Annotated in this window: 43 protein-coding genes and 2 pseudogenes; 10 read left to right on the forward strand and 35 right to left on the reverse strand. The window is 46.1% G+C overall.

Annotated elements, in window-relative coordinates; all coding sequences use genetic code 11:
• Positions 1–753 precede the first annotated feature (753 nt).
• The 11 genes from GC102_RS25785 to desA all read right to left on the reverse strand — a co-directional run bounded on the left by GC102_RS25785 (position 754) and on the right by desA (position 18,897).
• Positions 754–3,057 carry a DUF4962 domain-containing protein gene (locus tag GC102_RS25785; protein WP_171692061.1) on the reverse strand — a complete coding sequence of 768 codons (2,304 nt, stop codon included), beginning with the start codon at positions 3,055–3,057 and terminating at the stop codon, positions 754–756.
• Between the two features lie 38 nt (positions 3,058–3,095).
• Entirely contained in the window at positions 3,096–5,189 is a 2,094-nt protein-coding gene (locus tag GC102_RS25790) for a heparinase II/III domain-containing protein (RefSeq protein ID WP_171692062.1), read from the reverse strand.
• Positions 5,186–5,953 carry an SDR family NAD(P)-dependent oxidoreductase gene (locus tag GC102_RS25795; RefSeq protein ID WP_171692063.1) on the reverse strand — a complete coding sequence of 256 codons (768 nt, stop codon included), beginning with the start codon at positions 5,951–5,953 and terminating at the stop codon, positions 5,186–5,188. Before GC102_RS25795 ends, GC102_RS25790 begins: the two co-directional genes overlap by 4 nt.
• A 477-nt stretch (positions 5,954–6,430) precedes the next feature.
• The gene (locus tag GC102_RS25800; RefSeq protein WP_171692064.1) at positions 6,431–8,275 is read right to left on the reverse strand and encodes a cache domain-containing sensor histidine kinase; all 1,845 of its coding nucleotides are present in this window, start codon (positions 8,273–8,275) and stop codon (positions 6,431–6,433) included.
• On the reverse strand, positions 8,272–9,312 hold the full coding sequence (locus tag GC102_RS25805) for a response regulator transcription factor (RefSeq protein WP_171692065.1): 1,041 nt from the start codon (positions 9,310–9,312) through the stop codon (positions 8,272–8,274). Before GC102_RS25805 ends, GC102_RS25800 begins: the two co-directional genes overlap by 4 nt.
• Positions 9,313–9,401: 89 nt before the next feature.
• Positions 9,402–10,985: an extracellular solute-binding protein gene (locus GC102_RS25810; protein ID WP_171692066.1), complete on the reverse strand. Its 1,584-nt coding sequence runs from the start codon at positions 10,983–10,985 to the stop codon at positions 9,402–9,404.
• 153 nt (positions 10,986–11,138) lie between these two features.
• Positions 11,139–12,020: a carbohydrate ABC transporter permease gene (locus tag GC102_RS25815; RefSeq protein WP_171692067.1), complete on the reverse strand. Its 882-nt coding sequence runs from the start codon at positions 12,018–12,020 to the stop codon at positions 11,139–11,141.
• Between the two features lie 18 nt (positions 12,021–12,038).
• The gene (locus GC102_RS25820; RefSeq protein ID WP_171692068.1) at positions 12,039–13,001 is read right to left on the reverse strand and encodes an ABC transporter permease; all 963 of its coding nucleotides are present in this window, start codon (positions 12,999–13,001) and stop codon (positions 12,039–12,041) included.
• Between the two features lie 914 nt (positions 13,002–13,915).
• Positions 13,916–17,026 (reverse strand): MMPL family transporter, encoded by a 3,111-nt coding sequence (locus tag GC102_RS25825; protein WP_171692069.1) that lies wholly within the window; start codon positions 17,024–17,026, stop codon positions 13,916–13,918.
• 68 nt (positions 17,027–17,094) lie between these two features.
• Positions 17,095–17,721: a TetR/AcrR family transcriptional regulator gene (locus GC102_RS25830; RefSeq protein WP_171692070.1), complete on the reverse strand. Its 627-nt coding sequence runs from the start codon at positions 17,719–17,721 to the stop codon at positions 17,095–17,097.
• A 141-nt stretch (positions 17,722–17,862) separates the two neighbouring features.
• Positions 17,863–18,897 (reverse strand): Delta(5) desaturase DesA, encoded by a 1,035-nt coding sequence (desA, locus tag GC102_RS25835; RefSeq protein WP_171692071.1) that lies wholly within the window; start codon positions 18,895–18,897, stop codon positions 17,863–17,865.
• A gap of 589 nt (positions 18,898–19,486) precedes the next feature.
• Here desA and GC102_RS25840 point away from each other — a divergent pair.
• Positions 19,487–20,482, forward strand: coding sequence for an LLM class flavin-dependent oxidoreductase (locus GC102_RS25840; RefSeq protein ID WP_246321126.1), 996 nt, complete (start codon positions 19,487–19,489; stop codon positions 20,480–20,482).
• A gap of 177 nt (positions 20,483–20,659) precedes the next feature.
• Here GC102_RS25840 and GC102_RS25845 read toward each other — a convergent pair whose 3' ends face one another.
• From GC102_RS25845 to GC102_RS25880, 8 genes are all read right to left on the reverse strand, one after another.
• Positions 20,660–21,820, reverse strand: coding sequence for an FtsW/RodA/SpoVE family cell cycle protein (locus tag GC102_RS25845; protein WP_171692073.1), 1,161 nt, complete (start codon positions 21,818–21,820; stop codon positions 20,660–20,662).
• A 182-nt stretch (positions 21,821–22,002) separates the two neighbouring features.
• The gene (locus tag GC102_RS25850) at positions 22,003–22,614 is read right to left on the reverse strand and encodes a flavin reductase family protein (RefSeq protein ID WP_171692074.1); all 612 of its coding nucleotides are present in this window, start codon (positions 22,612–22,614) and stop codon (positions 22,003–22,005) included.
• 31 nt (positions 22,615–22,645) lie between these two features.
• Positions 22,646–23,254, reverse strand: a complete 609-nt coding sequence (locus GC102_RS25855) for an alpha/beta hydrolase (RefSeq protein ID WP_171692075.1) — start codon at positions 23,252–23,254, stop codon at positions 22,646–22,648.
• Positions 23,251–24,207, reverse strand: a complete 957-nt coding sequence (locus GC102_RS25860) for a ring-cleaving dioxygenase (RefSeq protein ID WP_171692076.1) — start codon at positions 24,205–24,207, stop codon at positions 23,251–23,253. Before GC102_RS25860 ends, GC102_RS25855 begins: the two co-directional genes overlap by 4 nt.
• A 56-nt stretch (positions 24,208–24,263) precedes the next feature.
• Positions 24,264–24,665 carry a DoxX family protein gene (locus GC102_RS25865; protein WP_171692077.1) on the reverse strand — a complete coding sequence of 134 codons (402 nt, stop codon included), beginning with the start codon at positions 24,663–24,665 and terminating at the stop codon, positions 24,264–24,266.
• 84 nt (positions 24,666–24,749) lie between these two features.
• Positions 24,750–25,193 carry a MarR family winged helix-turn-helix transcriptional regulator gene (locus GC102_RS25870; protein ID WP_171692078.1) on the reverse strand — a complete coding sequence of 148 codons (444 nt, stop codon included), beginning with the start codon at positions 25,191–25,193 and terminating at the stop codon, positions 24,750–24,752.
• Between the two features lie 744 nt (positions 25,194–25,937).
• Entirely contained in the window at positions 25,938–27,686 is a 1,749-nt protein-coding gene (locus GC102_RS25875) for an ABC transporter ATP-binding protein (RefSeq protein WP_171692079.1), read from the reverse strand.
• Between the two features lie 26 nt (positions 27,687–27,712).
• On the reverse strand, positions 27,713–29,458 hold the full coding sequence (locus GC102_RS25880) for an ABC transporter ATP-binding protein (RefSeq protein WP_171692100.1): 1,746 nt from the start codon (positions 29,456–29,458) through the stop codon (positions 27,713–27,715).
• Between the two features lie 175 nt (positions 29,459–29,633).
• Here GC102_RS25880 and GC102_RS25885 point away from each other — a divergent pair, with 175 nt between their 5' ends.
• Positions 29,634–30,674 (forward strand): copper amine oxidase N-terminal domain-containing protein, encoded by a 1,041-nt coding sequence (locus tag GC102_RS25885; RefSeq protein WP_171692080.1) that lies wholly within the window; start codon positions 29,634–29,636, stop codon positions 30,672–30,674.
• Positions 30,675–30,787: 113 nt separating this feature from the next.
• Here the strand turns inward: GC102_RS25885 and GC102_RS25890 are convergent, their stop codons facing one another.
• Together GC102_RS25890 and GC102_RS25895 are read right to left on the reverse strand one after the other, a co-directional pair.
• Complete coding sequence (locus tag GC102_RS25890; RefSeq protein ID WP_171692081.1) at positions 30,788–31,513, reverse strand: RNA-guided endonuclease InsQ/TnpB family protein; 726 nt, start codon at positions 31,511–31,513, stop codon at positions 30,788–30,790.
• A gap of 12 nt (positions 31,514–31,525) precedes the next feature.
• Positions 31,526–31,876, reverse strand: a complete 351-nt coding sequence (locus GC102_RS25895) for an RNA-guided endonuclease InsQ/TnpB family protein (RefSeq protein WP_171692082.1) — start codon at positions 31,874–31,876, stop codon at positions 31,526–31,528.
• Between the two features lie 281 nt (positions 31,877–32,157).
• Between GC102_RS25895 and thrC the strand changes: the two genes are divergently transcribed.
• Positions 32,158–33,546 (forward strand): threonine synthase, encoded by a 1,389-nt coding sequence (gene thrC / locus GC102_RS25900; protein WP_171692083.1) that lies wholly within the window; start codon positions 32,158–32,160, stop codon positions 33,544–33,546.
• 77 nt (positions 33,547–33,623) lie between these two features.
• Here thrC and GC102_RS25905 read toward each other — a convergent pair whose 3' ends face one another.
• Positions 33,624–34,283, reverse strand: coding sequence for a glycosyltransferase (locus tag GC102_RS25905; RefSeq protein ID WP_171692084.1), 660 nt, complete (start codon positions 34,281–34,283; stop codon positions 33,624–33,626).
• A gap of 219 nt (positions 34,284–34,502) precedes the next feature.
• On the opposite strand from GC102_RS25905, the gene GC102_RS25910 reads away from it, so the two are divergent.
• On the forward strand, positions 34,503–35,009 hold the full coding sequence (locus tag GC102_RS25910; RefSeq protein WP_171643646.1) for a hypothetical protein: 507 nt from the start codon (positions 34,503–34,505) through the stop codon (positions 35,007–35,009).
• 372 nt (positions 35,010–35,381) lie between these two features.
• Here GC102_RS25910 and GC102_RS25915 read toward each other — a convergent pair whose 3' ends face one another.
• The 3 genes from GC102_RS25915 to rlmN all read right to left on the reverse strand — a co-directional run bounded on the left by GC102_RS25915 (position 35,382) and on the right by rlmN (position 37,987).
• Positions 35,382–36,077 carry a dioxygenase family protein gene (locus GC102_RS25915; RefSeq protein ID WP_216628165.1) on the reverse strand — a complete coding sequence of 232 codons (696 nt, stop codon included), beginning with the start codon at positions 36,075–36,077 and terminating at the stop codon, positions 35,382–35,384.
• 137 nt (positions 36,078–36,214) lie between these two features.
• Complete coding sequence (locus tag GC102_RS25920; protein WP_216628166.1) at positions 36,215–36,811, reverse strand: DNA-3-methyladenine glycosylase; 597 nt, start codon at positions 36,809–36,811, stop codon at positions 36,215–36,217.
• 78 nt (positions 36,812–36,889) lie between these two features.
• Positions 36,890–37,987, reverse strand: a complete 1,098-nt coding sequence (gene rlmN / locus GC102_RS25925) for a dual-specificity RNA methyltransferase RlmN (protein WP_171692086.1) — start codon at positions 37,985–37,987, stop codon at positions 36,890–36,892.
• A gap of 245 nt (positions 37,988–38,232) precedes the next feature.
• Here rlmN and GC102_RS25930 point away from each other — a divergent pair, with 245 nt between their 5' ends.
• Entirely contained in the window at positions 38,233–38,655 is a 423-nt protein-coding gene (locus GC102_RS25930) for a hypothetical protein (RefSeq protein ID WP_171692087.1), read from the forward strand.
• Between the two features lie 102 nt (positions 38,656–38,757).
• Positions 38,758–38,931 (forward strand): annotated as a pseudogene (locus GC102_RS25935) (small acid-soluble spore protein H); the annotation flags it as partial.
• Positions 38,932–39,060: 129 nt separating this feature from the next.
• Here the strand turns inward: GC102_RS25935 and GC102_RS25940 are convergent.
• From GC102_RS25940 to GC102_RS25960, 5 genes are all read right to left on the reverse strand, one after another.
• Positions 39,061–40,431, reverse strand: a complete 1,371-nt coding sequence (locus GC102_RS25940; protein ID WP_171692089.1) for a sodium-dependent transporter — start codon at positions 40,429–40,431, stop codon at positions 39,061–39,063.
• A 91-nt stretch (positions 40,432–40,522) separates the two neighbouring features.
• Complete coding sequence (locus tag GC102_RS25945) at positions 40,523–41,230, reverse strand: DUF421 domain-containing protein (RefSeq protein WP_171692090.1); 708 nt, start codon at positions 41,228–41,230, stop codon at positions 40,523–40,525.
• A 179-nt stretch (positions 41,231–41,409) separates the two neighbouring features.
• Positions 41,410–41,967: a 6-phospho-3-hexuloisomerase gene (gene hxlB / locus GC102_RS25950; protein WP_171692091.1), complete on the reverse strand. Its 558-nt coding sequence runs from the start codon at positions 41,965–41,967 to the stop codon at positions 41,410–41,412.
• Between the two features lie 5 nt (positions 41,968–41,972).
• A complete protein-coding gene (gene hxlA, locus GC102_RS25955) occupies positions 41,973–42,608 on the reverse strand; it encodes a 3-hexulose-6-phosphate synthase (protein WP_171692092.1) in 636 nt (211 codons plus the stop codon).
• Positions 42,609–42,891: 283 nt separating this feature from the next.
• Positions 42,892–43,212: a winged helix-turn-helix transcriptional regulator gene (locus GC102_RS25960; protein WP_171643633.1), complete on the reverse strand. Its 321-nt coding sequence runs from the start codon at positions 43,210–43,212 to the stop codon at positions 42,892–42,894.
• A 157-nt stretch (positions 43,213–43,369) separates the two neighbouring features.
• Here GC102_RS25960 and GC102_RS25965 point away from each other — a divergent pair, with 157 nt between their 5' ends.
• Complete coding sequence (locus GC102_RS25965) at positions 43,370–44,398, forward strand: NADH:flavin oxidoreductase/NADH oxidase (RefSeq protein WP_171692093.1); 1,029 nt, start codon at positions 43,370–43,372, stop codon at positions 44,396–44,398.
• A 182-nt stretch (positions 44,399–44,580) separates the two neighbouring features.
• Here the strand turns inward: GC102_RS25965 and GC102_RS25970 are convergent, their stop codons facing one another.
• Positions 44,581–45,015, reverse strand: coding sequence for an Lrp/AsnC family transcriptional regulator (locus GC102_RS25970; protein WP_171643636.1), 435 nt, complete (start codon positions 45,013–45,015; stop codon positions 44,581–44,583).
• 159 nt (positions 45,016–45,174) lie between these two features.
• Between GC102_RS25970 and GC102_RS25975 the strand changes: the two genes are divergently transcribed.
• The gene (locus tag GC102_RS25975) at positions 45,175–45,624 is read left to right on the forward strand and encodes a VOC family protein (protein WP_171692094.1); all 450 of its coding nucleotides are present in this window, start codon (positions 45,175–45,177) and stop codon (positions 45,622–45,624) included.
• Between the two features lie 228 nt (positions 45,625–45,852).
• Complete coding sequence (locus GC102_RS25980; RefSeq protein ID WP_171692095.1) at positions 45,853–47,052, forward strand: MFS transporter; 1,200 nt, start codon at positions 45,853–45,855, stop codon at positions 47,050–47,052.
• 130 nt (positions 47,053–47,182) lie between these two features.
• Here the strand turns inward: GC102_RS25980 and GC102_RS25985 are convergent, their stop codons facing one another.
• Entirely contained in the window at positions 47,183–47,878 is a 696-nt protein-coding gene (locus GC102_RS25985) for a metal-dependent hydrolase (RefSeq protein ID WP_171692096.1), read from the reverse strand.
• 127 nt (positions 47,879–48,005) lie between these two features.
• On the opposite strand from GC102_RS25985, the gene GC102_RS25990 reads away from it, so the two are divergent.
• A complete protein-coding gene (locus tag GC102_RS25990) occupies positions 48,006–48,797 on the forward strand; it encodes a PaaX family transcriptional regulator C-terminal domain-containing protein (RefSeq protein WP_171692097.1) in 792 nt (263 codons plus the stop codon).
• A 109-nt stretch (positions 48,798–48,906) separates the two neighbouring features.
• Here the strand turns inward: GC102_RS25990 and GC102_RS25995 are convergent.
• The 3 genes and pseudogenes from GC102_RS25995 to GC102_RS26005 all read right to left on the reverse strand — a co-directional run.
• Positions 48,907–48,990, reverse strand: a pseudogene (locus GC102_RS25995) (LytTR family transcriptional regulator); the annotation flags it as partial.
• 11 nt (positions 48,991–49,001) lie between these two features.
• A complete protein-coding gene (locus GC102_RS26000) occupies positions 49,002–49,820 on the reverse strand; it encodes an alpha/beta hydrolase (RefSeq protein WP_171692098.1) in 819 nt (272 codons plus the stop codon).
• Between the two features lie 168 nt (positions 49,821–49,988).
• Positions 49,989–50,642, reverse strand: coding sequence for a cupin domain-containing protein (locus tag GC102_RS26005; RefSeq protein WP_171692099.1), 654 nt, complete (start codon positions 50,640–50,642; stop codon positions 49,989–49,991).
• Between the last annotated feature and the right edge of the window lie 178 nt (positions 50,643–50,820).

Below are 50,820 nucleotides of genomic sequence, written 5' to 3' on the forward strand. Positions count from 1 at the left end.
TACAACAATAATGAGGATAATCGGCGTTTTTGAGGCGAATGTTGCAGAAAATACAACAGTTTCGCTTAAAAGAGTCCAATTTAGGGTGAAATGCGGCCAAGTTGTTGTATGAAGTACAACATTTCTAGTAAAAAGAGATAATATCCAGGAAAATGTTGTACGCTGTACAACTTGCAGACGTCAGCCTCTACTGTTAGCTCCTTTATTTCGATAAAATGATCTAATTCATCTAATACCAAAGCATTCAGTTGCTATTTCGAACCCTCAATTAATTCATTCGGCATCCAAAACCAGCATAATCTAGACGAAATTTCGAGCTCAGAACCACTCATCTATCATCCATCACCACTCACACTTCTCACTTCTCACTTCTTATCTCCTTTTACTTATTTCTTATTTCTTATGCCTTATCTCCTCCTATCTCCTATCCCCATCTCGATTACTTTCAGCTATCTCATCAATTTCAAATCCTCTAGTTACAACTCAAATCTTTCCCCTCTTTCGAATCCCTACCTAAATCCGACTAACCTCTCCCTTATCCGCTTACTCCGCAAAAAACAAAAGCATCCTCCCTTTCCAGCTGAATAGACACTTATTCACACTCCTAGAACCTATAGCTACCCATACAATAACAATCATTTTCTATATAAAACAAATAGCTTCCTATACGAAAAAAAGATCAACCCCTCTCGCTAGTTCAGCGAATAAGAGATCGATCTTTGTAGTTAAATTATGAGTGCCGCTTGTAAAAATCTAGTAAGCCTTCGGAACCTCGACTCTATGCGTTACACCGTCTTCGGTGAAATAAATATGCGTGTCGAAGCCCTGATCATCCATGAAATAGGACACGTATTTCGGCTCGCCATGCTTGATCGGCACTAGGAGGGTTGCCATGCGGTGGCTGCGCGCCGGCTTGGTTGTTGCTTTGAGATGCCAGTGCAGCGGCAGTCCCTCGATTTCGGCTGTATCCACATCCGTAAAGCCTTGATGCTGCGTCAGTTCCAGCTCACCGGATGAGCAATAGACGAAACGCCCGTCCATATCCGCCTTGCGGCCCTGGACTTTGAAAGTCTGTCCATTCAGCTTCATTTCATACAGCGTTTGGAATAGCCAGTCAACAGAGCCTGCCTGCGACAGGTCGATATGGTCGACGATAACAACATACGTTCCGAAGAAGTAAAGCTCGCGCACATAACGCTCCAAATATGGAACGTACTCTTTGTATGCTGCGGTTGCGTTACTACGGGAATAACCGTAGCCTTTGCGCTGCTCGGCAACTTCGACGAACCCATTAGCCGCCATGTTCAGCACTTTATTCTTCTCGGCGTATTGGCCCAAACCGTCAATCAAAATATTGTTCGTCGAGCGCGTCTGCCTGCGCCAGTTCATGTGCATCGTGCTGCTGAATGCTACGTAATAACCGCTTTCAATGGCAAGCGGTTCCCCGTAAGCATGCAGCAGGAAGCCGTTCTGGTCGCCATGACTGTGGCTGACGGAGCCGTATTTGCTGCTCTTCGTCAGCAGCATGATATGGCGCTCTGGATCGGCCATTTGCGAGTGGAATGCCACCCAGCCGATGTCGCGGAACCATTTGACCGGCTCGATATTCGCATCTGTTGGGGCGATAGCTTCCACTTGCGGATAATCATGACGGTAGACCATTTCGTCGAAACGGAAATCCCACCAACCATAATTGTAAAATTTCATTTCCGAATCGGTATCCGTTTCACGTACCCGTTCAAAATACCACTGGTACAGACCGTTACCAGTCACACCGGCGAACTGACGGATGTTAAAGCCAGTTTTCAAGCTAACCGGATCGCCAAGGGTCGATTGGTCACCAAAGCTTGCGCGAAGGGTATCCGGGCTGAATGCGTATAGCGGGAAATCGCCTGTTTTCGTGAAAAACGGTCTTTTATAGAAGTTAATACCGGTATATTTCTTCAGCAAATTCATCGCTTCCGTAACAAAAGCCATCCCGGTCGTCCAATACATCGGACCTTCCGCCCAGCCTCCGTCCGGTCCGCCCCAAGGAGAATATAAGCACGCATAGTACTCGAGTGTATAATCAAGCCATTCGCGCACTTCCGGCTCCTCATTCAAGAGAGCGATGCAGCAAGGAACCAATACACTGGATAGCGAACGCACCGCATGACTGTCGAACGGCACATGATGGATCTTGGAATGCTCAATAACATGCTGGGAGATTTGATGCGTACGGGCGAGCAGAACTTGCCGTACCCGCTTCCGCTCATCCTCTGTTAGCTGGGCATGAAGCCAGTCATAGCCCCATGCGATAGCTCCAGCCATTCGGAATGAAGCTTCGTCGTTGTAGTCACGGCTTGTTGTACCGTTCACGTCCCAGCTGCATAGATGGAGCAGCCACGTTTTTGCGCGATCTAGCAGCATTTCGTCATTCAAAATCGTACCGGCCACCACGAGATGGCGAACCGCATAGAGCGCTTCTTGGGTATCCATGTACATTTGGCGCCATAGCTTAGCTACCCGCTTATTGCCTGGGTACGGCAGCGGCTCTGCAATCAGCTCACGCTCGATCCAAGGTTTAACGGATTTCTCGTAAAAGATATCAAACCCGCAATAAGCCGGATCTGTTGCTAGCCTACTGCGGAAGTCATCAAGCTCAGAGGATTGCAGCCACAATCTAGGGTGCTGGGAAGATGCTTCCGCATATCTGCGTTCTCTGCTAGGCAGTGGCGTCTCCGGTAAATCGGCTGGCACCTCGAAGCGCCGAACGAGGCTCCAGACGGTTTGGGAACCATCTTCCTGGAGAAGGGCGTACCGCCAGAAATATGTACCTGGGGTTAGCGCATCATCCGGTGTATATAAGTTATATGGAATCGGCTTTATCGTTTGTGTGTCAGCCTGAGAGAAGGCCTCAGAATGCGAGATTTGCAGTACATAGCGATCATGCTCCAATTGTGCAGGAATCCAAGTGAAACGAGGTGGGTTTTCCAGCAGTGCGGTCAACTCATTCGGTTCGTATTGTACAGTTAAAACGCCGCTCTGCGGTTCGTATAATGGTGACAGTGAAGTCATATCCATTCTCCTCCCGGGTGGGTTCTCTATTTTGAAAATTATATAATAAGCAAGCCTCTATCAGCTGTTAATTGAATGTGTTTTGAGCTGTTCGTTTGTCCCAGGACTGAAATGGCAATTTCCTGTGCGGAAATGTGAGTGAGTTCAGCACAGCTGCCAGCACGATACACATGAATAAAGTCAGCCTTACGGTCATTGCGACGGTGAAGCATCGCTGTAAGCGACTGACTCGGATCAACGGAGTCGCCCGGTGTCTGTACAGCGAGAAGCTCATCGCCCGGCTGCACAAGCGCCGTATGGAACACGGTCGCAGCGGAGCCGTTAGGATCAGAGCAAAGGGCATAGGATACGTTCAATTGAGCTGAACCGCTTGCGTCGATTGAATCGCTAGGCACGAACTGGCCGATGATCGGTAGATCCTGCTCAGTGACAGTGATGGCATTGGAAGCAGCATCCTTCTGTTCAATGAGAAGTTTGTAAACTTCATCTCGGCTGAGCGACTGCTCCGAATGCGTTTGAACAGCCGGATGCATCCACCACTCGATGCTCTTCGGCTCTTCGCCTGCGAGCTCGACTTGGAACCAATCGAGCAACCACTCGCCGGTAAGCAGCAAATGACGATTCAAGGTGCACCCTTCGTAGGCTTCTATTGACTGAAGCCAAGCGTACACGGTCGAATCGTTGGCCTCATAGCGGAGGCAGCGCCCTTCATGCGGCGCTTGGGATCGGCCATCCAGCGACACGGTGTTGTGGCTGGCGGTTTCGGCAAACCACGATTTCCGCATGGGCGAGCCGTAAGGCACCATCCCGAAATCGGGCGTCAGGGTTTGGTCGGTGTGCATCAACGTCAGATGCAGCTTGTCGTAATGGCCGTGGGACCCGCCGTGCTCGCCGAAATCGGCGAGGAACGACAGCGGGTTCCCGGCTGCGCGGCCGATGACGAAGCCGGCGTCCGGCCAGAGCCGCGACCCACGCGGCTCTAGGGCAGGCGCGCGGTCAGCGGCCTCGCCAGCGCCGTAGAGCAGCGCCTCGAGCTGCTCGCCGCCGGCTGCGCCTAGCTGCCGGTACGCTTCGCGCAGGACCGGCGCAAGCCCGGCGATGCCGTAGATCGCGAGCCCCTGCTCAGCGATCTCGGCGATCTCGCGGGCGTAAGGGTCCCGCGCCAGCGGCCCGTCATGCAGGGCGGGCAGCGCGCCCTGGTCGTCGGCCAGATCGGTTAGCGCCTCGAGCATGCCGCGCATGGATTGACCATCTGCGCCGGTCGTGGCGTAGAGATCGATACCGAATCGCTGCGCCATCTCCGCAGAGATTAAGTACGCCCGAAGCACGAATACGTGGTAATACGTGCTTCCCTCGAACTCCAGCTGATCGGCTTTCACGCCGATCGATAAGTGATGCTTGAAGCCACCTTGGCCTTCAATGAGCGCTTCCAGCGCCGCTTGTTCTCCGCGAGCGGCATAAACACAAGATAATGACGCGTTCAGCCAAGCGGTGTAGTTGTTCTCCGCGTTGTTCCGCTCATGAATCAGGATGTGCCGGTATTCTTCCATACTACCCGCGAGCAAACCCAGGAAGGCGTCAATCGCCGCCTGCTCCTTCGCCTCGAAAACAACACCCTCATCGCGCAGTAATAAGTAAGCTCGAATCAAGGTCGTGGACCAGATCGCCTCGGTCAGCGCCTGGTGAAAAGCCCGCCCCTTCAGCATCCAGCTCTGAGCTTCCGGATGCACGGGGTAGAGCGGGAACTGCTCAGCGTACTCTACGAGCAGCCTTTTACTAATCTGCGCGTACGACTTTTCCCCCAGCGCTGCATAAACGGCCGCTGACTGCAAAGCCACCCGCGCAAGTGATTGGTGCTTGAACACGAGCCAAGCGCCTCGGTAAGCTTCTCCCTCGATTTTGCATCCGTGCGGACATAGAAATTCGGACGCATCCACTTGCATCGGATCGAACATCAGTTCGGTGTGATGGTGTGGACAGACATACTGGTGCCACCAACCCCCAGGTTCCTTAGGAATGGAAAGGCTGCCCGCTTGCTGCAGCCTATCAATTTCCTCTTTCAATATGTGTGCTGTACGGCCTGTCCAAGTCAGTTTTTCCAGCTTTTCGCCTAGCCTCAGCGCGGTACTCATCGCATCATCATCCCGCCGTTGATTTCGATCGTTTCACCTGTTACGTAGGCAGCTAGATCGGAAACAAGGTAAAGAACTGCGCCTGCTACATCATCCGGTGTTCCTTCACGCTGCAGCGGAATGCCATTTACAGTTGCTTGGCGTGCAGTGTCCGTTGTGAATGTCGCATGGAACATCGTATTGCCGATAAAGCCAGGGGATACGTTGTTGACGGTAATTCCACTTGCCGCTACTTCCTTTGCTAATCCCTTGGAGAATGTTTGTACAGCTGCTTTACTAGCTGCATATATGCTGGAACCAGGTCCGCCGCCGTTATGCGCAGCAACCGATGTCATATTCACGATACGGCCGTAGCCCTTCGCTTTCATGCCGGCAAGCACTCTTTTGGACATGAACACGGCACTCTTTAAATTTACATCCATAATTCGGTTGTACATCTCTTCGAACATTTCAGAATTCGCCACACGCTGAACGAGATGGCCTGCATTGTTCACGAGAATATCAATCGTCCCACCCAAAGCTTGCTCAACTTCACTCACGAGTCTGTCGATTTGCTCCAAATTCGTCACATCCGCCTGTACCAATACGGCCTCGCCGCCTGCCGCTTGAATGGCTGCTACAACTTCCTGCCCTTGTGCAACGTTATTCAAGCAGTTCACGCCAACCTTCGCCCCATTGCTAGCCAAAGCTAGTGCAATTGCGCGTCCAATTCCCGCATTAGATCCCGTCACCAGTGCAATTTTCCCCGTTAAATCGATTTTCATTTGAATTCCTCCCATGTATGTGTATAAAAAAAAATTAGATCACTCTTGTAGATACCGCCTGAGACGATGTTTTTCATCGCTAAATAATGACTCAAGCGGAAATCTACCCACTTAATGATATAAAACACGCTTAACGCGGTGGGAAACGACCATTCCCGTCCTTTTTACTCCTGAGACGATGTTTTTCATCGCTAAATAATGACTCAAGCGGAAATCTGCTCACTTAACGATATAAAACATCCTTAACGCGGAGGGAAATGACCATTCCCTTTCTTTCTACCACCTGAAACGATGTTTTTCATCGCTAAACGATGCCTCACGCAGAAACCTTCCCATTTAACGCTACAAAACATCCTTAACTCAAAGTAGAGGGAAGTAGAAGGCCAGTTAAAGGGTGTGGTTTAACTAGAGGATATTGTTTACTAGAGGAAGTGGTCTAACTAGCGAAAGTCCGTCTCCCAAGGACGAAACGCCACCTCACCCACGCAACCGAGGCCTCACCGTCTCCGGCATTGTCATCGTTAAACGGGTCCCTCGTCCCCACTCACTATCAATAGACAAGCCGTAGGCCTCGCCGAACACCATCTGAATCCGTCGGTGGACGTTCATTAGTCCAATGCCGCCCCCCTGTGATTCGCCTGTCTCTTCCGGTTCTGCCAAACGGTTTTCCTCCAGCTTCGTGCGCAGCTCGGCGAGCCTCTCCGGCTGGATGCCTGTGCCATTGTCCTCGATGAACACTTGGAATAATCCGCCTTCTTTGCGGGCATCGATTCGTATGAAATGATGTGGTTCCACACCATCCGGGAATGCGTGCTGAAAAATATTTTCGATGAGCGGCTGCAGAGTCAGCCGAACCATCTTCTCCAACAGCAATCCTGGCGGGATCGCGACATCAATTTCAAACTCTTTTCCCGTCCTGTGCTGCAAAACAATCATATAATTGCGCACATGATTAAGTTCATTCGCTACTGTAATTTCTTCTAAATTCGTCTGCACCGAGTAGCGGAGCATGAAAGCCATTGCTTCTACCATCTCTGTAATTTCACTGGAATCCTGAACTATTGCATAACAATTGATCGTTTCCAACGTGTTATATAAAAAATGTGGATTGATCTGCAGCTGCAAAGACTGAAATTCTGCCCGCTGCCGTTCAAGCTTCGTCTCACCTAGCTCAAGCTGGTTCTTTTGCTGCAGCAGCTCGGCTTCATACACCCGTTCGATCATATCGGAAAGACGCGTCACCATTAGATTGTAGCTGTGAATAAGTCCACCGATCTCATCCGTTCGACCAATCTCGTCGATGTACTGCCAGTTTCCTTTTTCTGTTTCCCGCATGCTGTCTTTCAGCCCTCGTATGGGGGCAATAATAGACCTGCCGAAACGGTATGCTAGCCATAATGCGATAGCCAATGTAACCAGACCAACGATGATGGTCGTCGTTCGAATCGTATCGGCTGGGCGGCGCAGCTCTTCAACTGGCATCGATGCGACAAGATTCCAATCGGAGTAACCGGATTTCCTCGATACAAACATACGTTCTTCCCCATTGTATTTATGGAGGAATGTCTGATTGCCGCTCGCCAAAACGAGCGATGCTAGTTCATCTTTTGGCTTACGCTGCCCCATGGAAGGCGGGTAAATATAGTTCCCGGTATCATCGACGATAAAGAAAAAGCCTTCTTTACCCAAGCTGACACGATCCCACGTTTTCGCCAATTCCGCTAATTTGATTTCAATGGCAACAACCCCGCGATTCTCATCGCCATAAGAAGGTCCTCTGACTTTACGAGCCATCGTCACGACAGTTCCTTGATCAATTGGACGTATGCTCATATTCAGCAGCGCAATTTTGCCGTCACCCGCAATTTTCATCAGGTTATCGAATTGTTCTTGTACGAGCACGGGATCGAAGTTCAGCAGATTTTGGTTTTCATAAATGAAAGAACGCCCATGCTGACCGACGACATAAATCATGTTCAACTGTTTGTACAAGGTGACAACGGACTGAACGGAAGATTCCGAAAATTTCTTGATTTTATCCGAATACACATAATACTCATACGCGTCATCTGGCTTAATTTCCATGAAAGCCCGCACATCGGAGTTGGACGAAAAGGCATTGCTAAGCAGCTCGTAAGCCTGCAAGTAACTATCCGTCTGATAGTTCGCACTATCGACCATTTGCTCCATATACTGCTTCACTTGGTCGTCTAACGCCCGTGATGATTGCCAATAGGATACAGCGCCTACGGACAAAAGAGACAGCACGATCACAATGAGAAAGTACGTATAAATTTGACCTGACAGCGTCTTTCTTTTCATGAACGGATACCCATTTGTTGTCGATATTCAGAAGGAAGGCAGCCTTCGTATTTCTTAAATGTTTTTGTAAAATGGGGATGATCGGCGTAACCGACCTCACCCGAGATATCGGTAATTCGCCACTGCGGCTGTTGGAGCAGCTTCTTCGCCTTCTCCATGCGTCTGCGCGTGCGGTACTGCACGAACGTTTCTGCCGTACTTTGCTTAAACAGTTGGCTGAAATAAGAAGGATTAAGCCCGATAAAGTCAGCCACCTCTTCCAAAGATACTTCCTCAGCGAGATGCGTCTCTATATAGTGCTTGGCTTCCTCAACAGGGTCCTTAAGCTTGCCTTTACGTTTGATTCGAAGCTCATCCAGATACCCACTGATTGCGGTCGTGAAACGAAGCCACGCTTCCTCTTCGCTCACAGCACCGGTTAAATCAAGCTCACCCTGCATAAAATATACATCCCTCACATTTAACCTTTGGTGCAGGAGGGTGTGGATCTCTTGCAAAATATCGCTAACCCGGTTGAGCTTGAGCTTATTGGCCTTCAGCTCCGCTTGAATTTCCTCAACGACACAGTCTAATTCCGCCTGCTGCAGCATCCACACGGCTTGCTCCATGCGGCCAGCCCACTGCTCCAACTTCGTCACAGCAACGAAGGATTCGGAGCTTACTTTACTTTGGTTACGTATTAGCTTCTCTAACACATGCTGAAATCCCTTAATATTAACGGGCTTCAGTAAATACTCTTTCACCCCGTAAGACAGGCATTTCTGTGCATATTCGAAATCACCATAGCCGGAAATGACCACGACTTGTATGTCCGCATCCATTTCTGCAACACGAGCACATAATTCCAGCCCGTCCATCTTAGGCATCCGAATATCGGTGAACAGGAAGTCAGGTCGTTCCTCTTGAATCCGCTGCAGCGCGACAACGCCATTCTCAGCCGTTCGCAGGCTTTCGATGGGGAGCTCCGATTGTTCAACGAGTTTCTGTAAGCCTTTGCGTATCATCGGTTCGTCATCGACAATGAGTATGCGGTACATGAGGAATGCTCCTTTCAAACCCTTATGAAATGCACGCTCCCCACGTGCTGGTGGGCACGTGAGGAGGCGGTCATGCTCAGCAGATGAGCTTATTTACGCGGCATCGACACGGTCGTACCGGAATCTTTACTATTGAATTTCTCTGTTGCTTCCTTGATTACTTCGTTACCGCCTTTGGATTTCCACTCTTCCAATACTTTCGGCCAATCGGAGATCGGCTCTTTGCCGTACACCATCTTCACCATGTGCTGGAGAATGACTGGAGGTGCTTGGTCGGAAAGCGGCGAAATGTCAGGATTTTTCATTAATGATTCAAGACGTGGCTCGAAACTGATACCGTCGCGCCCTTCATTTTTTAACGTTGTATCGTAGACATTCATTAATTTCTTACCTTCTTCTGTCAAGCTAAGTGTCCCTTTATTATAAGTCGTATCTTGGACAAGCCACAAGAAGGATTGACGGTAACGCTCTTCATCGACACCCGCTGTATCTGTTGGAGCTTTGTAGTCGATTTTGCCATCCACCGTTTTGTACGTGTCACCTTCAATACCGAAAGTGAAGTATTTCTCTGCTTCATCCGACATCATCCAATCGAAGAACTGGATAATTTGCGCAGCATTTTTAGCATTCTTATTGATGAAGTAAGCACGCGGCGCAGGTCCGTACAAGTAGTGGCCGCCTTTGCCATCTGGTCCTGTCGGAGATGCGATGATCTCGATATCGCCCGTTGGAACCGTTGTTTTCAGCTGTGTTTCCCATTGCAGCAATTCATTCGCGTTCATGGACCACATACCTGCTTTACCCGCAAGGATGGTGTTTTTAAACACTGTAGCGTTGATCGTTGCGAACTCTTTATTGATCAAGCCTTCATCAAACATCGTTTTGTACGTTTGCAGCGCTTTCGTCATATTCTCTGTGTCGAAGAACTTAGGCAGAACTTGATCGCCTGATTTCTCGAACATGGATAAGTAAGGAAATACGTCATAAGCACCGAAGAAGGAGTCTGCGTACTTGAAGTTTTCACGACCCATATACGGGTTCTCAACGCCCATTTCTTTGAACTTGCGAAGTACGGCCATGTACTCGTCAACCGTTTTAGGAACCCCTAGGCCTGCTTTATCAAGCAAATCTTTACGAACGAAGATAGAGCGACGGGACGGGTTGGACAAGTATTCCGGAATGGCGAAAATTTTACCTTGATAAGTTACGTTATCCCAAGCGTCTTTCGGCACTTTTTTAAGCAGATTCGGTCCATACTTCTTCAGCAATTCATCAAGAGGCGTGAACACACCCGCTTTCACGGAACCAGCCATTTCTTTACCGTTCACACCACCACTGCCCTGTACAACGTCAGGAATATCATTGGTTGCAAACATCTGAATCATTTTTTGATCATATTCTTTGTGAGGAACAAGTACGATATTCATATCGGAGTTCGTCATCTCTTCTAACTTTTTCACCCATTTGTCTTGATTAATATCAGGCGACTTCTCTACATGTCCGAATGCGAGTGTACGCAAGGAGATGGAGAATTTCGTTTTTTCAGCAGGCTTCGCGTTTGACGTGCCAGCCGCCGCGCTAGACGCCGGTTGTTCAGCGGTTTTAGAAGAGCAAGCAACCAGCAAACTGGCCATCATCACGGCTGCCATCGTGGTGGGAATCCATTTTTTCATTTCTACCCCTCTTTTCATTTCACTCAGATATGAACGGTTTCACACCTTCATTGTAAAAGCGTTTACAAATTGCCGATATGGAATGTCTTTAGTTCGATTTGTCTTTTTTTTAGAATGCTGCAGAAATTGTTGATTTCATGCAGTACGATTTCCTTAAGTTTTTACCGAACCAACCATCATTCCTTTGACAAAATGACGCTGCAAGAACGGATAGATAAGAATAATGGGGATCGTCGCAATAATAATGGTCGCCATCTTGATGCCTTCCGGATCCATATGAGCAAGTCCGCTGAATTGGGAAGCGTTCGGATCAATACTGATATCCTCAGACACGATTAATTGACGAAGCTTTACCTGAAGCGGCCATAAGGCAGGCTTGTTAATATAGTACAGTGCACTTTGGTACGTATTCCAGTGACCCACCGCATAGAAGATCCCCAGAGAGGCCATTACCGGTTTGGACAAAGGCAGAATGATATTCCAGATCATGCGAAGCTCGGAGCAGCCATCGATACGTCCGGAATCAATCAGCTCACTCGGAATTTGCAAGAAAAAGGACCGCATAATGAAAAAATTGAAGGCACTGATCGCACCTGGAAGCAATAAAGCCCAAAGCGAATTCGTCAGGTGTAAATTTTTCATCAAAATAAAGTTTGGAATCAGTGGAGCTGTAAAAACCATCGTAATGAGAACCATAATAACGACAACGTTACGGCCAGCATACTCTGGTCGAGACACCGGATACGCTAGTGACGCCGTGGCGATCAGATTGATCAAGGTACCCACTACTGTAATATACACGGTCACTCCGAAAGAACGCCAGATCGCCGCATCGCTAAACACATATTGATAGTTAATCGATGTAAATTGAACAGGCAGGAATAATACCTTCCCATTCACGATGGCTTCCGAAGAACTGAACGATTGGGCCAGCACGTTTAAGAACGGCAGGAGCATCGCTAGCGATAGAAGAGTCAGAAATAGCACATTAAAGATGTTAAAAACTTGCCAGCCGGCTGTCGGCTTGCGATTCATAAAGCGTTCACCTCCGTCTTAGTACAAGCTTTCACCCGTTGTTTTTTTGCTTAAAATATTGCCAGTAACAATAAAAATCACACCAACTAATGCTTTGAAAAGTCCGATTGCCGTTGTATAGCTAAACTGTTGACCTAACAACCCTGCAGTGTAAATATACGTATCTAAAATTTCACCATTTTCCTTATTCAGCGGGTTCAGGAACACGTAAACACGTTCGAAGCCAAAATCTAAGAATTTACCGATATGAAGGAGGAACAAAATCATAATGGTTGGTAGAAGCGACGGGAGCGTAATTGAAATCGTTTGTCTCCAACGGTTCGCGCCATCCACCTCAGAAGCTTCATATAAATCTGGATTAATCCCTGCCAGTGCAGCCAAATAAATGATCGTACCGTAGCCGGAATCACGCCAAATACCCGAAGAAATGAGCACTGTACGAATCCATGACTCTTCACCCATGAAATAAATCGGCTCGAAACCTAGCCAAGTGATGAGATGGTTCAAAGCCCCCGTTGAAGGAGAAAGAATACCGATCGCAATCCCGCTCACAATAACCCACGATAAGAAGTGAGGCATGTAAACAACGGTTTGAAGTAACCGCTTGTACACTACAACGCGCAGCTCATTAAGCAGCAAGGCGAGTATGATTGGCGCCGGAAAAGCCAGTACCAAATCGTAAATGCCGATCAGAATCGTATTCTTCAAAATCTTGAGGAAGTCGTAATGGGCAAACATCCGAGTGAAATGCTCGAACCCAACCCATTCACTCCCCGTGAAGCCTTCAAAAATGTTGTAATCTTGAAAAGCAATGACTGAACCTAACAAGGGTACATACTTGAAAACAATAAAATACAAAATCCCCGGCAGCGATATTAAATACAACGCCTTATACTTCCAGAACGTTCGCAGAAAGGATCTACCTTTACGTACCTGCGAGCGCTGATTCATCTTTTTAACCGCTTGTGCGTTGACCGCCATTCTTGGCCCCCCTCACTATTCTTCGCTGATGTTATACCTACATCGTACCTTGCTAAAGCGCTTGCAACAATGGATTGTCTTTTCACTCACTTGTGTTTTTTTTAGGTGGGGGAAGTGCCGTGGTGCGGGGGGTGCGCGAAGGTATTCGATGGAGCGCGACATAGCTATCGCACTCCTTTTGATGTAAAACATGCAGCTAATATTGCTTCAGCTATGCATTTCCTATGAATTAGCTGCGTTTCCTACATCAAATTCCCAAGAAATCATGAGTTAAAACACTTTTATGAGAAATTAGCTGCACATTTTGTATATAAAACCCTCCAACAAACATTCAACGCATAATTTTGAAGCACAAAATACATGTAATGTGGTTTTCAAGCTCTGCCAGGCCTGCATCAACCATCCTCAAACTCCCAAACACGTCAACACCCCCATTCATTCTATTGGTTCTTAAGTGAATTTTTCTGCTCGTAAGAATGTTTTCATCGCTACAGTCGGGCTACTGCTCAACACCATCACTTTAACGATGATTTTCATCGTTATACTTTCATCTACTTTGCCTTTATGTGAATTTTCCTGCTCGTAAGAATGTTTTTCATCGCTAAATTCCGGCTACTGCTCAACCACCATCACTTTAACGATGATTTTCATCGTTATACTCCCATCTACTCTGCCTTTATGTGAATTTTCCTGCTCGTAAGCGTGTTTTTCATCACTAAAGTCGGGCTACTCCTCAACACCATCACTTTAACGATGATTTTCATCGTTATACTTACATCTACTCGGCCTTTATGTGAATTCCCCCGCTCGTAAGACGGTTTTTCATCGCTACAGTCGGGCTGCTGCTCCATACAAAAAAAAAAAAAAAACGCCACCCACAAATGTGGGAGGCGCCTAATCAATGGACTTCATGCTCACGCGGTTCTACTCTCCGTGGACACTTGCCTAGCCGCTGACTTGCGCTTCATCCGCAGTGCCTCAGGCATAGCTAGCAAAGCCGGCAGCAGCATCGGCAGCAAAATAAAGCAAAGTACAACGAGCCCAACGATCACGGCAACGGCTAGCTCAATCAGCAGAACTAGACCTGATGGAACCAACGTCGCGAAGGTACCGCCGAGGATGACCATAGCCGAGATCACCACGCCGCCGATGTGCTTAGCGGCCTGAACAATCGCTTTTGACGGCGATAATTCGCCCAGCTCTTTATATCGCATCATCAGGAAGATGCTGTAGTCGACACCGACTGCGATGATGATGATGAAGGAGAAGAACGGTACGAAAGACGAAACACCGTCTGCACCAATGATTTTATCTGTAACGATATTGGTAGCGGTCATAGCCACATAGTAGGAAATAACTAGGGACACGATGATATAGACCGCTGGCCAGAAGGAGCGTATCACGAACAACAGGACAATAAATACGCCAATAATCACGATGATCGCCGTGCTGTTGAACGATTTTAGTTGTGCTTTGTTCGTGTCGTAGGTCGTGGAGCTTGGTCCCGCGGCACCAACTTTCGCTTTCTCCAGCACTGTACCTTTCAAACTAGACGCTAACTCGGCGTTAATCTCCTCAATGGTGTCCATAGCCGCTGAAGAGTACGGATCATCCTTCAGAATGACGATGAGTTTTGTACTCTTGCGATCCTTGGACATGAAGCTGTCCAACGATTTGCCGAAATCCGCGCTCGCAAGCGCTTCTTTCGGTATGAAGAACGTCTTCGAGCTGTTCAACTGCGTCAGGAATTGGCTCGTTTTGCCGAGCCCTTCGGACACATCGCCCAGTCCGTTGCCGCTTTGGCCGAGGCCGTCCTTCAGTTGGCCCATACCGCCAACCAAGCCCGACAAGCCCTCGTTCAGCTTCTGCTGCCCGTCCTTGACGCTTCCCAGCGCGTCATTCAGCTTCGCCATGTTCGCGGCGATCTCTTGGCTGCCCGCGCTGCCTTGCTTCAGCCCTTTCGCAAGCGCCTCTGAGCCGCTCTGCAATGAAGCCAATCCCGCAGCAAGCTGCGCCTGCGCACCGTTAATCTGCGTAAGTCCCGCAGCAGCCTCAGCGAAAGAGCCATTCAACTTGGCGGCATTCGCGCCAAGCTCCTTCAGCCCGCCGTTCAGCTGGGCAAGGCCGGACGCTAGACCCTCCCCCGTCTGCTTCAGCTTGATGTAGTCGCTATCTTTAGACAATTGGCTGTACTTTTCACCTAGCCCGCCGATAAGCCCATTCATCCCAGTCAGCCCCTGCTGAATGCCAGGAAGCTTCCCTTCAATCTGACTATAGCCGTCAGCTAAGGCACTGTAACCCTGCTGCAGCTGCGTAAGCCCGCTGCTAATCTTCGACGTATTAGCCTCGACTTGGGTCATGCCATCCTTTAAGCTCGCAATGCCCGCGCTTAGCTCCCCAGCTCCGTCGGCACCCTGTGCAATACCCTTCGATACTTGCCCCAGCGCAACTGTAATCTGGCTGTAGCCATCCTGAACTTTTCCCGTTCCGTCAACTAACTGGTCGGTGCCGGACAAATCTGGACTGACCAGTTTGCTCTGCATCAAATTCAAACCATCTTTTATTTGATTAACGCCTTTCTGCGAAGCCGTAATTCCTTCTGCGACGGTCGACGTTTGGGTCGAAATATAGAAGCTATCAATTGGCTTCGACTGCGGCTGTGTCACACTCGACACCTTATCCACGCCCGGAACACTCTTCAATTTGTCCGTTAGCTTATCAATTGCAGCTAATCCGTCATTATTATCAATGGCTTTATCATTCTCTATTACGACCATAGTCGGCAGCGCTTGACCTCGGCTAAAATGATCCGCTACAAGGCTGAATCCTTTGGTGGATTCATGGTCATTCCCTAACTCTTTCAACTGGTCAAAAGACAATTTCTGATGGTTGGAAAGGGCAATCGGAATCATCACAATCAGAATAAGCAGCGTTGTGATCACCGGTCTTTTCACCGCAATAGCCGTTAAGCTAGCCCAAAATTTACTTTCTTTATGCCCGGTTGCACCCTTGGAAGGCCAATACAGCTTACTGCCCAGTACTTTCATGAGGAAAGGAGTCACCGTCATAATTTCAAGCAAGAGCACCGCGGTACCAATAGCGACCACATTGCCTGATTTATAAATACCAAAGTCCGAGAAGGTCAAGCTCGCGAAAGCAATAAATACGGTCAAAATACTGTAAAAAATTGTTTTCCCAGCCGTTTTATATGTCACAATAATCGCTTCATCCACGGACAGACCGTGGGATAACTCTTCTTTAAACCGATTGAACAACAGGATGTTATAGTCAGTTCCAATGCCGAAAAGAATCAAAATTAACAGCATCTCCGTGACACTTGTCACTGGAAACTCAAACTTATCAATAAGCTGCGCGGCAATCCCCATGGAGCACAAGTAGGAAATACCCACAGCAAGCAGCGAGACAATCGGAATAACAACGGAACGGAACATAATGACCAGCACCGCTAGGATGAAAATCACCGTTAGAGCCGCACTTTTTGCCACTCCAGATTCGGATGCTTTGATGTAATCGTTCTGAATGAAATCCTCACCTGAGAGGTAGTAATCCACGTTCACATCTTTCAAAACAGCCTCAAACTCTTGTTGAATCTCATCGACATGACGTCCTCTTTTATCCAAACTAAAGCTCGCCATTAATGTCGTCTGATCCTCAGAAATAAGCGAGGACTTAGCGTCAGGCAGTGAGAAAGGATCAAGCAATTGATCGAACCCAAGCTCCGCTTGATGGCTCTTCATACTCGTAATACCTGACTCAATCTGCTTCATGTCGGCGTCTGACAGTTTATTCGGGTTGTGGAACACGATGATATCGCTAGTCCCCTCAACCCCATTCATTTTATTCAAAATTGATGTAGCCACCTTGGACGGACTGTCCTTTGGCAGCGGATCTTGGCCCCTGAGCCCTAAAATAGCATTCACATCGGGTTGAAAAACCGTGAGAACTACGGTGGCTACCAGCCACAAGGCGACAATCGTCCAACGCCATTTAATAATTTGTTTCATCTCTCTAATTCCTCCTCCGATTTACAAATCGTTAGTAAACAAGCGTTCATTTTTGACTCAAAAAAATTTTAGCACTGTCCTTGAAGCTTTATTTTTTCTGAAATACCCGCAGAATACAGGTACAACAGCTCATCAACCAGCACCTTAATCGTATCGCCATCCTCATAATCACGCAGAATAAGGCTCATCCCCTCAATAAGCGTAACAGCTAGCATCCGTGCAGATTGCTGCTCATTCACTTCGAGCGGGGTCGGAGTTTCCTTCGTGGTGACGAATACGTTTTCCAAAATTTGATACACCAGCGTAATGAGTTCCTGTTTCACCGATTCGTAGCGTGAGCCTTCACTCAGATTAAGAAGAATAGTCAGCTCAACACTCGATTGCTTGAAAAGCTGCAAAATCGTCGCATCAATTTTACGCAAAATAACGAGATGATCGGCAGTTTCCTTGCACAATTTGAAATCAACCTCATTCTTGATCTCTAGGGTGTAAGAAGCAAGCTGCTCATAGACGGGTTGAATCAGTTCATAGAATAGGTCTTCTTTGTTTTTAAAATACCGATAAATATTGCCTGGTGTAATACCCGCAGCGTCTGCAATATGCCGTATGGAGGCTTTCATATACCCATGTTTCTTGAACTCGGACAATGCCGCTTGGCGGATACTCTTTTTTACGTCATCTTTTAAAACCTGCATATAATAAACACCCGTTCACTTTTTGTCGTAATGGAATGATTATAACGTGTGTACTTCCTTTTTTGCAAGTATGGAATCAAAGAAAAAAAGCCGACAACCTAAGCAGCATGCTACTTGAGGCCGTCGACTCTTCTTAAAGCATTACTCCGCCTTAGTTTTGAGCGTCTCGATGATTCTTTTCGACTTGAAAGGCTTGAGATCTTTGAACTGTATGAACTTCTTCGTTTCCTCGTTCCAAATACGGAATTTAAGGGATTCCAAGCTTGTCTTCAATGTAATTGTCTGCACTTTGCGAAGCTCAGCGTTCTTGTTATGAACCTTTTCCAAATAGTAGTTAGGAACTCGCGGGCTCAGATGATGAATATGGTGAAAGCCGATATTACCTGTGATCCAGTGCAGAATTCTAGGCAATTTGTAGAAAGAACTTCCATGCATAGCCGCCTTCATATAATCCCATTCTGCGTCATTCTCATAGTACGAGTCTTCATAGTTGTGCTGAACGTAGAAAAGCCAAATCCCAGCCATACCTGAAATTAAAAACATCGGACCTTGGACTAGGAGGAATGATTGCCAACCCATACCCCAACAAAGCAGTGCAATGCTCCCGAAGATGCCCAGGTTCGTGATGTACGTATTCATACGTTCTTTCATTCCTGCGCGTTTGCGGTTAAAACGGTAATCAATCAAAAAGATGAAAATGGGTCCGACAATAAACATCACAATCGGATTTCTGTAAACCCGATAATATAGTCTTCTAGCCGGAGAAGATGCCATATATTCGTCAACCGTCAGTGTCCAGATATCGCCGACACCTCTACGATCCAAATTACCGCTGGATGCGTGATGGACGGAGTGGGTATGACGCCACTGATGATAAGGGACAAACGTCAAAATGCCTGTTAATGTACCAACAATTTCATTTGCGAATTTATTTTTGAAAAAAGATTTGTGGCAGCAATCGTGGAAAATAATAAAGATTCGAATCAAGAATCCTGCTGCAATAATGTCTAACACGAACGTAAGCCAGATAGAAACCGAAAGACTTAAGAAGGCGAAATACCAAAGCATAAAAAAGGGTCCTAATGTATTGATGATTTGCCACACACTGTGCTTCATATGTGGTCTTTCGTAAGGCGCGATGTCAGACCGCCACCCACCTTTGTCTTGTTGACTCATTCTAATTAAAGCTCCTTCTCTCCGTTTCGTACCGGACTGATTTATGCCACCTGATGTAGTACGTTGGGAATTCAATTAAGTTCCCGTTATAAGAGAAGAAATGTTACATTGCCCTCTCATCATAAGTTCCAGAACGCTTTTTGTAAAATGCAATATAAGTCATACGTGCTTTAGGCCATGTTTTTACTATTCTACACTGCCCAAAAATCATCCTTCGAATGGCAACCTAACCCTTATTTTCCCATAGGGTGGTTCTCAAACTGAATATACTCCTCTTGGTCCAAGTAAATAGGATTTTGTACGTAATACAACATTAGGCGAACAAAACGACGTTATACCCTTCAAATGTTGCAAAAAATACAATAATTTCTCCCTATCGCAAACATTACTTAAATAATTGTTTCCATATATGTAATAATTATGTTTACTTTATGAGGAAATTTCTGTGGATAAATAGGTAAGTCTAAGTGAACAAATGATGAACATTGCTTTCTCGTTACAGAAGGTATCTACTCCTAGCTTGGCCAATTTATACGGGCCTTACTTAATACTGGTATAGTAGTATATATAAAAAATGGAGGACTATTCAATGATACCTATATCCGTTTTAGACTTGGCTCCTGTTATTGTTGGCGGTACGCCAAGAGATTCATTTCACCGTTCCGTTGATCTAGCCAGACACGTTGAAAAGTGGGGCTACCATAGATATTGGCTCGCCGAACATCATAACATGCCGGGTATTGCCAGCTCCGCCACATCACTCGTCATCGGATATGTCGCTATGGCTACAGAAAAGATTCGCGTAGGCTCCGGCGGCATTATGCTACCTAACCACGCACCGCTCGTCATCGCCGAGCAGTTTGGAACACTGGAATCGATGTTCCCGGGACGCATCGATCTTGGTTTAGGACGTGCGCCTGGCTCCGATCAGGCTGCGGCAAGAGCGCTCCGCCGCGGCTTAGGCAGCGATGGCCAAGACTTCCCGGAGCAGCTGAGTGAGCTCCGCGGCTATCTCAACCCGGCGCTGAGTAAGGGTGTACCGGGCGTGCGCGCCGTGCCGGGCGAAGGGCTAGACATCCCGATCTGGCTGCTCGGATCGAGTGACTTCAGCGCCCAGTTGGCTGGTCAGCTGGGGCTTCCTTTCGCTTTCGCCAGCCACTTCGCTCCGGATTATTTGCTGGCGGCTCTTGATCTGTATCGCCGTCAGTTCCGCCCTTCGGGTGCGCTTGAGAAGCCGTACGCGATGGTTGGCGTTAACATTATTGCAGCCGCAACCGATGAGGAAGCCCAACATCTGGCGACGTCGCAGCACCAGCAATTTCTGAATATCGTGCGCGGCCGTCCTGGCATGCTAAGCCCACCTGTCGACAGCATGGAGTCCTTGTGGAGTCCTCAAGAGAAAGCTTACGTTCACAAGGCCTTAAGCTTCTCCATCGTAGGCAGTAAAGACACAGTCCGCGATAAGCTTGCTAAGCTTCAGGAGCAAACTGGAGCTGATGAGTGGATCATCGCAGGCCAGATTTATGATCACAAGGCTCGCTTGAGGTCTTATGAAATTGTAGCTGAGGTTGTCAAAGAGAGCTAGAGAGGTTGGAATTCATTATTTTGAGTCATCAAGCAACGATTGGGGGCCACGCCACCAAAGGGTGGTTCCCGATTTCCCTTTTTTCCTAAACCGCAGGTGCTTTTGCGATTGGAATGACTGAGTTTGTGATTATGGGCCTATGCTGAATTATCGTTATTTGAGATTTAGAATTGAATATCAATGAATGATTATATCTTCTACATCTATATCATCATAGATTTTTATACTTAAAACAAAACCGATAGATATCATGTTGATCAACAGCGAGGTGCCTCCATAGCTGATAAAGGGAAGGGTTATCCCCGTAATCGGCATGATACCGATAAGCATCCCAATGTTTTCGAAAACTTGAAACAGAAACATAGCCGTAATACCACCAATGATGTATATGCCTGTTTGGCTGCGGATGTTTAGTGCAATAGTGATCATTCGATAAATGAGAAGAAAGTAAAGTATTAGCAACGCAGATGCTCCTATAAAACCAAATTCTTCCCCCACTACAACGAATATGGAATCTGAATATGTATATGGGACTTGACCGCTTTGGACTGAGGTTCCATGTAGGTAGCCATCTCCTTCTAAGGATCCTGATCCGATTGCTTTGACCGATTGTTTCATGTGATAGGTTGCTTTCTCAGAAGCTTGGTCTGGCAAAAGGACGGCATCAACCCTATCCAACCAATACGCTTTATGTTTAGACGCCATGAATTGCTTTACTTCCTCATGGTATTTTATATAGCTGTAGAGGGAGCTTCCGCTTACGATTATGATAATGACTAGGCCTATCAAAGCATGCTTGTAGTTGATATGGCCGAACCAACAGACCACAATAAAAATGACAAGATAACCGATAGAGTTACCGAGATCCGGCTGCATTAAAACCAAGAGAAAAGGAACGAACGTAATAACGCCCATCGGCAGTATTTCCTTGAACAAACTAAGGGTCTCGACTTCTCTTTTGGACAGAAAATACGACAAAAACAGGATTAAAATGAGCTTACAGAGCTCTGCCGGCTGAAATTTGAGCCCACCAGGAAGAGTGAACCAACCCTGAGCATTGTTGAGAGTATCCCCTTTAAAAAACAGTAAGACCAGCAGTCCCAGCCCAATGAAATAGTACAGCGGCGAAAACCGCAATAAGAGTTTGTAGTTAACAAACAACATCGTAAATAGGACCACAAACCCCAAACCGTAAAAATACATCATTTTAATATACGATTGCGAAAAGTCTGGAACTGTTCGTGTCGCGCTATAGATGCAGAAAATACTGATGATCATAAAGATGAGCAGCAGCAACAAAATAATGGTATCCAGCCCTTTAATTATCCGCTTCAACATGAAGGCTATTTGCGTTCCTCTGAAAATACTTTCAATAATAATTCACCTATTTCTATATAAGGTAACGAAAGATACATAGAGTAGACGCAATAGTTTTACAGATAGTTCCATTTTTGTAGATAGAAAAATAGAAAAAGCCCTCGTCTTCCATTAATGGACACGAGGGCTTACCTATTATGGTTTCAAACGGGACGATCCATCGCAAATTGTTCGCCCAATTTCGCATACGAGTTGCCGGCCAGCCGACTGACTGGCTTAAGTCCATTCGGGTCAATATGACCGTTCTCATATAAGGACTCAGCAATATGAAACTGTACGACTCTTCCGATTATTAAATCGGCTGCAGGAGCATCATCTGTTCCGCCAAGCGTTATGACTTGCTCCAGGACACATTCCATTCGTATGCTCGCTTCGGCGATGCCCGGTACATCAATCTTGTCACTCGCGACGGGTGTAAGTCCGGCTAAAGCAACTTCGCTTTCATCCGGCGCTAAAGCAGCAGCGGTTTGATTAATCTGGTCGATGTACGATTCGTCAGAGATATGAACGACGAAAGCTCCAGTATCGATGGCGTTTCGCGAAGTGTCCTTACGAACACCCTGCTTCCTCTGCACCGAGATTGCGACCATTGGAGGGTTCGCCGTCACAATCGTAAAATAACTATACGGTGCTGCATTGAGCACACCCTCCGAGGATAGAGACGTAACAAATGCGATTGGCCTAGGAATTATGCTTCCTATCAATAGCTTATAGTTTTCCCGCTCGCTTTGACTCGAGGGATCAATGGATATCACAAAGCATCTCCCACCTTTACTAGACTCGGTCTCATACCAAATTCGTCTTGAACCAAGTCCCTGCCGCTTCTACCTCTGAACGAGTCAACTGATGCCCTGCCTGTTCCCAATGAACGGCAACCGTTGATCCCGCTTCACTTAACAGCTTCTGTAATTCCTCTGTCTCCTGCGGGGAGCAGATCGGATCGTTCTGACCCGCTCCGATAAAGATCGGAATACCTGAGAGATCCGGCAGTTGAATGCCTCGCCGCGGTACCATTGGATGATGGAGAATTGCTCCTCGCAGTGCATCTGGATAGTGAAATAAAAGACTTCCGGCAATATTTGCGCCGTTAGAATAGCCTATGGCTACGAGATTGTTACGATCAAAACCGTGTTCCACGGCAGCTTGATCGAGGAAATCATACAATTCCTTGGTACGGAAGATGAGATCCTCCTCATCAAAGATTCCCTCAGCCAGCCTGCGAAAAAACCGCGGCATCCCATTCTCAAGCACATTACCTTTAACGCTTAGCACCGACGATGTCGGTGAAATCGCCTGTGCTAGCGGCAGAAGATCACGTTCGGTGCCACCCGTGCCATGAAAGAGCACGAGTACCGGAGCCGTTATATCCGTTCCTTTTTGAAAGATATGCTTCATTGTTTTTTCGCCTCCAATACACGTACTTGAATCGGCGGAAGATTACGCTCGATTTGTTCACGGCTCTCCTCGAACCATTCCGGCAGCATCAGTTTCTCACCTAGCACCTCAGGCTGTTCATCACGTGCAAAGCCCGGAGGATCCGTTGCAATCTCAAAGAGTATGCCGCCTTCTTCGCGGAAGTAGATCGCGTTAAAATATTGACGATCCACAATCGGCGTAGGTTGGAACCCATTCGACTGTACATGGCTTCTCCATAGAGCATGCTCAGCATCATCTTTGGCGCGCCATGCAATATGATGGACGGTACCCGCGCCGCCAGCTCCATAGGCCATCGGAGTTACATTAATATCAACGATGTTCCCCAAATCTCCGAAGGATTTGAATCGAGCGTAAGCTCCCTCTTGCCCTACTTTCTGCAGCCCCATAACCTGCTCTAGCAGCTGAGAAGTTTTGTCTGGTGCAGTGCTGTAGAGAACAGCGCCGCCGAAGCCTTTGATCGCTTTATCCGTTGGAATGCCGCCGAAAGACCATTGGCTAAGCGCTCCTTGCTCACGCTCTACGATTTCAAGTTTCAGACCATCCCGATCTTCGAATTGAAGGTATGTCTCTGTGAATCTTTGTGTTTTTTCAAAAGGAATATCAAATTGCGCTAGACGCTCTTCCCAGAATGATAGGCTGCCTGTTGGTACAGCATACGTTGTGATGCCGACTTGGCCTCCGCCGATACGTCCTTTGCGAGAGTGCGCCCATGGGAAGAAGGTGATGATTGTCCCCGGACTTCCCATTTCATTACCAAAGTACAGATGGTACACTTCAGGTGCGTCGAAGTTAATCGTCTTTTTGATCATCCGAAGTCCTAGAACCCCTGCATAAAAATCAACCGTTTCCTGTGCATTTTGTACGAATGCTGTTATATGGTGAATACCTGCTGTTTGTTGTTGTTGTGTCATTATATCCATCTCCCTTAGTTTAGTTATGTCCAGACCTGATTCGAAAGAATCCATAATTAATTGAATAAAGCGTCTACGGAGTAAGTTCCAGCACCCATAAATGCCACTCCTACCGCAATAGCCATCAGCAGCAAGTTGTATTCATAGCCGCCCGCGGTAGCCCAATAACCGTTCTTGCCGTGTACTTTGATAATCGCAACGACCATGGTCATGACGATGAGCAATGAAGCAATGACTGTACCTAATCCAGCAGCAAATAACGCACCGCCTACAAACTCCATGAGTCCTGCCATAACTGCCATAGCAACACCGGGTTTAATGCCGATAGATTCCATCCAGCCGCCCGTTCCTTTCGGACCATAGCCTCCGAACCAACCAAACAACTTCTGTGCCCCATGCGCCATGAAGCTTAATCCAACAACCAAACGAATGATTAATAATCCTAATGCGATACTCATATTCATTCTCCTCCAATTTAAGAATCTCTAATTTAAGATATTTGTTAAAAGGTTAAGTAGTTAACACCTCTTAGGGGAGGCAAACTACTTGAAACCATCCTGAGCAAACTTACCGAGCTTCTTCAACAATTGACTAGCTATCTTCTTCTCTTCTGCTGTAAGTCCAGCCACCGCTTTCTCAATAACCTCGGTATGCTTAGGAAATATCTCTTCAATAAATTGCTTCCCTTTTTCCGTAATTTCTGCAAAAATGAGCCTGCGGTCTTCGGATGATGTTTTTCGCTTTACGAACTCTTTCTTCTCCAGCTTATCTACAACATAGGTGATGTTCCCACTGCTCATAAGCACCTTGCCGCCAATCTGTTGAATCGGCTGCGCGCCTTTATGATAAAGCAGCTCAAGAACACCGAATTCCGTTCGATTCAATCCATGATTACGAATATCTCGATCTCCATGGGCATTGACCCATTCACTTGCTCTAGAGAGTGCAATATAGAGATCTAATGAATCATTTCTCTGTTCACTCATTTGGTTCACCTCATTTCTTTATTTTTTTACTGCGCTGTGGTGTGCGTGCTATGCTGATTTGTGCTGCGAAATCTTAATTTGTGATATCTTGATTTAAAGATACATCAATTTGAGATAACTGTCAATGGGTATTTTTAAAATAATGTGCTCCCCGTTATCTTGCTGCTTATAATGCGCTAGTATCCGGTTAGCTAGTCCGAAATAAGAAGAAAAGTTGGTTTGTAAGCCTTATTTGGCTAAGCGTGTCGTATTAAGGTGGTATGATTTGTCGGATTACATTTCTTGTTGGATTCGATAAAGAGGACATCCGGCGACTTTGGTGATGTTTTGCATCGCTAAAGTGAGAGTTGAGTGGCTAGCTGGTGAGTTAGTTATGTTTTGTATCGTTAAAGTAGTTGAGGGGTGAGGGAAAAGGGAGAGGTATATGAACAAGTTGATGCATTTCGTACAGCAATTTTGGCTCAATTGGGCTTGCACAGCAGGTTTTGATGCAAAAATTACAGCTAATCTATCCAAAACAAGTCGAACTGGCTAAAAGAGTACTTTTTTGCTGCACTTTTTGCAGCTTCTCTTATTAAATATGGCCTAACCACGGAAATACATGCACTTTTTGCGTCTTCATAAAACGAAATGACCTGATCTCGGCAAATTAGCAAAAGGATAAGCCCTCCCCTTTCGGGAAAGGCTTATCCTTTTTGCAAGACGTCCTAAGCTTCACTTATCGGCAGGATTTATACGTCCAGGTTAGCCCACAACAGCCGACTCGCCCTTCTGCAGCTGATACATCTTCGCGTATCGTCCACCCAGCGCCATCAGCGTCTCATGATTGCCGCGCTCGGCAATCTCGCCGCGGTGCAGCACGAGAATCTGATCCGCATCGCGGATCGTCGACAGCCTGTGCGCGATGACCAAGGTCGTGCGCCCTTCGCTGACCACCTTGAGTGCTCGCTGGATCAGGCCTTCCGTCTCACTGTCGATGCTGGCTGTCGCTTCATCCAAGATGAGAATCGACGGGTCGAAGGCCAACGCCCGGGCGAACGAAATGAGCTGCCTCTGGCCGGAAGACAGCGTGCTTCCCCGCTCCACAACCTGCTCATCGTAGCCGTTAGGCAGCTGCTCGATGAATGAGGCCGCGCCTACATCGCTTAGCGCATTTTTCACACGATCCAGCGAAATCTCTTCATTATAGAGGCTAACATTGAATTTGATATCTCCCGCAAACAAGAACGGGTCCTGCAAAACAATCCCCATATGCTTACGCAGCGCTTGCTTCGACATCTTCCGGATGTCCCGTCCATCAATCGTGATGCTGCCCTCATCCGGTTCATAGAAACCGAGCAGCAGGTTCATGATGGAGCTTTTGCCTGAGCCTGTATGTCCGACCAAGGCCACGGTTTCCCCTTTGCGAGCTTCGAAGGAAATATGCTTCAGCACGTTTTCCCCGGCTTTATAAGCAAAGGTTACGTCCTCGAACTTCACAACGCCTTCGGGGCGGCTGACCTTATCTGTCTTCTCTACCTCTTGGCCTTCCATGTCTAGGATGGTGAACACCTTATCCGCGGATACAAAGGCTCTTTGCGCATTCGTCAACTGATCGAAGATCCCGATAATCGGCTGAAAGATCCGCCCCAGATAATCGATGAAAGCATAAAACACCCCGAAAGAAATCACGGCTGTCAGCGATTCCCGGCCAAAATACCAAATGACCATAGCCGTCACCAAGCTGCCAATGGTCCCCACAATATTACGAGAGGATAAAGAAAAAATGCGGAACTGCTTAAGCTGATTCACATAGCGGTCCTTGTTCAGTACTTCGAATTCCTCAAGCGTCACTTTCTCCCGGCGAAAAGCTTGAATAATCGGCATTACCACGATCGATTCATTAATCATCGCGTTCATATCACTTAGCCGAGCACGCATAATGGTGATGAAGATTTTCGAATATTTTAAGTGAACGACCATAATTAACGCAAAGATAGGCGGCAGCACCAAGCAAAAAAGAGCAAGATGCCAATCTAGGATGAATAACGCTACGAAAATTCCCGTTAGCTGCATCATGCTTACAACGAACGTAGCCATGAAGCTCATAAATAAGTCGCGGACCGCCTCGGTATCATTCGCAATTCGAGATACAACCTGCCCGATCGGCGTGTTATCGAAATAGCGCAGCGAAATGCGCTGAATGTGCTGCATTAAGTCCATGCGCATGTTTTTGATAATTTGCAAAGCCGTAGATTGGAGCAAATAGGCTTGCGAGAAATTACAGATGCTTGCTATGAGTAGCAAGCCCATGTATAGACCAAGCAGTTTAAGTACAGGCGCCATCGTGTGTGTACCTGTAGACAAATGCTGATCGATAATGGTTTTGGTTATATAAGGTCCGCCCAGCTCGGCGCCCACTGCGCAGCATAGAATGAGCAGCGCGCCGATAATCCTGAACTTGTAGACGAGCGCATACGAAATCAGCCTTCTCGCCGTGGACGGTTTCTGCATCTTGTCGTCCTCCCTTCTTCTGTTTGTCATTCTTCCAAACTCGCTTCCATTTGTTGACGCTCCCACTGCTCTCGGTACCAGCCGCCGAACAGCATCAGCTCTTCGTGGGTACCCTCTTCGACAATTCGCCCCTCATCTAGGACGAGGATCCAATTCGCATGGCTCACAGCCGAGAGCCGGTGCGTGCTGATCAATGTTGTTCTGCCCGCGCGTTCCTTACGGATATGCTGAAGAATGCGGCTTTCCGTCCGCGCATCAACAGCGGATAACGAGTCATCAAGCAGCAGAATTTCCGAATCGATCAGAAGGGCTCTAGCAATCGCCAAACGCTGCTTCTGTCCACCAGACAGCATGACGCCATTTTCGCCGACAATTGTCGCTAGGCCTTCCGGCATTTGCTCGATATCTTGGGTAAAGGAGGCCATCTCAATTGCCCTTGCAATTTCTTCCGGCGAAGCATCGTGTTTACCCAATGCGACATTGTCGCGAATGGATTTCGACAGCAGCAGATGCTCCTGCGGAACGTAGGCAACCCAACGTTTCACCTGATCCAAGCTGATTTTCTCAATCGGTACGCCTGCAATTAGCAGCTTACCTGGTTCGATCGGGAATTGCCGCAGCAGCTGCTTCAGCAGCGTGCTTTTGCCACTACCCGTACGGCCTACAATCCCTAGCGTCTGCCCTCTTTCTAATTGGAAAGAAACATTAACGAGACTTGGATGGTTTGCGGTCGGATACGTAAAAGTTAATTCCTTCATCTCGATACGTTCCGGCACACTCACCGAAATTGGTGCATCGACATCCACAATATCCGCTTTCTGCGTCAGCGCTGTATCCAGACGGTCAGCCGAGGCACTTCCACGCTGCAGGACATTAATAAACTCGCCGAAAGAAATCATCGGCCAGATCAGCATACCTAGGTAAATATTAAATGAAATCAGCTGACCCAGCGTGATCTCATTATGAAAGACCATATAAGAGCCATATCCAATACCTATCGAATAACTTAGACCGACAATCAACGATGTAAGCGGCTGAAAAAGTGCATTCAGCATGGACACGCGTCTATTCTTATTCATCACTTCTGACGTAACTTTATCGAAGGCGACTAGATCATGATCTTCCTGAACATAAGAACGAATCACACGAATACCAGAGATGGACTCGAGTGCGTGATCATTCATTTGGCCAAAAGAGGCCTGTGCAGCAAGGAAACGAACTCTCACTTTTTGACCTAGCTTACTAATCACTAAGGCTAGAAAAGGCAAAGGAATTAGCGCCGCAATCATTAATTTGAAGCTAATTAGGGAAATCATAGTAATAATGACGACAGATGCCCCAACCAATGTGTGAACGAGTGTCATAACGCCGTAACCAGCGGTTTGGCCAATAGCAAGCACGTCGTTGGTGGCTAATGCCATTAATTGACCCGTGCTGTTGCGTTGGAAGAAAGCCGGTGTCATTTTCGTCAGATGAGCGAGTAAACGCCCCCTGAGTACTTTCTCAACGAGTGCCGAATTACCGAATAAGGTCGTGATCCAAACATAAGTAATTACATATAATAGGAGAGACAAGCCTATAAGCAGAAGGACAGTCTGACTTAGACTAGATGCCGTTAAACTCCCTCTGCCAATCTGATCAATTGTATTCCCTATCATTTTAGGCGGAATCGTCGCCAATAAATTCACACAGATCATTAAGCTGATAGCAAGCACGTAGTATTTCCATCTTTCTTTGAAAAACCAGCGCAATTTGATTACAAAAGACAAGATTTCCACCCCTTTCCATTTCCCACTAAGATTGATTTTATAGTTTAAGCCAATTGAAGTCTACTTATTAAGTCGTTTTTAACGAAACTTTCCGTCCACCTGCAACATTCTGGAAACTAACTTCGTTTATGAGGACAGACTATCAAACATAACTTACATACAGGAAGGAATTACAACCATGAATCGTACGATGAAAAAGAGCCTAGCTATTCTATCCTTATCTGCCATGATGACGACGGGCGCAGCTTATGCTGCAACGAATGAAACTGCCCAAACGACTTCTATTATGCCTGTTACCACACAAGCTGCTCCACAGGCTATTTCAGTTCAAGTCAATGGAGGAGCCCTTTCCGAGAAAGGTTATTTGAAAGCTGCTGCGACTGAACCTATGCTGCCACTTCGAGCTGTAACGGAGAGCCTAGGCTTCAAACTCACTTGGAATCAAGAAACACTTTCGGTTGATTTGTTGAAAGGCAATGTATTTACAACTGTCAAGACTGGGGAAGATCGCTATGCCATTAATAAAATGTTCACAACGCTTGGTACAGCGCCTGAATTGGTCGATAACAAGCTTTACGTGCCTGCTTCCTTTGTCAGCAAAGTGCTGCACGGATCTGTTACAACGGAAGGAGCTTCGGTTTCCATCGCGGTGAAAGAGGACGTTAAGAAAGTTCAAACGACTGGCGTAATCACTTCGATTCGACCTATTGGTGATTATACAGCGATTCAGATTCAAGGAATTGGCACGGAGGGGATGGTCCTCAATGTGAATAAGGATACGGAATATCAAATGTTGGATGGTACGAAACTTAGCCTTTCCGATCTTCATGTTGGTTTAACCGTTACTGCTGAGCATTCTATGGCTGCAACCCTCAGCTTGCCGCCACAAACGTCAACTTCCAAGATTACAGTTTTGGACACGAAGAGAGAGACAAACAGCCTCGGTACAGCTGGCGTGGTTGAAGAAGTCCGCACCGATGATAAGGGTAATATGAGTGTCCTTATTAAAGGTACGGGTTTAACGGAAACTGCTCCGAGTGAGGTTGTTCTACACATTGGAGATGAGACAGCTATCGTCGATAAAAACGGCGACAAAATGGAGAAAACCGCTCTTGTTAAAGGCGCGAATGTCATCGGATTTTATGGACCAGCATTGACGAAAAGCCTTCCTCCTATCGGTCAGGCATGGAAAATCGTTGTAAGTGCTAAACAAGAATAGGTTATTACTTGTGAACCACTCACCAATCAATTGGTGAGCTTCTCAATTCATCAGGGATTGTAACCTCTCCCCTCCTTGAAGGCTAGTTCCTAGTCTGTGATGACTTATTTGGGTTACGACACTTGCAATCGCGCTCGGGCTAAAATGTTTCGCGCAGCGTTCACGTCACGGTCTAGCGTTGTGCCGCAATGCGGACACCAGTGGATACGCACTGCAAGTGGTTTTTTCACGATTTCACTGCATCCGGAACATATTTGGGAAGTGAGGTACGGGTCCACTTGTATGATGCGGCGACCGGCGCTTTCAGCCTTGTACGTCACATAATGCACGAGCCCATTCCATCCACTGTCCGCAATGCTTTTTGCAAGGGCATGGTTCTTTCCCATTGCTTGTATGTTTAAGTCCTCAAAAACAATAGTATCGTAGCGGTTTACAAGCGTCCGGCTTACCTTGTGCGCGTAATCCTTGCGCTTGTTCGCTACACGTTCGTGCTGGCGTGCCAGCAGCTTCACCGCTTTACGCCTGCGGTTTGAGCCGCGCTGCTTCCTGCTCACCGCGTGTTGCTGCTTTTTGAGCTTGGCTTCGCTTTGGCGAAGATACTTTGGCGCTGCGAAAAACTGGCCGTCCGATGTTACCGCTAAATGCTTAACGCCCAGATCCACCCCAACATGGCGATGCGTTTGCTCAAGGGGTTGCGCTTCGCCTTCATACGACAGACAAGCATAATAGCGGCCGTTTTTGGCGGCGATTGTGCATGTTTTGATCGTTCCTTGCGGTTGTCGATGCAGCTTGATCTGCACGTCGCCAATCTTGGAGAGTTCGATTCGCCTTCCTTTCAAAGCAAAACCGCTTTACGGGTAAGTGAAAGAATTGTATCGGCTTTGCGGTTTAAAGCGAGGGAATCCTGCTTTCTCACCGTTTTTCATCCGGCGGTAGAACGCTTGATACGCTTTGTCCAGCCGTTTGGCAACATCTTGCAGCACTTGCGAATGGATGGTCTTCAGAACTGGGATGACCGATTTACGTTCCGGCAAAGAATTTTGTTGTTGGTTATATGTCAGCGTTATAACACTTTGTTTGTAGGCAAGAATTCGTTCTTCCAGCAGCCGATTGTACAGCAACCGGCAACGTTCGAGTGTACAATGAATGGTTTCTTTTTGTTCTTTTGTAGGGTATAGACGGAATTTATAGGTTCGTAGCATACGTTCACCTCCTTCAAATCCATTATACCACAACACTGGGAACGTATGTTCGATTTTGTCGATATAAGCATGTTACTGCAATCAACGCGAGGGAGATTTCGGGTAGGCGGACTTTCATCTACCACATTTAAATGAGGAGAATTCTCGTCCGCTCATTTTAAAATATCGAAGAAACCTTCCATCTTTGGAGGGTTTTTTTGCTCATTTGTAAAGTATCTACACTGTCCAAATGGTCTGTTTTTTGATACAATAACTGAAAATTCAATCGTAAGGGGACTCATATGGAATACATTAGCACTCGCGGAAAAGTAGAACCCATCGGCTTCATCGATGCCATCTTGATGGGGTTGGCAGACGACGGCGGTTTACTTGTTCCTAAGCATATCCCACAATTATCGGCAGACACGTTACAGAAGTGGCAACAGCTCTCCTACTCGGAGTTGGCTCTTGAAATTTTCTCGCTATATGTGAATAACGAAATCCCGCGCAATGAGCTGAAGCAGCTCGTTGACGATAGCTATGCAACCTTCCGGGATGACGCTGTGACACCTGTCAAACGTCTGAACGACGGCACGTATGTGCTGGAATTGTTCCACGGACCTACTTTTGCTTTCAAAGACATCGCTCTGCAATTCTTGGGCAATCTCTACTCGTACGTTTCTCGTAAAACGAATTCGATTATCCATATTCTTGGAGCCACTTCAGGGGATACAGGAGCTTCGGCGATTGAAGGGGTGCGCGGTAAAGAAGGCATCCGGATCTGTATTCTTCACCCCCACGGGAAGGTCAGCAAGGTTCAAGAACTGCAAATGACCACTGTTGATGACGCGAATGTGCTGAATCTTTCCGTTGAAGGCACTTTCGACGACTGCCAGCGTATTATCAAAGAGCTGTTCGCCGACGTCGAGTTCAAGCACCGCTACCATCTGCGTGCGATTAACTCCATCAACATTGCCCGCATCTTGGCGCAAACGGTGTATTACTTCTATGCTTACTTCCAATTGGCAAAAAATAATCAGGCTGAGAAGGTCAATTTCAGTGTGCCGACTGGTAACTTCGGCGATATCTTTGCTGGTTACTTGGCACAGAAAATGGGTCTTCCTATCCATAAACTCATTCTTGCTACGAACGAAAACAATATTCTTGAGCGATTCGTACAGGATGGTGTTTACCAACCAGGTGCGTTCCGCGGAACACATAGTCCTTCCATGGATATTCAAGTGGCTAGCAACTTCGAGCGCTACTTATTCTACCTCTATGGCGAAGACGCGCAAGCTGTCTCGGCTACCATGGATCAATTCAAGGCTGAAGGCCGCGTTGTTATCCCTGCTGACAAGCTGCAAGCCGTGCAAGCTGACTTTGCTGCCTATGGCGTGCAGAATGAGGAGTGCTTGGATACAATTAGCGAGTATTATGAGAAATACGCGTATCTGCTCGACCCGCATACAGCTTGCGGAGTAGCTGCTGCCGACAAGCTCGCTGTAGACGGTGAACTGACTGTTGCCCTTTCGACAGCTCATCCGGCTAAATTCGATGAGTCGATCCGTTTGCGCAGCATTGAGCAGACGTATCCGCAGCAGATTCAAGCGCTGTTCGACAAGCCGCAGTTCCAGACGGTCGTTGGCGGTACGAACGATGAGATCAAGGATCAGTTGGTGAAGTTTTTCTAAAATAGCATGTAAAAAAGCCTCGAAGACTAATGTCTTTGAGGCTTTTTGTGTCAGGTTTCACTACGTTTCGAACACTACTACTTAAACTTCTTAGGGAATTGTTTGATGATCCCGTCCGAAAGAAAATCGGCCAGCATAAAAATATGGTCCTCGTATTGTTCGAACGTAGCTATGTCCGCTTCCCAATCCTTTTTGTGCCTAGCTAACACATTGTTTGTGAGCAAATGCAAGTGCCCATACATTAGATCTTGCGCGGTTTTCATGGGCCAATTCGGGTTCGCTTTGCTGAGAAATGCGGCGATATCATCGGCATTCCGATACCACTCTTTGTTGTACTTCTCGAAATCAGCTGAATTACCGCTTTTGACTGCGGCTATCACTTTGCCTGCAAGAACGATATGCTCAGTTAATAGGTCACCTAGTTGATTACCAGCGGCCTCTCCGTAATACGGTTTTATCGCATTTCCTGTGTCCTTCTGATTCTTGAGCAGTCTAGCCAGCACCTTTTCTTGATCTTCTAAGCCAGCAAGGGCGCTTATAAGGTAGCTTCTGGTCCAAAAAACATGATCAATCCACAGTTTTCTTAAGTCGCCTTTCAATTTGACCATCGATTGACTGTAGCACTGCATCTTTACAGCGGCGTGTTCGTCCATTACCTTAGCCTCTGCTCTGAGCGGAACAACACTTAAGGCAATGGACATCGATAGCAGCGTTAACTTTAGAAGCTTGCCTTGCATGAACATCTCTCCTTTTGACATAAATGGGTGTACAGTCCGTTTATTGTGTGCTTGTGGACTATTTTCATTCATGAAAAGAGATTGATTGTTACCCCAGTAAAAATCAGTCCTCCGACCGATACCTATCCTCCCCCTGGTAGGAAGACACTTTTCCCTTGTCATGATATCCTTAAAGTAATTGAGAATGGATAATAACGTTTAGGAGTGAGCATGTTGAATATGAATCGCAGCGCCTTTCTTGGCCCAATATTGATTATTTTAGGTATTTTTATGTTTCTAAAAGGTGATAGTACGTTCAATACCGGTACCATTTTTGAGTATTTCTGGCCAACCTTGTTTGTCATACCCGTTGGCGTGTTTTTCCACTGGTTATACTTCTTCATCCTGCAGCGTCGGGGTGTCGGCGTGCTTGTCCCAGGAGGGATTATGTTAACGACCGGCATCATCTGCCAAATCTCCATGCTGTTCGATATCTGGCACCTTATGTGGCCAGGATTCATGCTGGCTGTTGCCGTCGGTTTATTCGAACTTTATTGGTTCGGAGGACGGAATAAATGGTTGCTCATCCCGATTAATATTCTAACCGTCATGTCCCTTTTGTTCTTCGCCATTTTCTCCATTGGCTCCATTTTCAGCAAATTTTTCCACAACCAACCGATAATTGCCATCGTTCTCATCATAGTAGGCGGTTTGATGATGCTTACGCGTAATCGGAAATCAATGTAATCCTATCAAAAGTACGGATTACATTGCTGTGTAAGTTAAGTTGAAAACGTAGGCTTTTATCATCAAAAAGTTGCTTGCTCCAGGTAATTGTTGGTCCAAGGTAATCGTAAAGTTGTACTAGGTACAACTTTACGCAGGTTAATCCGCGTTTTCCCCGCGATTATTGCAGAAAATACAACAATTTTCCAATAAATTAGCTCTATTCAATGAAATGAGGTTAAATTGTTGTACGACATACAACACTTTCAGCATAATGAGAAAAAACTAACGAAATTGTTGTACGTAGTACAACTTAAGCAGGGAAAAGACCGGGACAGAGACAAATTAAGATGAAAAAGGAGCCTCATGAATGTCTCATGGGCTCCTCTTTATTTATACCTTTACAACGAATTGATAGGCGCCCGACTGGCTGCCATCCGCATTGCTTTTAATATCCATCAGCAGTGCCTTGTTGTAGATGCCATCCTTCGCATTGCCCGCTTCATTCGGGAAGAAAAGCTGACTCGTCAGCACCGGACCATTCGGCGCCTGCACCTTCACATGAATATGGCGCGTTCGCCCTGGGTACAAGCCCGGCACAATCGTTTCCAGCGTAAACTTGCCTTTATCGTCTGTATATTGATGCCCACGAAGGGTGAAGCCTTTGTTGTCATATTGACCGTCAGCATCTGCCTGCCAGAAGTCCAATAACGCATGCGCAACCGGTTTACACGCCGTTGACACAACGTAGCCTACAACCGTAAGCTTCGTCCCCTTCATCCCTTGCTCTAGCAGCGAACTTTTCTCCGGGGAGTTAGGTGTAAAATACGGACCTTCGGTGACAGCTGGCGTCAGCTCCTCTGGTGAACCGCACGCAGGTGTTGGGTCCAGATTCGCAGCCTTCGGTGATTCGCTCGCCGCATTACCTTCTGGCTGATTTGTTGCTCCACCAGTCGTTGCTCCACCGCCCAAATTGATTCCGCAGGCTGCTAACGCCGCACTGGTGACCATTAGAACACTGGATACCAAAAACCGACGACGCGTTATTTTCGTACTCGAAGATTTCGGCTCATTTTGCTTCTCTTCCATTGTCGTCCCCCCATTTCAGCCTCTTGTACGAATAGAATAGCATGGAACTGGGGGAAATTCCCTGAAATTTAGCCGAAGATAGGCTTAAAGTTTGCTGAAAATAGGCGCAGAATAATCAAAACAATGCAGTTCCTTAGCTATTTCGAAATAAAAAGATTCCCTTCGACCCAGAACCGCCACGGGTATTCTCTGGCTTCCCCACTATTCTCAATACCGATTCTCGGTCCAGCAGCAACGGATTCTACTGTTTTTCCTTCCGCAATGTAGAGAGGACTCTCAAAGATAGGACTTCCATAATCCTCTTTCACAATGCCAAGAGCTTTCGTTAGTTTGCCGGGACCGTTGGTGAGCTCCTTTAGCTTTTTATCGTGGCCGCGGCGATCATACATGAGATCAATTCCTATGCAGGGCTCCACAGCTCGAATTAAGACAGCTTCTGGGTGACCGGGCTCCCCGCTAACAACGTTCACTAGACAATGGGTATGCATCACGTAAGTATAGACATAGCCCGGAGGGCCAAACATGATTTCCGTTCTCGGTGTCCTACGATTGCCAAAGCTATGAGCGGCGCGGTCCCCGGGACCTATGTAGGCTTCTGTTTCTACAATCCAGCCTGCGGCTATGCCTAATTCGGTTTCTTTCACAAGCAGTTTGCCGAGCAGCGAACGAGCCAAGATCAGTGTGGGTTGTTCAAAAAATGCAGCAGCTACGGGTTGGGAAGACAGAACATTCATCTCCATTCTTTCATGAAATCAGGTCTTCGTCTTACAGCAAAAGAACCCGATCAGCCGCAGCTAATGGGTTCCTATTTATTATCCTACAACCAAACTATCCTGACCCAGATTATCCCCTGTGGATTGTTTGATCTGTTTACTTCTTAATTGTCCACAAGCGGCATCAATATCCGTTCCATGCTCAAGGCGAACACTGCAGCTAATGCCCTGCTTTTTCAACGTATCATAGAATGCCCGCACGGATTCCCGCTCACTCCGTTGATATTGACTGTGCTCATCCACAGGATTGTAAGGAATCAAGTTCACATTGGCAAGGTGACGAATATGTTGGATAAGCTCTGCTAATTGCAGCGCATGCTCTCGACCGTCGTTAACATCCTTCAACAGAATGTACTCCAATGTAATTCTCCGGTTCGTTTTCTCCAGATAGTATTCGATCGCCTGCATTAATTTCTCAATCGGAATCGCTTTGTTTATTTTCATGATCCGGGTACGAAGCTCATTCGTCGGGGCATGCAGAGAAATCGCCAGATTTACCTTCAAATCCGAGTCCGCGAATTCGATAATTTTATTAGCAAGACCACTAGTTGATACCGTAATATGTCTAGCAGCAATGTCTAGGCCTTTTTGATCTTTCACAACGCGGATGAAATCAACCATATTTTCAAAATTATCAAATGGCTCGCCAATACCCATCACAACAATGTGGCTGACACGTTCGTTTTTATCCGCTTTGTCCAAATGAAACTGAACCTTCATAATTTGTTCCACGACTTCAGCGCTGGATAGATCACGACTTTTGGCCAAAAGCCCGCTCGCACAGAAGCTGCACCCAATGTTACAGCCGACCTGCGTCGTTACACACACGGACAACCCAAATTTATGTCTCATTAGCACAGTCTCGATCAAATTACCATCCTGCAGCTTGAAAAGGAACTTCATCGTGCCGTCGGCTGATTCTTGCCTCGTATGTTCAGTCAACGTCTGAATGACGAAATGCTCTTCCAGACTCTGAATACAATCCTGCTTCACATCCGTCATCTCTGAGAAGTCGGTTACCCGCTTCCGATATAGCCAATCCCAGACTTGTAATGCCCGCGATTTTTTGTGTCCATTTTCCTCGAGCCATGCAATCAATTGATCCAACGTTAATCCATAGATGGATTCTTTATTCATCGTTATCCTCTTTTCAAGACTTTCACATACAGTCCTATTCTACTAAGCAGCCGAAGCGTACCATCTATTTATTATTGTGCCAAAAATCCTTCATGAACACAAGGGGAGTGAGAAGGCATACCCGTTCCTTTATCTACCTCTTATTTTACCATCCTTTTTCGAAAAATACGCGATTCTACTAATCTATTAATCCATACAGTTCCCACCACTTTTACATAGAATAGGATAAAAGGAAGTGAGAAACCATGGCATCCAAAACGCAAAAACTCCCTGTTTATTTTAAAACACAAGCGGTCCTACTTAAAAAACGTCGTGTGCGTCCTACTCAAATCCCCATTATTGCAGCGACATGGACTATTGAAGCAAACGGATTTAGAGGATTTCTAAACACCAATGTTGCCCGCAATGGTTTTGTGACAGGAACGGTATTTGGGAATCCCATTCGAGGGTGGTACGATGTACCTTCTGGTAAAATGACTTTTCTAAGATTTGTGACGGGTGGCAGCATCGCAGGAATCAACAATCAGCTCTATGAGGGCTATATTCAAAGGTCAACAATCAACCGCGGGATCACTTTAACCGGTTCATTTATTACAGTTGGTGACGGCACATCTGCTCAGCTGAATAAATTTAGTTGGGTGGCTAGAGTCATCCTATTCATAGGATAATCCGCCACAATAAAAGGTACTCCAAATGCTGGGGGTGCCTTTTATGAATACATACTTTCACATCCACAAATAATGTAACTAGTACGTCAAGGAGGCCAAAAAATGAACAATCAACGCGCTCAAGAGATTGCAGTTTCACCTGTCATGGTTGATGTCACTTATAATGGGACGCCAATCTACATCCAAAATGTCGATGAAAAGAATGAAACCGCCAGAATTTATCCTTTGGATCAACCGGAAAATGAGCAAAGCGTCCCTTTAAGCAGTCTAGTCGAGAGTTCTCAAATGCTTGCGATGGAAGATATTAAAATGATATGCCCATTGCCCGAATAATTGAAAAGAAGCAAGAAAAAGAAAGAGGATACCCTCGGGGTATCCTCTTTACTAATGATATTGTGCACAGGTCTATGAAAATTTAATTATACCTACCGAATGCAAGAATACACAAACGATGAGTATGGGAACGACCACGCGCAGCAAGAACATCCAGGCTTTATACCAAAAACCCTTCAAGCCCGCTTCTTCTCCAGCCTTTTTCCACGCGTAGCCAGTAAACAAGGTAACGACTAACCCACCGAATGGCATCAGAACATAGGAAGTAATGAAGTCCATCCAATCAAAAATGCTTTTACCTCCAGGGTGGAAATCCCCTAGCACACCTCCAACAGAAAGCCCTGAAGGAACACCTACTAAGAAGCAAAGGATGGATAAGATAACCGCTGATTTTTTGCGGCTCCACTGCCATTTGTGCATGGCATAAGCGACTGGAACTTCTAAGATAGAAATCGCTGAAGTCAACGCCGCAATGGCTAGCAGCAAGAAGAATAGACCACCAAAGAAGAAACCAAATGGCATTTGCGAGAACGCTGCAGGCAGTGCCATGAACGCCAAACCTACGCCTTCACCAGGCTGAAGCCCGTAGGAGAACACCGTAGGGAAAATGACTAGACCCGCGATGAAAGCATATACCAAATCACCGAAACCAATGGCGAGCGTCGCCATGCCGAGTGATTGTCTTTTTTCCACATAAGATCCATAGGTTAACATACAGCCCATCCCTAACGATAAGGAAAAGAAAGCATGTCCCAAAGCAACTAAGGCAGACTCCGCGTCGAGCTTGGAGAAGTCAGGTTTCAAGAAGAAGGATACCCCTGCTGCTGCTCCTGGGAGCGTAAGCGAACGAACCATAAGAATGAGTAGGATGATGAGAAAACCAGGAATCAGAACTTTGTTGAATTTCTCGATACCACCAGAAACCCCTTTGGCAAGAACCCAGCCCGTAACCACCATAACAACAGCCTGCCAGAAGATTGGCCAGTAGCCCGAAGCGAACGATAAAAACTTGCTTTTATAGTCGGAGCCCTCTTGGAACAAGATGCCAGTAAACGACTCTACCGTATAATGGAGTGTCCATCCCGCGACTACCGCGTAGTAGGACATGATCATGAAAGCGGTTAGAATTGATAATAACCCGAATGCTCCCCAGTATTTTTTGCCCGTCAAATTAAAGAAGGATACCGATGCATTCCCTCTACCGCCGCGGCCAATCGTCATCTCTGCAAGCAAAATAGGTAAGCCTACAATTATTAAACAAATGATGAATAACAGGAAAAAGGCGGCACCGCCGTGTTTACCCGTAATGTAGGGAAATTTCCACATGTTGCCCAGCCCTACCGAGCTGCCGATCGCAGCCAAAATAAAACCAGTAGATGTAAATCGTTCAACCGTTCCAGTTTTCTTGCTTGTTGTTTGTCCTGATGTCTGATCGTTACTCATGATGAATGATTATCTCCTAACGTTATTTAGATGCAATAATGTTACTGGAAAATCCTTCTCCCGTCACCTTGTAAAATTTCACAGAACCCGTTTATTCCTTATCAATTGTTTGATGGATTCCATCTTCATAAAAATCAAAGACAAGCTGTTTTTTCGTACCTCTTGCCGCATAGAACACGTCCGATATCTGTTTTCCCTTGCGTTTTACCTCCTGTTCTAACCATTCTTTAGTCAGTCCGTTATTCTCCAGGTTTTTCTCCATCATTTTTCCATCCATAATTAATTCAATGGGAAAAACTTGGGCGTTTGAATGAAGCTTCAAGTCCTTTTTAGTTACATATTGGTACTCGTCTTTTTTTAATACCGATACCTCGCCGTTATCCTCAAGTACAGCATAGTCCACTTCCTCTATGTTAAAAATCCCTTTTTCTCTCAAGGCTTGGTCCAATGAATCCAGGGTATATCTTACTTTTCTCATGTTATCTTCAAGAATTTTCCCGCTTTCAATAAGTACCGTCGGGGAACCTGATATCCAGTTTCTCATTTTGCGGCTTTTCAATGCAATGACGGATAACAAATAGGACGTAATGGCAATGACAATCAGCGATAAAATCATATGCGAAAGACTTAATTTTTCATTGAATGCCAAATTAGCTGCAATAGCCCCTAATGTAATACCAGTCACAAAATCATGAAACGTCATATTGGAAATCGTCTGTTTACCAAGTATTTTGGCTATAAACAAAAGCAGTAAAATAGCTAGAACGGTCCGAATCAGAATTTCCACGTAAGCAAACATACTTATGCACCCACCTCCCCTGTCATTATCTCCTAAACGGAAAAGAAAAAACCAAGCACGTGTGAGGCTCGATTTATCGACAACCTCCGTATAAAAAAGCCTCTGTGCAATGGGAAGCATTACCCATGGCTGACAGAAGCTTGATCGGCTATACATTTTGCTTTACATAAGACTTACGTTTATTCCAAATTGGCGTGCCTGCCAAACATGGTCGTGGAGTCGAAACCTTTTTTCTCCATTAACCGCAGGATAACAGCGTCAAAGAACAGTAAAAGAGTTTGCTCAAATAGCGAGCCCATTGGTTGTATGGTGGAGTAATTGCTAGTCGACTTATCTTTAGGCGAGCCAGGAAGCTTAACGGCTATATCCGCCAGCTGTCCGATCTTTGATTCAGGGAATATCGTCACTAACGCGACAGAAGCTTGCAAGCTTTTGGCCTTCTCCGCCATCGATAGGAGACTCTTGGTTTCCCCAGAACCTGATCCAATGATTAGCATGTCTTTTTCGGTGACATTCGGCGTGATCGACTCACCCACAACATAAGCATCAATGCCCATATGCATCAGCCTCATCGCGAAAGCTTTGGCCATCAAGCCGGATCGACCGGCACCAGCTACAAAAACCTTGTTGGACACCATAATCCGCTCTACGAAACGATCAGCTTGCTCATCGTTCAACTGGTTGGCACCCTGCTGCAGCTCATGAAGGATTTCAGCTAAATACAGATTCGTTTCCATACGAGTTAAGATCCTTGTTTGATCAATTTCTGCATTTCAGCGGCTGCAGCTTGCTGGTTTTCTTGTCCTGTAATACCTCCGCCGACAATTACAAGATCAGGCTTTGCTTTGATTACTTCAGGAAGTGTACTTAATTTAATGCCTCCGGCAATCGCTGTTTTGGCCTGCTTCACAACACGTTTGATCGTCAGAAGATCTTCAAATGAATTTTTCCCGACAGCTTGAAGATCATATCCCGTATGCACACAGATATAATCTACGCCGAGAGCATCGATTTCTTGCGCACGTTGCTCAAGATTTTTCACAGAGATCATATCAACCAGAATTTGTTTACCTTGTTTTCTAGCTTCTTCTACAGCACCTTTAATCGTCATGTCTTCTGAGGCACCTAATACGGTAACGATGTCAGCCCCTGCTTCGGATGCTTTCATGACTTCGTAACCAGCGGCGTCCATAATTTTGAGGTCAGCCAGAACTCTCAGATTGGGAAAAGCTTCTTTGATTTCTTTGACGGCGCGGAGCCCTTCATTAATGACAACCGGTGTGCCAATTTCAACGATGTCTATATATGCTTCCACTTCTTTCACCAATTTCTTGGCTTGTGGGATGTCGACAAGATCTAACGCTAATTGAAGTTCCATGGATGAGTCACTCCTCATGTAATTTTTGTTTTATTGTTCACGGGACCTATTGTACGACGATACTTTTCGAAAAGGAAGTACGCACTATTCAGTGACGTAGTACCCATTTCGAAACCATGGACCAAGGATAAACGACTCCTTCGTCCTTCAGGGACGAGCGCGTTTGTCAAGGTAGATGCGAAGCAAAAGTATAAAACTTATACTTTCTGATCTACGAAAAAAAAGACCCCTAACATGAAGTTAAAGGTCTCTATAACTTGAATTTTTTAGTAGCGTTTGAGCTTCAGTTAATCCGCTCTTGGTGGTTCTGCCCCCAATCAGCCATTACATTGAGCACTTCCTCCATGGTTCGGCCATATTGCGTTAAAGAATATTCGACTTTCGGAGGCACTTGAACGAAAACTTCCCGATGGATAATGCCGTCATCTTCTAATTCGCGTAGTTGTTGGGTTAGCATTTTTTGCGTAATGTCAGGCATCCCCCTTTTTAACTCGCCAAAGCGTTTGACGCCGTCCATTAGATGACAAAGAATGACCAGCTTCCATTTGCCGCCAATGACTTTCAAGGTCATTTCTACCGAGTTCTTAAATAGTTGATCGCCCATGGTAACGACTCCTTTAGTATACTTTTTGATACTATAGTACTTAAAAGTAGGTACTTGTTTTTAATTGCAATACCATTAATAATAAATGGCGTGACTGTCAGTTGCAAATAGGAACCCTTAGGGTTGTCTTCATAAATAGCTTAAAGGAGAGATGACTATGTCTCAGAAATTATTTACTTCGTTTGATCTGAAAGGTTTACACTTAAATAATCGCATTGTCATGGCGCCAATGTGTCAATATTCGGTTACGGCTAAAGACGGGAAGCCAAATGAATGGCACTACGTTCACTATCTTAGCCGGGCTATTGGCGGTACGGGCCTCATTATCATGGAAATGACGGATGTTGACCCCGATGGCCGCATTACCGATTTCGACCTTGGCATTTGGTCAGATGATCATATTCCGGCATTTGCCAAAATTATCGATGGTGTACACTCGCATAATGGCAAAATTGGGATTCAGATCGCTCATGCGGGACGCAAAGCAGAAGACGCGGCAGTCCCCATTGCCCCATCTGCCATAAAGTTTCCAGGCTCAGCTTACAAAATGCCTCGTGCCCTTACAACCGAAGAGGTTCAAGACGTGGTTCAGAAATTCGGTGATGCTGCCCGCCGTGCTGTACAAGCTGGTGTTGATACTATCGAGCTTCATGGAGCACACGGCTATTTGATCCATCAGTTCCAATCGCCTCTAACCAATAAAAGAGATGATATATACGGTCAAGACCTTGCCCGTTTCGGCGTAGAAGTCATTCAAGCCGTCAAAAAAGAAATGCCTGCTGACATGCCGCTCATCTTCCGCATCTCCGCAGTGGAGTATGCCGATGGCGGATATGATATCGATCATGCCATCGAGCTGTCCAAAGCCTACCAAGCTGCAGGTGTAGATGCTTTTCATGTGAGTTCTGGCGGAGAAGGACCCGCTGGAGAGAGAAAACCAGGCAATTACCCGGGCTATCAGGTTCCGTTCGCACGTAAAATCCGCGAGGCGCTGAATGTACCCGTTATTGCTGTAGGTATGCTCGAAGATCCAGCGCTTGCTGAATCCGTTATCGGCAGTGAAGATGCAGACTTCGTAGCGATTGCCCGGGGAATGCTGCGTGATCCGTACTGGGCTACGCATGCCGCCATTACGCTTCGCAATGAACCAAATAATATTCCAGAACAATATGTTCGAGCTTACTAATATGAAATAAAGAGGAACGACGAGGCGTTAACTAGTACTAGTGCTCGGGTGGCTTTCCTTAACAATCAGCAAAACAAAAAGTGAGAGGGCAAGAGTAACCTTGCCTTCTCTTTTTTTATTTTCTGTTCCCCAAGGTGTTGGGACAGCCACACTTTGTTTGCTTCAGCTATTCTTCTAGTGGATTAGAGTAACACTCTGTTCTCAAGTATATTTTTCAAACAAATATGAGACTTCGAAGGACCAATCCGTACAAGTGAGTCTTGAAATTCGGCAAGCTCCTCTACCGAGGCCGTTTGTACCTTGATAAGATAATTAAATTCTCCGCTTATGCGAAATAAATCAGTTACTTCCCTTGCCCCTTCACAAAAATCAACCAACTCTTGGCAATGTTCTGTCTTTATTAGAATAAAAGAGGTCGTACCTCGATTCAGATCCCGCAAATTAAATACGGTACTATATTCGGAAATAATCTTCTTATCCTCCAGCTTTAGTATCCTATCTTTAACAGAGGGTTGGGACATGGAGATTTCTTTACTGATTTGAGAAATAGGCATTCGTGCATGATGTTGAAGTAATTGCATGATCTTTTTATCAATGTCATCGATTTGATGATCCATATCAAGCACCCTCCTGATTTAACCTTATATAATAAGGTATTTCGTATAAATTAACTTAGCTATAGTGATAACTTTACAACATATAACTCAGGTTTTGTATGTAATTTGATATTTTATATGACTATAATATGAATTAATTACATATTAGGAGTGATTTAGATGAGCGTGAAAGGCCTTGCGCATGTCGCGATACAAGCCAAAGATTATCAAGCTACCCTTACATTCTATACACAAGTCTTAGGGTTTAAAATAGGTCATCATTGGAGTCTGCCTTCCTTCCAAATCCAAGAAGCAGCCATGCTGATTTCACCTGACCAAAGAACCTGTATTGAAATCTTTGATAACGAAGCGGTCATCCCCGCTCAAGGAAAAAAAGCATTGTCCGACGAAGATATTGCACACGGAACGTTATTACATTTCGCCTTTTATGTGGATAATGTCGAGGAAGTGTATCAAAAAGCCCTTGCTCATGGAGCAAAGGCTTTTATCGAACCAGATGAACTGTCACTTGGCGAGCCACCGCTTGTGGTGAGAAATGCCTTGGTGCATAGTCCAAACGGAGAAGTTATCGAATTTATTGAAGATGTCGATTTTGATATGTCCAGCTAAAGCTCTTGATTTTGTGCTGTGCTTGACGGCAGCCGTTTTATTCATTATTTCTAATAAAATGTCCAATCGCTCGACAAAAAAGCGCACCTCTTTACATATATTTTAAAAGAAATGTCTTGATTATAAGTTTAGAAAACTAAATAATATGAAAAAGGTCTTATTGATCGGGCACGACTTGATTAAGATTGGAGCTTTAGTATATACAACAGAAAGGTTGACATTGACATCATGGAGTTATCACACCGTATTACCAAGGAACAAGCAGTTAAAGAACCGTTCCCCATCTCTATACTTTCTCTTACCGTCGGTGCCTTTGCCATTGGAATGACTGAATTTGTCATCATGGGTCTTCTGCCTAATGTCGCGAATGATTTGCATGTCAGCATCTCATCCGCAGGGCAACTCATTACAATGTATGCCCTCGGAGTAGCTATCGGCGCGCCGATACTGACGATTCTCACCCACCGAATCCCGCAAAAGAAACTGTTATGTCTGCTTATGGTTTTATTTATTCTCGGAAACGGAATCTCTGTATTCGCTCCAAGCTATGCCATTCTGATGGGAGCCCGTATGATAACCGCATTGACACACGGGACCTTTTTTGGCGTTGGGGCTGTTATCGCCTCCAATCTTGTACGTCCGGACAAGCGTGCCGGGGCCGTATCTATGATGATGGCCGGTCTAACCATTGCTAATATTATCGGTGTTCCTCTGGGGACATTCATCGGTCAACATATGGGGTGGCGATCCTCATTTGGCGCGATAGCGATCATGGGAATCATTGCATTAATCGGCATTCTTATCTTTATACCGCAAATTCGGCATGACAAACCAGCGAGTATCGTTAAGCAAATTAGTGCTCTCGTCAAGCCCAAGCTTCTTCTATACCTGCTGATCGGAGCACTAGGCAACGCCGGGCTGTTCGCCGTATTTACTTATATTACGCCATTGCTTGTGCAAGTCACCGGTTTTGCTGAACATAGCGTAACTTGGATTCTAGTCCTCTTCGGCTGTGGAGTAACCATCGGCAATATCGTCGGCGGGAAGCTTGCGGACTGGAAGCTGATGCCCTCGATACTGGGACTTTACCTTTCGATATGTGTCCTTCTTACCCTTTTCACCTTTACCATTTATAGTCCGATCGCTGCCGTATTGACTATTTTTCTGTGGGGAGCTGCTTCCTTCGCTGTGTTCCCTGGGCTGCAAGTACGAATTATGAGCCTAGCACAGGCGGCGCCAGCACTTGCCTCTACCTCCAGTCATTCTGCCGGTAATCTAGGAAATGCAGCTGGTGCGTTCATTGGGGGATGGGTCATTACACATCTGGCCATAACTGCCCTCCCTTGGGTCGGTGCCGTACTCGTAGGACTGGCGCTGATCTTAGGTTTTGCTTGCTATCTAGCAGAACGTAAGCCTGCTAACGCGTAATCCTATAATGATACAAAAAAAGTAAGGCCCCCTACATGGGGTGCCTTACTTTTTTTGGAATACCCACTACTTCCGCTGTAACTACAGAACGAGATGATCCAGGTCGATATGCGTAGCGTTGACACCCACTTTATTTTACAAGTGTAAGCTGTTCTCCAGGCTGGAGAGCGAAGCCTTCGATTCCTTGCCCCTTCAACTGTGCGGTGAAGGCTGCAGTATCTTGCACGATGCCTGGGAATGTGCTGTGATGAACCGGGATCACGTTCTTTGCTTGCAGCCACTTTGCTGCAATCAGAGCATCCTTAGGTCCCATTGTGTAAAAATCCCCGATCGGCAGTACCGCGTAATCGATATCGTGGAGCTCGCCGATCATTTTCATATCTCCGAACAAGGAGGTGTCGCCGGCATGATAAAGCGTAACTCCGTTCCAATCCATGACGAATCCGCCCGGCATGCCTGCATAGACGATGCTTTGGGAATCGTCCGCTATAATAGAAGAGCTGTGGAATGCATGAACAAGCTTTGCTCTGGCAAATCCCAAGTCCACAGTTCCTCCGATGTTCATTCCGATCGTCTTCAGACCCTTCCAAGAGTAATAGGTAGCGAGCTCAAAGGTGGCGATAATGGTCGCATCATTAGCTCTTGCGATAGCTTCCGCATCAGCGGTGTGATCCGTGTGTCCGTGTGTAAGCAAGATGTATTGAACTTGAATGTCCTCGGCTTTCGCTTTGGCAACGGGATTGCCGGTCAGGAACGGGTCGATGATGATCGAGCGCTCTCCATCCGAGATCTGAATGCAAGAGTGTCCATGAAAAATAAGGTTCATTTTTTTCTCCTCCGTATACTATTTATTATTCGCTTGACGGCAATGTGAGTATATTATTTATTTCTTTTTTTGTCAAATTACTGTAATATGAGGTTAGCAATTATTCTGGAAGGGGATCAAAAACCGAATGCTGTCAATCGAGAAGCAGATACTTTTCCTGCTGACAAAAAAGCGTTGCATGCATGCTAAAGAATTAGTACAAATTTATACGAAACGCGGCTATAAGGAGCAGTCGATCAGGAACGTTCTATCACGAATGAAGAAAGAAAAGTATATTCATGCGGAAGAGCGTTCCCTGTATTCCATAATGGACAAAGGGGAGCAGTTTTTATCCTTCGTGAACCGGAAACCGTGGCAATATGATGTGGACTGGAACCGCAAATGGTATTTCGTGCACTTCGAGGTACCGGAGCCGGAGAGGATAAGAAGGGATCAATTCCGTTTGCAGCTGCTGCAGCTTGGCTTCGGTCAACTGTATAAAAGCGTTTATGTCTCTCCTTGGGATTACAGCAAGCAGCTTTTGTCCTGGATTCATGCGGCCTCCATGGATGAATACGTCACAATCTCGGAAGCGTCGATTTTGTTTCGGGATATTACCCCCGAGCGGGCAGCCGACATTTGGCCTCTAGCCGACATCCATCGCCTGCATCAGGAGAAGTGGCAATGGTATCAAGACGAATTCGTGCCGGCTTTGAATAAGGAAATCAGAGGCAGGATGGATCCCTTAGAGCTGTTTGTCCTTTATTTGCATGTCGGAGAGGTTATCAGCGAGATTAGCCTTAGGGATCCCATGCTTCCGGTGTCTCTGCTTCCACACGATTGGATGGGGCACCACGTAATCGCCGAGTTGTATCGTTCGTTTCAGTCGTTCGCCACCCTCATCCCCAGCTCTTCAGATTATTATCAATTTCTCGTGTAAATACATGAGTGACAGGACAATGCTGCCCGTTATGTGAGCAAAGGCTGCCGTTCATGCCGGCAGCCTTTGGATCAAGTAAAATAGTGAGCAGCTTCAGGAAGAGGTCTCTCGTCCCTTCTTTGACGGGATCGCCTTCTTTAATTTTCAAGTCGATTCTTTTACTTGCCCGATAATAAATATAGGCCTCTGTATGACCTTGACTCATCATTCATTCTCTAACTCTTTTAAAAAAGACAACACGGCTACTCTCATTTGTTCCAAACCTGGCTGTTCAATCGGAAAATGGCCAGCTCCTTCTAAAATTTTATATTCTTTCTTACCATTTAATCGGTTAAAAAAAGATTCACTTAAGGTGAATGGGGTCATTAGATCCACTTCAGGATGAATGAGCAAAACAGGACAGATATCGAAGTTTTCCGGTTCAACCATTGGTTTCATATTCAAAAATGTTCTCAGCAATCGTAAAGGAATTTTTGTCCCTGCCGCACGAGGGTCCTTCATAACTTGATCACGAACTTTCGGATTACTCGTATCCACAAATGTTGTTACTATTAGTCCTTTAACTTGTTTACTATTTGTAGCCGTATGATAAGCTAACATTCCTCCAATACTTGTGCCTAATAAAACGACCGGCTTACCGTCACGCTTGATTTCCTGTTCGATCAACTCCGTTAAAATATCAATCCAACGTCGGTAATCCAATGTTTTTAATGATTCTGTGTAACTTAGACCGTAAGGAGGAAGATCCGGCGATACAACATCATATCCGTGTTGCTGCAGCATCAATGCATAGGGTGCCAATAATCTGCCGTTTCCACCTGCACCGTGGATGAACATTACTTTCATTTTTGCATTTGGAGCTGTCATACGATCCAGATGGATGTGAACATCGTTCCAAACCCACCATTCTTCTGTGGGCAAATTAGTCTCTTTGAGCCACATTTCTTCAGGGAAAAACTTCTGATATTTCTTCCAATACACAACGGATTCATTATATGTTAGAGAATTTGTGATAGATTCCATGCCTCCTTCTCCCCTCTCAATCATAGTTAAATATTATAGTAGATTGAGCAATCTTTCATCAACGTATAGCCGTTAATACAAAAAGTACTACCCGTTAAGCGGATAGTACTCATTTACCACGACTATATATGGATTTTCCAAGCCGCAATGTATGACTAATAATCAACGCTAGCGATTCCCATAATTAAAATTGTTTTGAGGGGGATACTGGTATTGAGGCGCTGCATGGGGATGACTTGTCGTGTTGGTATACGAGGGATAGGCCTGCCGCTTATGCATTTCTGACACACATTCGTCCGTAGGTCCAATTATAATGGTTTGATTATCTAAAGGTTTTAGCGTTTTCCTCAATAGTTCAGGATCTAGACAATACGTATGGGCAAGGACTTCTATTGGTGTTTTTGTAAGAATATCAGACCCGAAAATATACTCTGGATATGGAGCATCAAAGATTGCGAGCAAGTGTGTACTATCTTCTAAAGCCACTTCCCAATGCCACCAGCCCTGCGGGATGTTCGCTACTTGTCCTGGGGCTATCGTCACATTTGTGATTACATTATTAAAAGGATTAATTAAGGAAACCCTAGCGGTTCCCGAAATACAATAGACAAGCTCTGATGCATTTTGATGATAATGTGGTTCAACGACACGTCCTTTACTTAAATAAATATCAAGCAAAGAAACGTTACCAAGTGTGTTTAGGTTTTCCCGCCCCAATCGATTAATAAAGTTTTCAGCATTCCTAGTTTTCAAACGGTTTTTATTGATATCAAAAAAGTATTGAACATCTGGTTGCGTATAATCTATATCAGGTGTCGCCAATTCGGAACAACTCCATTTCGCATGTGATTCATATATCTGCATAATATTCGTTGGAAGTTAATTCGTGACAGATGCCTAGTTTTGGCAGAAGGAAGAGCCCATAAACGGCTTACGCCGAAGCAAGCTACGCCCAAGAGGCGAAATCTTTATGCTCTCTTATACGTGTAAAGTTGTACTT

The organism is Paenibacillus germinis (assembly GCF_013141785.1).
GTDB lineage: Bacteria > Bacillota > Bacilli > Paenibacillales > NBRC-103111 > Paenibacillus_E > Paenibacillus_E phytorum.

Bases quoted from the DNA above. Each gene is read 5' to 3' on its own strand.
- GC102_RS25875 (WP_171692079.1), bottom strand. From the start codon at position 27,686: ATGCAGAAACCGTCCACGGCGAGAAGGCTGATTTCGTATGCGCTCGTC.
- GC102_RS25885 (WP_171692080.1), top strand. From the start codon at position 29,634: ATGAATCGTACGATGAAAAAGAGCCTAGCTATTCTATCCTTATCTGCC.
- GC102_RS26000 (WP_171692098.1), bottom strand. From the start codon at position 49,820: ATGGAATCTATCACAAATTCTCTAACATATAATGAATCCGTTGTGTAT.
- GC102_RS25825 (WP_171692069.1), bottom strand. From the start codon at position 17,026: ATGAAACAAATTATTAAATGGCGTTGGACGATTGTCGCCTTGTGGCTG.
- GC102_RS25820 (WP_171692068.1), bottom strand. From the start codon at position 13,001: ATGGCGGTCAACGCACAAGCGGTTAAAAAGATGAATCAGCGCTCGCAG.
- GC102_RS25895 (WP_171692082.1), bottom strand. From the start codon at position 31,876: ATGCTACGAACCTATAAATTCCGTCTATACCCTACAAAAGAACAAAAA.
- GC102_RS25940 (WP_171692089.1), bottom strand. From the start codon at position 40,431: ATGAGTAACGATCAGACATCAGGACAAACAACAAGCAAGAAAACTGGA.
- GC102_RS25815 (WP_171692067.1), bottom strand. From the start codon at position 12,020: ATGAATCGCAAGCCGACAGCCGGCTGGCAAGTTTTTAACATCTTTAAT.
- GC102_RS25920 (WP_216628166.1), bottom strand. From the start codon at position 36,811: ATGAATGTTCTGTCTTCCCAACCCGTAGCTGCTGCATTTTTTGAACAA.
- thrC (WP_171692083.1), top strand. From the start codon at position 32,158: ATGGAATACATTAGCACTCGCGGAAAAGTAGAACCCATCGGCTTCATC.
- GC102_RS25975 (WP_171692094.1), top strand. From the start codon at position 45,175: ATGAGCGTGAAAGGCCTTGCGCATGTCGCGATACAAGCCAAAGATTAT.
- GC102_RS25990 (WP_171692097.1), top strand. From the start codon at position 48,006: ATGCTGTCAATCGAGAAGCAGATACTTTTCCTGCTGACAAAAAAGCGT.
- GC102_RS25870 (WP_171692078.1), bottom strand. From the start codon at position 25,193: ATGAGTGAACAGAGAAATGATTCATTAGATCTCTATATTGCACTCTCT.
- GC102_RS25855 (WP_171692075.1), bottom strand. From the start codon at position 23,254: ATGAAGCATATCTTTCAAAAAGGAACGGATATAACGGCTCCGGTACTC.
- desA (WP_171692071.1), bottom strand. From the start codon at position 18,897: ATGAGTCAACAAGACAAAGGTGGGTGGCGGTCTGACATCGCGCCTTAC.
- GC102_RS25985 (WP_171692096.1), bottom strand. From the start codon at position 47,878: ATGAACCTTATTTTTCATGGACACTCTTGCATTCAGATCTCGGATGGA.
- GC102_RS25930 (WP_171692087.1), top strand. From the start codon at position 38,233: ATGGCATCCAAAACGCAAAAACTCCCTGTTTATTTTAAAACACAAGCG.
- GC102_RS25945 (WP_171692090.1), bottom strand. From the start codon at position 41,230: ATGTTTGCTTACGTGGAAATTCTGATTCGGACCGTTCTAGCTATTTTA.
- rlmN (WP_171692086.1), bottom strand. From the start codon at position 37,987: ATGAATAAAGAATCCATCTATGGATTAACGTTGGATCAATTGATTGCA.
- GC102_RS25915 (WP_216628165.1), bottom strand. From the start codon at position 36,077: ATGGAAGAGAAGCAAAATGAGCCGAAATCTTCGAGTACGAAAATAACG.
- GC102_RS25805 (WP_171692065.1), bottom strand. From the start codon at position 9,312: ATGTACCGCATACTCATTGTCGATGACGAACCGATGATACGCAAAGGC.
- hxlA (WP_171692092.1), bottom strand. From the start codon at position 42,608: ATGGAACTTCAATTAGCGTTAGATCTTGTCGACATCCCACAAGCCAAG.
- GC102_RS25860 (WP_171692076.1), bottom strand. From the start codon at position 24,207: ATGACACAACAACAACAAACAGCAGGTATTCACCATATAACAGCATTC.
- GC102_RS25790 (WP_171692062.1), bottom strand. From the start codon at position 5,189: ATGAGTACCGCGCTGAGGCTAGGCGAAAAGCTGGAAAAACTGACTTGG.
- GC102_RS25800 (WP_171692064.1), bottom strand. From the start codon at position 8,275: ATGAAAAGAAAGACGCTGTCAGGTCAAATTTATACGTACTTTCTCATT.
- GC102_RS25845 (WP_171692073.1), bottom strand. From the start codon at position 21,820: ATGTTGAAGCGGATAATTAAAGGGCTGGATACCATTATTTTGTTGCTG.
- GC102_RS25830 (WP_171692070.1), bottom strand. From the start codon at position 17,721: ATGCAGGTTTTAAAAGATGACGTAAAAAAGAGTATCCGCCAAGCGGCA.
- GC102_RS25785 (WP_171692061.1), bottom strand. From the start codon at position 3,057: ATGACTTCACTGTCACCATTATACGAACCGCAGAGCGGCGTTTTAACT.
- GC102_RS25865 (WP_171692077.1), bottom strand. From the start codon at position 24,665: ATGAGTATCGCATTAGGATTATTAATCATTCGTTTGGTTGTTGGATTA.
- GC102_RS25970 (WP_171643636.1), bottom strand. From the start codon at position 45,015: ATGGATCATCAAATCGATGACATTGATAAAAAGATCATGCAATTACTT.
- GC102_RS25810 (WP_171692066.1), bottom strand. From the start codon at position 10,985: ATGAAAAAATGGATTCCCACCACGATGGCAGCCGTGATGATGGCCAGT.
- hxlB (WP_171692091.1), bottom strand. From the start codon at position 41,967: ATGGAAACGAATCTGTATTTAGCTGAAATCCTTCATGAGCTGCAGCAG.
- GC102_RS25910 (WP_171643646.1), top strand. From the start codon at position 34,503: ATGAATCGCAGCGCCTTTCTTGGCCCAATATTGATTATTTTAGGTATT.
- GC102_RS25980 (WP_171692095.1), top strand. From the start codon at position 45,853: ATGGAGTTATCACACCGTATTACCAAGGAACAAGCAGTTAAAGAACCG.
- GC102_RS25965 (WP_171692093.1), top strand. From the start codon at position 43,370: ATGTCTCAGAAATTATTTACTTCGTTTGATCTGAAAGGTTTACACTTA.
- GC102_RS25795 (WP_171692063.1), bottom strand. From the start codon at position 5,953: ATGAAAATCGATTTAACGGGGAAAATTGCACTGGTGACGGGATCTAAT.
- GC102_RS25840 (WP_246321126.1), top strand. From the start codon at position 19,487: ATGATACCTATATCCGTTTTAGACTTGGCTCCTGTTATTGTTGGCGGT.
- GC102_RS25960 (WP_171643633.1), bottom strand. From the start codon at position 43,212: ATGGGCGATCAACTATTTAAGAACTCGGTAGAAATGACCTTGAAAGTC.
- GC102_RS25905 (WP_171692084.1), bottom strand. From the start codon at position 34,283: ATGCAAGGCAAGCTTCTAAAGTTAACGCTGCTATCGATGTCCATTGCC.